Source organism: Rhizobium sp. NXC14 (assembly GCF_002117485.1).
Taxonomy (GTDB): Bacteria; Pseudomonadota; Alphaproteobacteria; order Rhizobiales; family Rhizobiaceae; genus Rhizobium.
In genome coordinates this window covers 739,715-797,234 of sequence record NZ_CP021033.1, presented here as the reverse complement: position 1 = coordinate 797,234, position 57,520 = coordinate 739,715, and the positions used below count along the sequence as shown (strand labels likewise).

Sequence of the window (57,520 nt, the reverse complement as noted above, 5' to 3'; positions counted from 1 at the left end):
CCTGCCTGCCATCAACCGGGCCCTTATGTGTTTTTCAGCATCGGCATGCTTGTCCTTTAGCGCATCGAAGATGATCTGCCGGGCACCGGACACGAGCAGATCGATCTCGCCGGAGAGCGTCACGAAGCGTTCCGTGCGTGCGATCGGATGACCAAGGTTGGTCGGTACCCGCTCGTGGGCAAAGCGGCTGAATGCTTCCTGAGCGGCTTCGGCCACCCCGAGATAAAGCGCGGTCAGCGCCAGCGTGATTGCCGCATGGGCGCGATTATCCTGCTGCGCAACCGAGGGATCGACGAGGTCGATCACGTTCTCGAGCGGGATCTCGACATCGGAATATTCGACGTCGTGAGAGCCGGAGGCGCGCATGCCAAGGCTGTTCCAGTTCTCGATGACGCGGATGCCCGGGAGCTTGTTCGGCACGACAAATGTTCCAACGCGAGCCGGCGCCTCATCGGTGTGCGCCCAGACCAGAAAATGCGTCAGACCGTGGGCGCCGGTGACGAACCGCTTGCGGCCGGTGATCGACCAGCCGGATGCGGTGCGGCGCGCGAGCGTCGCCGGCAGGCCGCCGCGGGCGGGCGAGCCGAGTTCGGGCTCGACGCGCGCGGCGTTGATGAGTAGCGGATGCTCTTTGGCCTGCGCAAGGAGGCGCCTGTAGAGATCCTCCGGCCAATGGCTTTTCGTTGCCTGCCCGAGGTGGTTGAAGATCGTCATCGCGGCGATGAGCGCGACCGAAGGATCACCCCGGCCGAGCGCCGCAAGGATCGTCGCGACCTCGTGAAGGGTTGCGCCGGCGCCTCCATATCTCGCTGCGACGGTGCTTTCGAGCAGGCCGCTTTCATGAACTGTACGGATGCCTGCCCATGGAAAGTCCCCCGTTCGGTCCGCCTCGGGGGCCGCTTCCGCAAGAGCACGCGTCGTTGCTCTCAGCAGGATTGGATCGAAAGGCGTGTCATGGGCCACCATCAGGCCGCGGCCTTCTTCTTTGCCTCTTCCCGCTCACGTATCCCCTCACGCACCAGCGGCAGGATGTAGCGGCCGTAGTCGACGGCATCGTTGAAGTTGTCATAGCCGCGGACAGAGATCAGGTCGGCGCCGAGATCGATATAATCGAGGATCGAATCGGCAATCGTGCGCGGCGATCCGACGAGTGCGGTGGTTGCGCCGGAGGCATTGGTCGCCGTGACCGTCGGATACCACAGAGCGCGATCATGGACGTCGCCGCGTGCGGCAATGTCGAGAAGCCGTTGCGATCCGACATTGGCGGGACGCGGGGCGCTCGGCGGCGCGCGATGAAGGCCTTTTTCCCGGTTCTCCTTGAGGCGGTCGAGGACCCGGTGAGCCTTTTCCCAGGCCAGTTCGTCGGTTTCCGCAACGATCGGACGGAACGTCACCCAGATCCGCGGCCGGTCGGTTCTGCCGGCTCTCGCTGCCTCGGCGTAGATGCGTTCGATCTGCTGCTTGGTTTCCGCCAGCGGCTCGCCCCACAGGCCAAAAATATCGCCGAGCGAGCCGCCGATCCGGTAGGCGGCGTCCGACGACCCACCGACCGAAATGGGGATGGTCCCGTTCGTCGGACGAACGGCGCTGCGGAACTGCTTGAACTGGTAGTACCTGCCGTCGAAATCGAAGGGCTCGGTTGAGCTCCATGCAAGCCGCAGGATACGGATATATTCCTCCTGCCGCTCGTAGCGCTGCTCCTTGTTAAGGAAGTCGCCCTCGCGCGCCTGCTCGTCATCGCTGCCGCCGGCGATGAAGTGGACGACAACGCGTCCGCCGCTCAACTGGTCAAGCGTGGCAAGCGACTTGGCGGCGACTGTCGGGTAGATGGTATTGGGCCGCAGCGCGACGATGATCTTGATGTGTTTCGTGTGCGCCAGAATGGTGGCGCCAAGGGTAAAGGGGTCAAAGGAGGAGGAGGAGTAGGGAATCAGAGTGTAGTTGAAGCCGTAGTCGTCGAGGGCGCGCGCGTAGCGCTCGAGATAGTGGACATCGACCGGAGCGTCCGGGATGGGATCGAGGTCGTTCGAGGCGTTGGGAAAGGTGACGCTGATGAATTCCGCGGACATGGGAGCTCCTCTGATTATCGATGGTGGTCGAAATTAGGCCGCAGATAAAGGCCAAGGAAGACAGGTCTTTCTATTTCTATTCAAACTATAGAAAATATCCCTAATTGGCGGCTGCTGGCGTTAAATCCGGCGGAGGTTCTACCAATTAGGCGACCAGCCGAGGCTCGGGGCGACGGTGCCGGCAAGGTCGGTCAGCAGCTGGATATTCTCGGCGAGGCCGAAGGCCGGCGGCAGGAAGAGAACGATCTCATCAGCCGCAGCGAGCCCGGGATCGCTGAGCACTGCTTCGATCACCTGGTCCGCTGTGCCGTGGAAGACCGGCGAAATCTGGCTTCCCGGCGGCTGGTTGGCTCGCGAACTCGGTTCAAGAGCACCTTTCGGCCGCGATGCGGCAATGCCCTGGGTACGACGCTCGAGATCATAGGCCGCATATTTCTCTCGAAGCTCGGGCGTCGTGCCGACGAGGACCGAGGCGGCCACGGCCACAGCTGGCGGCTCGCTTGTCCGCTGCTTTCGCCAGGTGTCCCGGAAAGCCTCGATGCAACGGGCCTGATAGCTTCCGAAGCTCTCACCCTCGGCGTGGTCGTGCTGTACGGTTCCGGCGATCAGTCCGATGCCGAGTTCGGCAGCCTGGATCGCTGATCCCAGGCTCGCGGAACCTTGGCGGATGCGCGAGCGCAGAGTCGGACTATGCGGCGTCACCCTCAGTTGAGTGCCTTCGGCGGCACCCTGGCCGGGTTCTGCGATGGTGTGCAGAACCTCGCCGGAGATCGCGGACAGAAAACGCGCCTGACGCCGCTTGGCTTCCGACCGGGCATCGGTTTCCACCGCGCCGAAGACGGCGTCGAAGGCTGCGTTGGCGCCGGTCGAGATCGCCAGTTCCAATCTGCCACCGATCAGGAGGTCGGTCGTTGCTGCGGCTTCCGCCAGCAGGATGGGATCCTGATAGCGCATCGGAATGACGGCCGAGCCCAGCACAATATGGCTGGTATGCTGGCCGACCGCAGCAAAGAAGGGCAGCGGCGAGGATAGATAGTGGTCGAAATGCCGCTGATAGGCCCAGCCTGACTGATAGCCCAGACGTTCGGCCGCCTTGAAAAGCTCGATGCCCTCCCGCAAGCCGTGGGCGGGACCGGTTTCATCGTTGAACGAGACGCGGGTGTTGAAGCCGAGCCGCTTCTTCGGACGGAATGACGTAGACGGCGCCGGGGCGGGGGCGATGACGGTCATGCGATCTTTTCCTCATTGAAGATCTGCCGGTGCTGCAGTGGCTGGGTGCGCGCAAAACGCGCCGCACCTGACGGGATCGATTCGAGCAGCGAGCGGGTATAGGGCTGGCGGGGCGTGTCGAAGATCTCTCCGACGGTGCCATGTTCGACGATGCGTCCGCGCTGCATGACCGAGACCGTGTGGGCAAGCTGGCGTACAAGCGCAAGATCGTGCGACACGAAGATGTAGGTGAGGCCGAGCTTGACCTGCAACGACAGCAGCACTTCGACGATGTCGGCCTGGACGCTCACGTCGAGCGCCGAAGTAGGCTCGTCAAGCACGATTACGTCAGGTTTCAGGACAAGCGACCGGGCAATGGCAACGCGCTGGCGTTGGCCGCCCGACAAGGCAGCGGGCTTGCGCAACAAGAGATGCTCGCCCAGCCCGACATTTGCTAACGCGTTGCGCACCGCAAGCGCCCGCTCCTGATGTGTCCCGATCTTGAAGCGGTCCAGGGGCTCGCGCACGATTTTCTCGACTATCCAGGTCGGGTCGAGGGACGTGAACGGGTTCTGATAGACAAGCTGCAGGTGCCGCCAGACAGAGCGAAGCTGCTCGGGGGATCGACCGTTCACCTGTTCGCCGCCAACCGCGATCTTTCCGGTATCGGGTTGCTCCAGCCCGAGCAGAAGCCGGATCGCTGTCGTCTTCCCGGATCCGGATTCGCCAACCAGCGCATGCGTCGTTCCCGCCTGAACCTCGAACGAGACGTCGTTGACGGCGGTCAGAACCTTGCCGTCGACGGTGAAGCTCTTCGTTACGCCGCTGACCTCGATCTTCGCTGTCTTTTCGCGCCTGGCGCTGAGGTGCCGGAAACCAGGCTCTCGCAACGGCCTGTACCGGTCCGGATTGAGCGCCGGCACATCGCCATGGAGCTTTCTGGCGTAGGATGAGGAGGGGGCGGAGAATACTGTCGCGGTGCCGCCGGCTTCCTGGATGGCGCCGTCCTTGAGGACCACAATGGATTCCGCGCGCTCGGCTGCGATCGCCAGGTCATGGGTAATCAGGAGAAGGCTGATCTGCAGCTCCTCCTGCAGTTTCGACAACAGGTCGAGAATACGCTTCTGGATCGTCACATCGAGTGCGGAGGTCGGCTCGTCTGCGACCAGCAGCGCGGGCCGCGGCAGAACGGCGAGACCGATCAGCACGCGCTGGAGCATGCCGCCGGAAAGCTGATGAGGGTAGGAGTCATAGACACGCTGCGGATTGTCGAGCCCGACCTGCGCGAATGTATCCAGAACGAGTGCCTTGCGAAGCGCCTTGTCCGTTTCGTCCAGCAGTGCGGCTGCCTCCATTGCCTGCGCGCCGATCGTGCGGACCGGGTTCAGCGAATTGCCCGGATCCTGCGGCACGAAGCCGATCCTGCGTCCTCTCAAGGGGCGGAAGCGGCGTTCCGGAAGCCCCAGAAGCTCCTGGCCATCGAATTCGACGCGGCCGGTGGCGTGTCCCGTTGCGGGAAGCAGCCGCAGGACGGCGCGGGCGATGGTCGATTTGCCCGATCCGGATTCGCCGATCAGCGCGAGACTTCTGCCGCGTCCAAGCTCGAAGCCGACATTGCTCACGACCCTGTGGGTGCCGTAGGCGACCGACAATCCATCGGCCCGCAGCAGCGGGGGCGACGGAGGGTTTGAAAGCGTGGTCAGTCTGTCTTGCGGAGCCATCGGCTGATCCTGTTTACAGAGAGGACGGTTGCGATCGTGACGAGGGCCGGGGCGTAAACCAGCCAGGGCCATTTCAGGTAATCCTTGCCGATCGAGATCAGCAGGCCCCAATCGGAAGCAGGTGGCGGATCGCCATAGCCAAGGAAGGCAAGGCTGGCGATCACCAGGATGGAATCGCCGAATTGCAGGACTGCAAGCGGCAGCACCGACCGCGATGCGTTCGGGAGCACGTGGCGCCACAGAATGTGCCAGCGCGACCCGCCGAGAAGAAAGGACGATTCGACGAAGGTTGCCTGCCTCGTCTTGATCACTTCCGAGCGCATCACCCGGGCAAAAAGGGCAACGGCCGAGACGCCCGTCGCGATTGCCGCGTTCGTCGTGTCGAAACCGATCGCGGTGACGACGATCACTGCCAGCAGGAATTTGGGGATGGCCAACAAAACATCGACGAGGCGGGCAAAGACCGTGTCCACCCAGCCGCCGAAGAAGCCGGCAAGGAGCCCGATAATTCCGCCGGCGACAACGCCGATCACGACCGCGATCAGCGCGCTGGTTACCGATGAGGCTGTGCCATAGACGACTCGGGTATAAAGGTCGCGGCCGAGGTGATCGGTGCCGAACCAGTGCGCCGCACTTGGGCCGAGCAGCTTCTGGGCGGGAGTGCCGTTCACCGGATCGTAGCCGGTGAACAGGCCAGGCGCCAAGGACCAGGCGATCGCCAGAGCGACGATCAGGAACGAGAGGATAACGACGGCTGGAACACGCAGGCCCGTCAGACGGCCGATCAGCGTCGTACGTGGCGTGGAAGAAATGGCGGCGAGCGTCATGGGGTCACCGCCTTGGAGATCGGGAGGGAGCTGTCGTCAGCGGTTGTCGGGCGACGCTGCTGCGTGCCGAGAAGTTTTACGCGTGGATCGAGCAGCGGGTAGGTGAGGTCGGCGATCAGGTTGACGACCACAAAGACCACGGCCGCGAGCGAAACGACCGCTTGCAGAACCGGCAGGTCCTGCGTGCTGACCGACCGCTGGACCAGGCTGCCGAGCCCGTTTCGCCCGAACACCGTCTCGGTGATCAGCGACCCGCCGAGCAATTCGCCGATCGTCAGTGCGACGACGGTGATGACGGGCAACGAGGACGGCTTCAGGAGGTGCATGACGAAGAGCCGCATCTGACCAAGCCCTCGTCCGCGCGCGACCGCGGCGTAATCCTGGCCGGACTCATGGTCGAGATTGGCAATCAGGACTTCGGCAATCTGCGCCGAGATCGGGATGCCGAGGGCGATCGCTGCGAAAAGCGTTGCCCAGAAGCTGTCGGGCTCGATGACGCGAAAGACGCCGAGCTGGAAACCGAAGAGGTGGATCAGCACCAGGCCGATCACGAAGTTCGGCACTGACAGGAACAACGAGGGGAAACCGCGGAGCAGTCCCTGGCCGTACCGCCGCGGCAGAAATTGCGTGCCGTAGGCGATGATTGCCGCGAGCAAAAGCGCAACCGCAAGGCCCGCCGAGGCAAGCACCAGCGTCGACGGCAGAACCTCGCCGATCAGCGTCGCCACCGGCCGGTTGGTCCGCATCGACAGACCGAGATCGCCGGTCACGAAACCGGAAAAGGCGTTCCAAAGCTGCACGGGGATCGGTTTGTCCAGCCCTTGTGCCGCGATGATCTCCTTGATCTCATCCGGGGTGAAGCCATTCTGCGGGTTGTTCAGGACATTGGTGATCGGATCGCCGGGCAGGATGCTGACGACAACAAAGGTGAAGACATAAGACAGCAGGATCACGACGATTGCCTGCAGGAGTCGTTTTCCGGCATAGTTGAAATAGGCTTTGCTCATGCCATCACCTCTGTATCTGTTGAGTGGCCGGGCTATTCGCTCTTCGTCGCGGTGTAGTAGCTGGCGTAGGCGACGCCGTTATAGACCTCGCCCTTGAGCTTCGGCGACTGCACGTAGATGCGCTGGACGATCTGCGTTCGCGGAATGAAATAGCCCTGGTCGAGGACGTATCTCTGTAGTTCGTCGAGAAGCGGCTTGCGGGCTTCGATGGTGCCGGCGCCGGCGATCTTGTCTCGCAAGTCGTTGAGGGTCTTGTCGCTCTCGTCGAGGGCAAACCAGTTCTCGCCATTGTTGGCATTGGTCAGGATGCTGGCGACGGTGCCGGCGTCGATGAAGGAGCGCGTCACCTCATAGGCCGGTACGCCCGCGCCACCGTACTTAACCTTCTGGCCATAGGTGACGACGTCATAGGCACGAATATCGACCTTCCAGCCGATCTTGCCGAGCTGCTGCGCAATCAATTCGTCGATCGATTTCGATGTCGCGAGGTAGGGGTTCGAGTTCAGCGTCAGCGACAGCGGCTTGCCATCCTTGACGCGGACGCCGCCCATTCCCTTCTTCCACCCTGCCTCGTCGAGTAGCTTTTCTGCCTTTTCAGGATTGTAGGCCAGCAGCGCGCTCTGGTCAGTCGCACCCGGAACGTTGCTCTGGATGAACGACGTCGCAAGCTTCCAGTCGGGCGTATAGACGGTGTCGATGATTTCCTGGCGATTGATGCTGGCCTGAAGCGCCTGGCGAACCTTCACGTCGTCATAGGGGGCAAGCTTGGTGTTGATCGCCCAGCCGTTGACGAAGCCGAGATAGCGGGGCGTGGCGACCGTCAGGCCTTCCGACTTCAGGGACTCGAGCTCCTGAGGAGATGCATTATAGGCAACGTCGGCTTGGCCGGACTGCACTGCCGCAACCCGCAGCGACGGTTCCGACACGAGCTTGTAGGTGATCGTATCGAGATGGGCGGGACCGGTCTGGCCGACCGCTGCCGGGCCCCAGTTGTAATCCTTGCGCTTGGCAAGCTTGACGTAGTCGCCTTCCTTCCAGGACTCGACGACATAAGGGCCGCTGCCGGAGGTCTTGCTCAGGTCCGCCTGGGCGCTCGCCGGCGAGGCGATGGTCTTCGGCGAAATGAGGATGGAGCCGTGGTAGCCAAGTGTCGGAATGAAGCCCAGCGTCGGTTTCTTGAAGAAGACCTTGACGGTTGTCGCATCGACTGCCTCGGCGTGATCATAGGTCTTGGGGAAGAGGCCGATCGGATTGATGCCCTCGCTCTTGCGCCCGCCATACCAGATGTCGAGATTGGCGACGACGGCCGCCGCATCGAGCGGGCTGCCGTCGGAGAAGGTCACGCCACTCTTGAGATGCAGAGTGAATTCAGTCGCATTGTCGTTCTGCTCCCAGCGCTCGGCGATCCACGGGCTGACCTTGCCGTCGGCATCGACATAGAGAAGCTTGTCGGTCACATGCCCCCATATATGGCCCTGAAAGCTGGAGATCGCGATGTTGTTGGGGATCCAGGTGTCCCCGAGCGAGTCAATCAGGAAGACGACGTCTCCTCCATCTTGCGCTCCGTCCTCAGCCAGGGCCGGGGTTGCATTCGCTGTTGCGACCAAAGCGGCAAATGCCAGTGCAGAGGTGGCGCTCAGCAGACGACGCCGGGAAAGAAGAGAGTGGAAAGAGCAGTCGTTCATATGGCGGTCCTGTTTGTTGCCGGGCTGATCGTGAACAGGAGCCTACGTGACCGGATCAACTGCGAGAAAGACTGGTTGTTCTTTTTCTACCAAATATGTAGATTATTTTATCAGCGCACTGCGAAACACGAGGATCAGGATTTCCGACGCCCTTCGCCCGCCAAGGGCGTCACCACCATCGGCCTATATGCCGGTGAACGTCATTCCATCGAGAACGCGCACGGGCGGCAATTCCCCTTCAAAGCGCTCGACCTCGACCTTTGTCAGTTGCCCGGTCGATGCCTGGGCAAGCTGAGACGTGCCCGTGTCCTTTGTCAGGATATTCGGGTTGCCATGAATGCAGATTGCAATCTCGGCATCAGCGTCATCAGGCTCGAACCAAGCGCCAGTGGCAAGTTGCATGACGCCCGGTTTCACATCCGCACTGATCACCGCAGCCGCCAGGCAACTGCCGCGGGCGTTAAACAGCCTGACAATATCGCGATCCGAAATGCCGCGCTCGACCGCATCGGCCGGATTAATGCGCACGGGTTCGCGCCCCTTGATCTTGGTCGAACGGCTGAAGTCGCCATAGTCCAGCTGGCTGTGAAGGCGCGAATGCGGCTGGTTGCAGACCAGATAGAGCGGATAGCGGCTTTCCGCCGGCGTGGCCGTCGGGTCAAACCAGCACGGATGTCCCCGGCAATCGTCATAACCAAAGCTCTCGATCGTTTCAGAGAAGATTTCGATCTTGCCCGAAGGTGTCGGCAGCGGATTGGCGTCCGGATCGGTTCGGAATGCACGCGCAGGGCCGCCATCGTCAGGTTTCACCGGCAGTTGCAGTTCGCCTTTCTCCCAGAACGTCTCGAAATCCAGCGCCGGGTGGCCAGCGGCTGCGAGTGCCGCGCGCGTTGTCTCGAAGAGGAAAGCAAGCCACTCGCGACTCGAGCGGTTTTCGGTGAATTCGCCGCGCTTGCCGAGACGCTCTGCGATATCGGCAAATATCTCGTAATCGTCGCGTGCTTCGCCGACTGGTTCGATGAGCCTCTTCATCGCGATCATCATGGGATCGCGGTCGGCTGCACCGATATCGTCGCGCTCGAGCGTCGTGGTCGCGGGCAGGACGATATCGGCGTGGCGTGCCGAGGACGTCCAGGCCGTCTCATGCACGATGATCGTTTCCGGCTTCTTGAACGCCCGGCGAAGCCTGTTGAGATCCTGATGGTGATGGAACGGGTTGCCGCCGGCCCAATAGACAAGGCGGATGTCAGGAAAGCGCAGAGCCTGGCCATTGTAGTGGAAGGGCTCGCCGGGTTTCAGCAGCATGTCGGCGATCCGTGCGACGGGAATGAAATCCGGCACCGGATTGTGGAATTGCTTGAGCGTCGGAAGGGGAACGGCAAGCTGGCTTTTGCCGATGTTGCCAAGGGCGCCGAGCGAATAGGAGAAGCCGCCGCCATCGAGCCCGATCTGGCCGAGCATGGCCGCCAGCACGATCCCCATCCAGACAGGCTGTTCGCCGTAATCGGCGCGCTGCAAGGAATGGCTGACGGTGATCAGCGTTCGGACGTTCGCCATGCGCCGCGCCAGATCCACGATCGTCTCGGCCGCGATACCGCAGATGCCTGCCGCCCATTGCGGGTTCTTTTCGACGCCATCCTCGCGTCCCAGCAGATAAGCCTCGAAGCGTGGATAGCCTGTCGTATAGCGGTCGAGAAATTTCCGGTCATGCCGTCCCTCGTGGACGAGGACGAAGGCGATTGCGAGCATGAGCGCGACATCGGTTCCGGGGATGACCGGCAGCCATTCAGCCTCCAGATCGGCGGCGAGATCATCCTTGAGGGGGCTTATGAGGACGAAACGCGCGCCGCGGGCACGGGCACCACTCAGCGCGGGACGTACGACGTGCCGGCTGATACCGCCGCCGTGGACATCGGTGTTCTTGACCGCCATGCCGCCGAAGGCAACGATCAGCTCGCTGCTGCGCTCGATCGCCTCCCAGGTGACGCTCTTTCGGTCGAAGCTATCGTAAGGACCGAGCACATGCGGAATGATGACCATCGCCGCGCCCGAACTGTAGGTATTGACCGATCTGACATATCCGCCAAGCACGTTGAGAAAACGATGGATCTGGCTTTGGGCATGATGAAAGCGTCCTGCGCTGGACCAGCCATACGAGCCGCCGAAAATCGCCTGCGGTCCGGCTTCGTCGTGAACGCGGCGAAGCTCGTTGGCGACAAGATCGAGCGCTTCCGGCCAGCTGACCTCCACATAACCGTCGCTCCCACGTTTCCCGGCATTATCAGGCTTGCCTTCAAGCCAGCCGCGCCTGACGGCTGGCCGCCGGATGCGGGCGGGGCTGTGGGCGATTGCGGGCAGATTGCCGAGCAGGGGCGACGGATGCGGGTCGGCCGGATGCGGCTGGATTTCGAGCTTTCCCTCCTGTTGCCGCCCGTAGAATGCGCCCCAATGAGAGCTGTGGGTCTTGAAGCCGTCCATTGCACAGTCTCCGGTCGTCGCGTTGACGAAGGCAGCGCTCACACTGGCAGGATTTTGCCAGGGTTCATGATGCCTTTGGGATCGATGGCATACTTCAACAGCGCCATCAGCTCGACGGCGTCTCCGTGTTCCTGACGCAGATAGCCGATCTTGCCGGTGCCGACGCCATGTTCTCCGGTCGACGTGCCACCGACGGAAATCGCGTGCTCCACCATCTTCTTGTTGATGGCGGCAACTTCGGCGATCTCGGCCTCGTTCTCGGGATCCAAGGCGAAGACCACATGATAGTTGCCGTCGCCCACATGGCCGAGGATGGCTGCGGGAACACTGCACTCTTTCAGCAGCGCGCGCGTCCTGAGGATGCATCCGCTCAACTCGGAGACGGGCACGCAGACATCGGATGACCAGCCCTTCGCATTCGGCCGTTGCGAGACGACTGCATAGAAGGCGTTGTGCCGGGCCTTCCAGAGACGATTTCGCTCCTCTGGCGCATTGGCCCATTCGAAATCCTTGCCACCCTGATCCTTGACGATTTCCGCAACAAGTTCGACCTGCTCCTGAACCGAGGCAGGAGATCCGTGGAACTCGAAGGCAAGCGTATCTTCAATCCTGATGGAGAGGCCGGAATAGGCGTTGGCGGCAGCAATTAGGCCACGGTCCATCAGCTCCATCCTAGCGACTGGGATGGAAAGCTGAACGATCGCGATTGCTGCGCTGACCGCCTGCTCCACACTCTCGAACGAGCAAAGGGCAGCCGAAATGGTTTCAGGAATGCCCTGCAGCCGCAACGTCACCTCGGTGATGATGCCGAGCGTGCCTTCCGAGCCGACGAAGAGGCGGGTGAGGTCATACCCAGCCGATGATTTGCGCGCCCTTCCGCCGGTGCGAATGACCTGGCCGCTCGGCAGCACGACGGTGAGCGACAGCACGTTCTCGCGCATCGTGCCATAGCGCACGGCGTTGGTGCCCGATGCGCGCGTTGCTGCCATGCCGCCGATCGTGGCGTTGGCACCCGGGTCGATCGGGAAGAACAGGCCCTGGTCCCGCAGATGTGCATTCAGCTGTTCACGGGTGACGCCGGCCTGAACGGTGCAATCGAGATCTTCGGCGCTGACGCGTACGATCTGCGACATCTGCGAAAGGTCGATGGATATGCCGCCGTGCACTGCGGTCAGGTGGCCCTCCAGTGAGGTTCCAGCCCCGAAGGCAATCACCGGCACGCCCGCCGCGGCACAGAGACGGACGGTTTCGGCAACATCGTCCGTGCTTTGTGCGAAGACCACGGCATCCGGTATTGCCGGCGCGTGGTGGGATTCACCGCGGCCGTGCTGTTCGCGTAGCGCCGGCGAGATCGAGAGCCGATTGCTGAACCTCGACAGCAGCTGATTGGATAGGTCGGCGGATAGGGCGCCCATTTCTCAGTTCCTCTGTCAGCTGTACCGGTGGCGAGAGCAATATCGCCCGGTGTAGATACAACACGTCTGCGCTGTAGGCTTACGGGTGTCAGACGGCGATCTTCTCACCGTTCAGATGGCGCTCCAGGAACGGCAGGCTGTCCTGTCCCCAGTAGAGCTCGTCGTCATAGCGAAACGTGGGAAGCCCAAAGATACCAGCGCTCTTGGCGCCTTCGATGTTTGAATGCCAGACCGAATGGATCGCCTCCGACTGGGCTCGTTCTTCGAGCCTTGCTGCATCGAAGCCTGCCTGCTCGGCTATCGCCTGGCGGACTTCACTTCGGCCAATATCATCACCATTCGTCCAGAAGGCGGCCTGGAGAGCGCGCGTCAGCTTGAGCCAGTCGAGGCCATCCTCGATGGCGGCAATGACCATGAAGCCTGCGGGAGTCGGATCGGAAAGGGCACCGCGATTTTCGAAATTGAGCGTCTTGCCGCGCAAAGCCGCCCAGCGCTTCAGGTCTTTTGTCCAGTAGGCGCGGCGCGCCTCGGGCCTGTTGCGGGAATAGATGCCGCCGTTGTCCTCTATCACCGAGATGACGTGTGGTCGGATCGACACCCCGTACCTTCCGGCAAGTTCCGAAAAGGCATCGAGACCGATGAAGGACCAGGGCGAACCGATGCCGAAGAAATAGTCAATTGCTTCTGTCATGCTATGCCTGTTCAGCATCCTTGATTTGGGAAAGTGCGGCGTCGAAGACGAAAAGGGCGCAGTCCCTGGCGGTCAGCACAGCCTGCGGGTCGCGGCCGACGGCAACCGTCGCCAGTGCTCCTTCGTAGAGAAGGGAAAGATGAGCGGCCGCACGACTCGTCTCGACGCCCGCTTTCGTCATGAGCGCGGCGAAAATCTGGCTCACCGTTGTCTTGTGAGCGCGCGCGACATTGACAACGCGTTCTGAATCACCGTGCTCGGCGACCGCAAGAGCGAATGCGCATCCTCGAAATTCAGGACTATCCGCTTTCTCATGCAGACGTTCGAAGATCAGGTTGAGCTGATCGCGCGGATTAGGTGCCTCGTCGAGAACGGATTCAAGAGAGCGGATAACCCGCTCATGGCGATCCTGAAGATAGGCCGCGACGAGATGATCCTTGGACGGGAAATGCCGGTAAAGCGTCGCCTTGGCGATTTTGGTTTCGTCGATGATGCGATCGATGCCGACAGCGCGGATCCCCTCCCGATAGAAGAGCGCACCGGCCGACGCAAGAATGTGATCGGAAATAGAAGCTTTCATAACCTTGAAATCATTGATTGGCATTCGGCGCAGGGCGTCTTTAGGTCTCTTCTAAACCGCTATCTCAAGAACAAGAAAGACAGGTCATTCCACTTCTAAGGTGCCTTAAAGAATTTTTTTCCAAGCCGAAGATGTGCCAGTGTTGGACCGGTGCAGCGTGTGACGATGACGTTCGCGCCTTCGACGCCGCGGTGTCACTGTCGGCACGTTTAGGCGGCATCATCGGGAATGAATATGGCGGTGATCTCTTTGCCACCCATACGTGAAGAGATCGCTGGGTCTTATTGCCAGACCCCCATTTGACCTGCAGAGGCGTTGGGGGGCCGGGCTACGGCCAGCCCCCCGATATTTCCACGCTATCAGCCGCGGAGGAAGCCAGTAGGTCGGCGTCCAAGGGGTCCTTGTCAACATGCAGCAATCCATGCGCACCGCCTTCATAAACGATCAGCTTGGCATGCGGAACGAGCCCAGCAGTCAATTTCGCGGAAATCTCCAGCGCGGCGATTTGATCGTCGCTGCCGTGGACTACCAGTGCGGCGACGGTGATCTTCTTCAGGTCGTCGAAGTCGATGGTTCACCGCTTTGAGAGTGGCATGCGGCGGTATTCCACTCGCGATCGAACGCTATCGGCGCTTCACGCACTACCTCCAGATAAAGGCGAGCCACTCCCCGAACGCTTCTCGACAGGCGGAGGTGAGCACTGGCACGGACAGACGAATATTTCGAAAAATGGATGTTCTTTAGAATTTGATAATCCAAACGTCGCCAAATCAAACAGCATGTGGCTTTGCACATATTCCACTAAATTTATAGGGTTTATGTAGTGGAGGGTCCCATGAAAGAACTGCGCATCGTTGGAATATCAGGAAACGTAAAGGCGCCATCGCGTACATCGACATTGGTAGGATCGGTCTTGCGTCAAATCGAGTCCGAGCTGGGGCTTACCGGGCGGCACATCGATTTGTCTGTGTCGGCGCCGGCGATCTTCCGGGCCTTGCGGGCCGACCAATTGGATACGGAAGGCGGGGAAATCATCCGCGCAGTAGAGAATGCGGATGTTCTGGTGGTCGGTTCGCCGGTTTATCGCGCCTCCTATAGCGGAGCACTCAAGCACCTGTTCGACCTGGTTCACTATGAGGCGCTCATCGGCAAGCCTGTGATCCTTGTCGCAACGGGGGGGACGCCGTTGCATGGTTTGATGATCGATCATCAGTTGCGGCCCTTGTTCAGCTTCTTCAAGGCGCTGCCGCTGCCAACCTCGGTCTATGCGATCGAGAGTGAGTTCGACTCATACGCCGTTTCAAGTCCGGACATTCAGAAGCGGATCAGAGCGGCGGTGCGCGAACTGGAACTGATCATTCCGCACGCCAGGACGTTTGCCTTGGCCCGCGACGAAGAACAGTCACGGCTAAGCGCCTGACAAATAGATAATAATTACGGAGAGAGACCGATGTCACAATCGAAGAAAGAACCCTTGAAGTTTGCCTACTGGGTGCCGAACGTATCCGGCGGCCTAGTTATCAGTTCGGTCGAACAGCGCACCGATTGGGGCATCGACTACAATCGCAAGCTCGCCCAGATTGCCGAGCAATCAGGGTTTGAATATGCCTTGAGCCAGATTCGCTTCACGGCCGGATATGGCGCCGACAACCAGCACGAGTCGGTTTCCTTCTCCCACGCGCTCCTTGCCGCCACCGAAAAGCTCCGCGTCATTGCCGCCGTTCTGCCAGGCCCGTGGAACCCGGCGGTGCTCGCCAAGCAGATTTCCACCATCAGCCACCTCACCAACGGCCGTGTCGACGTCAATATCGTCTCCGGCTGGTTCCGGGGCGAGTTTGCCGCCATCGGCGAACCCTGGCTGGACCATGACGAGCGCTATCGCCGCTCTGAGGAATTCATTCGCGCGATCCGCGGCATCTGGACGGAGGACGTCTATAACCTGCGCGGCGACTTCTATCGCTTCACGGATTACTCGATGAAGCCGAAACCGATTGGCGGCATCCCGCAGGTATTCCAGGGTGGCTCCTCGCGCGCTGCCCGCGACATGGCGGCCCGGGTTTCCGATTGGTACTTCACCAATGGCAACACGCCAGAAGGCCTGAAGGCCCAGGTGGATGACATCCGCGCCAAGGAAAAGGCGTTCGGCAAGAGCTGGCGCACGAAGATCGGCATGAATGCCTTCGGCATCGTCCGATCTTCGGAGAAGGAAGCGCAGGAGGTCCTGCAGGAGATTCTCGACAAGGCGATCCCCGAGGCGGTTAAGGGGTTCCATCACGAAGTCCAGAACGCCGGGAACGCCTCGCCGGAACGCGAAGGCAACTGGGCGAAATCCACCTTCCAGGACCTGGTACAGTACAATGACGGTTTCCGTTCAAACCTGATCGGCACACCGGAACAGGTGGCCGAACGCATCATCGGTCACAAGCGGGCGGGCGCCGACCTCATTCTGCTCGGCTTCCTGCATTTCCAGGAAGAGGTGGAATATTTCGGCAAGCACGTCCTGCCGATTGTCCGCGAACTGGAAGCGATCGAAGATCAACGGTTGGAAGCCGCCGAGTAACGGCTTCCCTCCCAAATTGAAAATGGCGAACGGCTCCCTTTGCGGGGAGCCGGCCGGTGGCGTGCGGCCATCGGGTCGCACCTGACGGACTTCTGCGCACAACGGAGCAGACGATGGTGAATGCGCATTACACAGCACTCGATGAGACCGTCACGCCGAGGGAATATCCCCCGCTGCCGGCGGCCACGCCATCGAGCGGTGCCTTGGGGAACCTAGCAGACAGTGCGCCTGCCCGTCAGCCGATATTGGCGCTTGAGGGGATCTCGCTCTCTTTTGGCGGTGTCACAGCGATCTCGGATGTCGATCTGGCAATCCAGTCTGGAGAAATTAGGGCGATCATCGGTCCGAACGGCGCCGGCAAGAGCTCTCTGATCAACGTGATTTCGGGGCAATACCGGCCGGATACCGGCCGGGTCAGCCTCAATGGCAAGACCTATACGCAGGTGCCAGTGCAGAAAGCCGCGCGGCTCGGCATCGCCCGCACTTTCCAGAATCTCGCTTTGTTCAAGGGGCTCACGGTTCTCGAAAACGTCATGACCGGCCTGACATTCCAGCGCCGCGCCACCGTCATCGGCCAGGCGCTTGGTTCGCCGCGCGCCCGCCGCGAGGAGCGCGAGGTGCGTGAACGTGCAAGGCAGGTCATCGACTTCCTGCATCTCGGCCATGTTCACGACCGGCTTGCCGGCTCGCTGCCCTATGGCCTGCAGAAGCGCGTCGAACTTGCCCGCGCCCTGGCGCCAGATCCGAAGATCCTGCTGCTCGACGAACCGATGGCCGGCATGACCGCCACCGAAAAGCAGGAAATGGCCGGCTTCGTCCGGGCCGCTCGCGAAGATTACGGCACGACGATCATCCTGATCGAACACGATATCGGCATGGTCATGGGGCTTTCGGACCGGATCGCCGTCCTCGACTACGGCCGCAAGATCGCTGACGGCACGCCGGCCGAAGTGCGAACCGACCAGGCCGTCATCGACGCCTATCTCGGCGTTGCCCGCGAGGACGAGGAAGAGGCGGACGCATAATGGAAAGCTTCGACTATCTCTTTTTCCTCGAGGTACTGACCGGTGGATTGCTTTCCGGTGTCATGTACTCGCTCGTCGCTATCGGTTTCGTGCTGATCTACAAGACGTCAGGCGTGTTGAATTTTGCGCAAGGGGCGCTGCTCCTGTTTGCCGCTCTTACCTTTGTCTCGCTGGTCGAGCGCGGGGTGCCGATCTATCTCGCGCTTCTGCTAACCTTCGCCATCATGGTGGTGCTTGGCATCGGCGTCGAGCGCGTAGTGCTCCGCCCCCTTGTCAACAAGCCGCCGATCACGCTGTTCATGGCAACGCTCGGGCTTTCCTACATCATCGAGGGGGCTGCCCAGCTCCTCTGGGGCACTCAGGTCCATGCCCTGGAACTTGGCATCGAGGATGTGCCTTTCGAATTTTACGGCGTCTTCATCTCGCAGTTTGATCTCTTCGCCTCGGCCGTCGCAGCCTTGATGGTCATCGGGCTGACACTGTTCTTCCGCTATACCCGGGTCGGCCTGACTTTCCGTGCGGTGGCGGACGACCAGTTCGCAGCACTCGCCGTCGGGCTTCGCCTACCGCGGATCTGGGCCACAGTGTGGGCAACCTCCGGTCTCGTCGCGCTGGTCGCAGGCCTCCTCTGGGGCGCGCGCAGCGGGGTTCAATTCTCGCTTTCGCTCGTGGTTCTGAAGGCCCTGCCGGTGCTGGTGCTCGGCGGTTTCGATTCGATTGCCGGCGCCATCATCGGCGGCCTGCTGATCGGCGCCTCGGAAAAGCTCGCCGAAGTGTATATCGGCGAATATTTCGGCGGCGGCATCGAGGGTTGGTTTGCCTATGTCATCGCGCTGGTCTTCCTGCTCGTTCGGCCCTCTGGCCTGTTCGGGCAAAAACTCGTGGAAAGGGTTTGAGCCATGGCTGTCATTAACTCCGAGCCCGTCTTGTCTGCAAAGCTTCCTGGCTGGCTCGCACCGCTCGCCATCCTCAGCCTCGCAGGGACCGTGCCCTTTATCGGCTCGAGCTATCTGATCGAAGCGCTGCTGTTGCCGTTCCTGGCGCTATCGCTGGCTGGCGTCGGGCTCAATCTGCTCACCGGCTATGCCGGCCAGGTGTCGCTCGGCAGCGCCGCTTTCATGGCAGTCGGCGCCTTCGCCGCCTTCAATTTCAATCTGCGCGTCGAGGGCTTGCCGCTTCTCGTTTCTATCGCGCTCGCCGGCAGCGTCGCAGCTTCCGTCGGTATCGTCTTTGGCCTGCCGAGCCTGCGCCTGCGCGGTTTCTATCTCGCCGTTTCGACGCTCGCGGCGCAGTTCTTCGTACAGTGGGCGCTGACCAAGTTCGGCTGGTTCTCAAATGACAACCCATCAGGCGTGATCGACGCGCCGAAGCTCACCGTTGCTGGCATCGATTTCGACAGTTCGACCGGGCGCTACTACTTTGCGCTCATCATCGTGACGGTGCTGACCTTCTTCGCCTGGCGCGTCGCGTCCTCCCAGACCGGCCGCAATTTCATCGCCATTCGCGACAACGAGACGGCGGCCCGGATCATCGGCGTACCTGTGCTGCGCACCAAGTTGCTCGCCTTCGCGCTGTCCTCCTTCATCATCGGCGTTGCCGGCGCACTCTGGGCCTTTGCCTATCTGCGCACGGTCGAGCCTGCCGGTTTCAATCTCGACCGGTCGTTCCAGATCCTGTTCATCATTATCATCGGCGGTCTGGCGACGATCCGCGGAGCCTTCCTGGGCGCGGCACTGATGGTGGTCTTTCCAGTCCTGCTGTCGCGTGTCGGATCGTTCCTCCTGGGCGACCTGTTCGATTCCGGCGTGCTCGACATGAGCCAGCGGATCGTCATTGGCGCACTCATCATCGCCTTCCTGATCCTCGAGCCCGATGGGCTTGCGGCGCTCGCAAGACGGCTTCCGGGGCGGTTCAGGCAAAGCGCGCCCGAACCAGCCGGCTGAGCCGCGACATCATCATCTTCGAAATGCATTGGAACACCGGCAAAGGCCGGTCAACAGAGGGAGTTTGTCCAATGAAACGTCTGAAAACCACATTCAAGGCGGCGGTCGCAGCGCTCGCCATCATCGGTGGGGTCGGCCTGGCGCCTGCCCATGCCGATGAGCAATATTTCCCGCTGCAGAGCTATCGCGTCGGACCCTATGCGGCCGGCGGAACCGGTTTCTTCGGTGGTTTCATCGATTATCTGAACCTGATCAACACCCGCGACGGCGGCGTGAACGGGGTCAAGCTCACCTGGGACGAATGCGAAACCCAGTATGAGGTTGAGCGCGGCGTCGAATGCTACGAGCGCCAGAAGAGCCATCCGAACGCGGCAGCCTGGAACCCGCTTTCGGTCGGCATCGCCTACGCCATGATCGACCGCATCACTGGCGACAAGGTGCCGCTGATCACAGTGAACCACGGCCGCACCGACTCGACCGACGGGCGCGTCTTCCCCTACGTCTTCCCGCTGCTGCTCAACCCCTATTCGGAGACCTCAGGCATTGTGAATTACCTTGCCTCGAAGGAAGGCGGGCTCGACAACCTCAAGGGCAAGAAGATCGTCGTACTTTATCACGGTTCGCCCTATGGCAAGGAAACCATTCCAATCTATGAGCTATTGGCTGAGAAGTATGGCTTCACCGTCCAGCAGATCGAAGTGCCTCATCCCGGCAACGAGCAGCAGTCGCAATGGCTGACGATCCGCCGCGCCAAGCCCGACTACGTCGTTCTGCGCGGCTGGGGTGTGATGAACCCGGTGGCGCTGAAGACGGCGGCGAAGGTCGGCTTCCCTGCTTCCAAGATCGTCGGCAATGTTTGGTCGAACTCGGAAGAAGACGTCATCCCTGCAGGTGAGGCGGCGGTCGGCTATACCGCCATCACCACCCAGGCTTCGGGTCAGCAATATCCTGTCCTGCAGGAGATTGTGAAGACCCTCTACGACCAGGGCAAGGGTAATCTGGAAGACAAGAAGCGTATCGGTTCCGTCTACCACAACCTCGGCATCGTCAACGGCATCCTGAATGTCGAGGCGATCCGCACCGCACAGGAAAAGTTCGGCGAGCGGACGCTGACCGGTGACGAAGTGCGATGGGGCTTCGAACATCTGAAACTTGACGAAGCCAAGGTCGCTGCACTCGGCGCCAAGGACCTCTTCCACTCCATCAACGTCTCCTGGGACAACCACGAAGGTGATGGCTATGTGACCTTCCAGCAATGGGACGGCAAGAAGTGGAACGTCGTCTCCGACTGGATCGCCCCGGACTGGAAACTGCTGCGTCCGATCATCGAAAAGTCTTCAGAAGCCTATGCCAAGGAGAAGGGCATCAAGCTGCGCACGGCGGCCGATGCCGAAGGCACAGTGACCACCAACTGACGACATGAGGGATGGCTTCCGCCGCCATCCCTCAGCTCATCGCCGGCGCGGCAGCTTTGATCAGCAGAGGGCGATCGCCCGCCGCGCCTTTCGCCATCGATTTCGGAGCGAGTGATATGTCCGACGAAACGATCCTTCTCGATGTCCGGTCCCTGCAAGCCGTCTACAACAAGGCGATCAAAGCCCTGAACGACGTGAGCTTTCAGGTGCGGCGGGGCGAGATCCTCGCCCTTCTCGGGTCAAACGGTGCGGGCAAGACAACCGTCCTGAAGGCAATCTCGAACCTGCTGCCGGCGGAGCGAGGCCAGGTCACATCGGGAACGATCCTTTTCGAAGGGCACAACGTCCTGAGCGCGAAGCCGGCTGACCTCGTTCGCACCGGTCTGGTGCAAGTGCTTGAAGGCCGCCATTGCTTCAAGAGCCTCTCGGTCGAGGAAAACCTCATCTCCGGCGGCCTCGGTCGCTCATCATCCAGGCGCGAGATTGCCGCCGACCTCGAGCGCATCTATGCCACTTTTCCCCGGCTGAAGGAGAAACGCCGTACCGCGGCAGGGCTTACATCAGGCGGTGAGCAGCAGATGACGGCAATCGGCCGCGCGCTGATGTCGCGGCCACGGCTTCTTGTTCTCGACGAACCGTCGATGGGGCTTGCGCCGCTTGTTATCAAGGACATCTTCCGCTCCCTCAAGGCGCTGAATCGCGATGAAGGCCTTTCGATCCTCGTAGCTGAACAGAATTCGACGGTGGCGCTTCAGTACGCCGACCATGCCACCGTCATCGAAAACGGCATCGCCGTGCTGTCGGGTTCTGCTGCTGAATTGCGCAGCCGTGACGACATCAAGGCTTTTTACCTCGGCGAAGGCGCCGCTTTCGCACACGACAGGCCGGCGGCCTGATCCAATCTCACATCCGTCACTTAGAAGGGAGACCAGAATGAACGTCATTGCCAAGACAGACAGGGTTGCCGTACCCGGTGTTAAGCGGCCGGACAAGCCGGCGCATATCATTAAGGATGATGCGGAAGCAATCGCCGTTGCCCATCGCCTCGCCGCCGAATTCGTCAAGGGTTCCGCCGATCGTGACCGCGAGCGGATCTGGCCGGCGGAGGAACTCGATGCCTTCTCGCAGAGCGGGCTGTGGTCGATCAACGTGCCCAAAGCCTTCGGCGGACCGGAGGTCTCCTACGTTACGCTTGCCAAGGTGGTCGAGATCATCTCCGAGGCGGATTCGTCGATCGGGCAGATCTCGCAGAACCATCTCGGCGTCGTGGCGGCGATCCGGACAGTCTCGGACAAAGCGCAGCAGGAATTGTTGTTCGGGGAGATTCTCAAGGGTACGCGCTTCGGCAATGCATTTTCCGAGTTCGGCTCAAAACGCGCCGTCGATTTCGAGACCAGATTCGACGATCATGGCGACCACGTGGTGGTCAATGGACAGAAGTTCTATTCGTCGGGCGCGTTGCTGGCTCACAAGGTGCCGATCGTAGCGCTCGATGATGAAGGTCGTGCCTGGTATGCGATCGCCGATCGCGACGCGCCGGGTTTGACCGTCATCGACGACTGGTCGAGCTTCGGTCAGCGGACCACGCTTTCGGGAACGGTCGTGCTCGATAGTGTGAAAGTCGACAAGGCCTGGCTGGTTCCCGGCTACAAGGGCTATGACAAGCCGACAGCGGACGGTGCAATCTTCCAGATCATCCAGGTTGCCGTCGATACCGGCATCGCATCGGCGGCAATCAAGGAGACGATCGACTTCGTTCGCACCAAGTCGCGGGCGTGGGTCGACAGTGGCCTCGATCATGCCTGGGATGATCCATATACAATCCAGGCGGTCGGTGGACTCCAGCTCAGGCTGCATGCGGCGCAGGCGCTGCTCGACAAAGCCGGACTTGCGATCGACCGAGCGGTTGCCGATCCCAATGCCGACACCGTGGCGGAAGCCCAAATCTTCACGGCCGAGGCCAAGATTCTCTCAACTGAGATCGCCATCGAGGCAACCAATAAGCTATTCGAATTGGCCGGCACCCGCTCGACGCTTGCCGAACACAATCTCGACCGCCACTGGCGCAATGCACGGACGCATACGCTGCACGATCCGGTGCGATGGAAATATTCGATCCTCGGTAAATACTTCCTCAATGGAGAGAAGCCGCCGCTGCACGCTTGGAGCTAAGGCGGCACGGGCGCTTCAAAACTCAGAAAAAAGGGGGTGGCGAGAGCGAGATCTCGCCACCGTCATGGATCCTCGGCCGTCAGAATGCGATTCGAACTCTCAGGTCTCTTTCTTAAAATCCGGGAGGACGAGATCTGGTGATATGTCCCGCGACATCGTCTGCGCGGTCGGCGAACGGCACCGCAACAAGATCTGCCTGAGTTTTAGCACCACTTGCATTCTGCGTGGCATCCGACGCGGGCGGGTAGCCGAACGAGGCCGCGAAGGACCACTTGTTTGATACTTCGGTTGCTCGAACGTACAGCAACGCGGCGATCAGTGTCCGCTTCGGGCCGAACTCGGACCAACGGGATAGGAATGCCAGTATCCGCAGAACGCGCCTAGAGGCATCAGAAGGCGCCGTACATCAACCCTCCCGGCAGCCGAAATTGCCTTGTGACCGGCACAGCTCCTTCAGGGGCAGATGAACAAGCCACGGGTCGTTGTTTCGACTTCCTTCAACTGCATCCGATAGCGGAACAACCGGGTCGGCGGTTCGTATCGTTTCAAGGCGACAAAGTTAGGTTGTCATTCGTGCCATTCCCATGCGAGTCCCATTGTCACCCTAAGGGTGTTCGCATCGTACAGAATCTCGGCAGTGCTTTGGAAAGCTTGCCTCGGAAATCTATCGTTTTTATAGATTTATTCTGAGGCTCTGCCCTCATTTGGTAAGTTGTTTCTCGTTTGGTCCAGCCGCCCTCTTTAGTTTTCGCACCGACTTAGGAGCTTTGAAGCGATGAACTTTGCCAGAAAAATCTCGATTGCCCTCTTTGCCGCGGCCGTTTCTATCGGTGCGTTCGGGACGGTTGCGTATGCCGATGCCACGCTCGACCGTATCAAGGGGCGCGGCGCGCTCACCGTCGGCGTCATCCTGTCCGGCGCGCCGTTCGGCTATATCGATCCGGCGAGCCAGGAACAGAAGGGCTATAATATCGACATCGCCAAGACGCTGGCAGAGAAGCTCGGCGTCAAGCTGGAGACGGTGACGGTGACGCCGCCTAACCGCGTGCAGTTCCTGCAACAGGGCAAGGTGGATATTCTCATCGCCAACATGCAGTACACCGACGAGCGTGCCAAGATCCTCGACTATGTGCCGACGCCTTACGACCGCAGCGGCGGTGCCGCCGTCGGCCGCAAGGATAGCGGCCTGAAGGACTGGGGCGACCTGAAGGGTAAGCCTGTCTGCGTATCCCAGGGCTCGAACTACGCACAGCCGCTCACCGAGGAATACGGCGCTGAGGTCAAGGCGCTGCCGAGCCAGCCGGAATCGCTGCTGGCGCTGCAGGGCGGCAATTGCGTCGCCGCCGTCCATGTTGGCGCTACCGTCGGGCTACTGCTGAAGGATCGCCCCGAAGAGTGGAAGGACTACACCATTCTCTTCCCGACCGAACTCATCCCGTCCGATTCCGTGATCTGGCTGCGCAAGGGCGAAAGCGACACCCGCGACGCGCTCGATAAGGTCATTCGCGAGCTGCATGCCGATGGCAAGCTTCTCGAATATGCGAAAGCCAATCGGCTGCTCAACACCACATATCTCGAGGAAGAGCACAAGAAGCTCGAGAACGAGGGCAAGTGACGTCTTACGTCGCTTGAAGCAAGACTTGCCATGGAGAACTCCCTTCTTCAGGCCTTCATAGACTGGACAGGCAGGATCGGGCTCCATTACGAGTTTCTTGCCAGCGGTTATGAGGCGCAGATCTGGCGTGGAGGTTTCATCACCACGCTCTACCTCATCGTGCTGTTGATTCCGGTCAGCCTTGCGTTCGGCCTACTCTTCGCGGCCATGCTAACCTCCAGCCGTAGGCTGCTGTCGCTGCCCGTCAGGGCGTTCATCGAGATTACCCGCAACACGCCGACGCTGGTGCAGCTGATGTTCAGCTTCCTTGTGCTGAACACGCTCGTCTCCGATGTGCTGGGCGGGGCGCAGAACAACCCGCTCTCGCCATTCTTCTGGGTCGTGGCCGTGGTCGGTCTGCATGTGGCGGCCCTGCATGCGGACGCCATCCGCGCCGGCATCGAGGCGGTGCCAGACCAGACCGTGGAGGCGGCGCGCAGCATCGGCTTCAGCCGGCTGCAAATCCTGCGCTTCGTCGAGGCTCCCCTCGCCATCCGCGCCTCGCTGCCGGCCATCGTGAACAATCTGATCAATCTGGTGAAGCTGACCACCGTCGGCAATGCAATCGCGGTCAGCGAGATCACCTATGCCTCGATCATGGTCTGGACGCAGCGCGACAATGTGGTGGAGTTGATGATCGTCATCCTGCTGTTCTTCAGCGCCGTCAACCTGGCCGTCGCCCGCCTCGGCCTTTGGGTCGAAAAGCGGCTGGCCGTGCCGGGATTCGGGGTGGGATCATGACGGGCACGAGAATGCTGTCGGCGTCGGCACATAGCCGGTTGCCTTGGCTATTCGGCGCGCTGATCCTTTTGGCGGCCGTCTGGCTGCTGGCGGACCTGTCGCTGCTCAAGGTGCTGGTCGAATGGCTGCCTTATCTCGGCAGTGGTTTCCTCATGAACATTCTGATCAGCTTGCTTGCTATGACCGGCGGCACGGTAGTCGGGGTGGTCCTCGGCATTCTGGAGCTCGCTCCGCTGAAGATCGTCCGCTATCCGGTCGTCTTCTACGTGCAGGTGTTCCGCAACGCGCCACATCTCGTGCTGATCTTCGCCACCACCTATATCTTTCCCTTCGAGATCGTGGTCTTCGGCCACTATCTGCCCTTCCCCGACTGGCTGAAGGCGGTGATCGGGCTGGCCATTCCGGCCAGCGCCTATGTGGCCGAGATCACGCGCGGCGCGGTCCAGTCGATAGCCACGACGCAATGGGAGGCCGCCAAGGGGCTGGGTTTCTCCCGCCTTCAGGCGCTGCGCTGGATCATCCTGCCGCAATGCGCCCGTCGGTCGTTGCCGCCTTGGATGAACCTCTTCGGTTCCATCACCATGGGAACCGCGCTCGCCTCGCTGGTGGGCGTCCATGAGCTGCTGCATGCCGCCACCGACGCCAGCACCGCCGTTCGCCGGCTGGATTTCACCGTCCTTGCCTATATCGTCGTCATGGCGGCGTTCTTTGCGCTTTGCTATCCCATTTCCAGCCTGACGCGTCGCCTCGAGCGCCGCCTGAAAGCTTAAAGGAGCCGGCATGAGCCAAGCTCAGACCAATCCGATCGTCGAACTGGCCGATGTGCATCTCGCCTACGGACCGACCGAGGTTTTGAAGGGGATCGATCTTTCCGTTGCCCGCGGACAGACGGTCTCGATCATCGGGCCGTCGGGTTCCGGCAAGTCGACGATCCTGCGTTGTATCAACGCGCTGGTCGCGCCGCAGACGGGCCGCATTTCGGTCAATGGCCTGCGTGTCGACCAGATGCGCAGCGAGGCCGAGCGCATCAAGCTGCGGCAGAAGATCGGCATCGTCTTCCAGCAATACAATCTGTTTCCGCATCTGACCGTGCTCGACAATATCACGATCGCCCCGACGCGAATCCTCGGCGTCAACAAGGCCGATGCCGAACGTCACGCCCGCGATCTTCTGGCGCGCGTGCGCCTGTCCGAAAAGGCAAACGTCTATCCCGGGCAGCTGTCCGGCGGCCAACAGCAGCGCGTGGCGATTGCCCGCGCCCTCGCCATGCGGCCGGATCTCGTCCTCTTCGACGAAGTGACCTCGGCGCTGGACCCGGAGACCGTCGGCGAAGTGCTCGCCGTCATTCGCGATCTCGTCAAGGAAGGCATGACGAGCATTCTGGTCACGCATGAGATGCGCTTTGCCGAGGAGATCAGCGATGTCGTGGTCTTCACCGAAAACGGCCGCATCGTTGACCAGGGACCGCCCGAAGCTATCTTCCAGGCATCGACAAATGCGCGAATCCGCCGCTTCGTCAACGGCCTTGCCGGTGCGCGGTCTTCGCTCGAAGACGGTGAGGGAATTTGACGATGGAAAAGGCCTTCCCGCTGACGACTGCCTTTGCCGAAGCCATCACATCGGTCGATCCGCTGCGCGATGAGGCGGCTGTCGCCGCAGCCCGCACCGCGATCGTCGATTGGCTGGCCTGCGCCTTCGGCGGCTCCGCCGACCGCACGACACGTATCCTGCTGGAACAGTTGCCGGCAGGCCCGGGCGACGCCGTTATCGTCGGGCAGGGGCGGCGCACGGATGCATTGACGGCCGCTCTGGTCAATGCCCATGCCGGCCATGTGCTCGATTATGACGACGTGCACGCAAGCGTGCGCGGTCACCCGACGACGGTCATCATTCCGGCTCTGCTGGCGCTGGCGTCAGAGAGGCCGATATCGGCGGACCGCTTGATCGCCGGCTACATCGTCGGCCTCGAAGCCATGGCGCGGCTCGGCCTCTCGCTCGGCATGCGCCATTACGAAAACGGCTTTCATGCAACGGCAACGCTCGGCACGATCGGTGCTGCCGCGGCCGTCGCCCATGTGCTTGGCTATTCGGTCACCGAGACGGCCACGGCGCTGGGACTTGCCTCCACGCATTCGAGTGGCCTGCGCCTGCAGTTCGGTCACGATGCCAAACCCTATCATGCCGGCATGGCGGCGCGCTCGGGTCTGTTGTCGGCCAAGCTCGCCAAGGCAGGCTTCGGGGGTGCTAGGGATTTCCTCGACAATCCGATCGGCTTTTATTCGGCCTTCGCCTTTGGCGAGGAGCAGCCGAAGGCAGCCGTCGAAGGCTGGGGCTCGCCTTGGCAGATCGCAGCACCCGGCCTGACGCTCAAGGCCTTTCCCTGCTGCACGGCAAGTCACCCGGTCGCGATGATCGGTCTTCAGCTTCGCAAAGAGGGATTGAACACAGAACAGATCGAGGGGATCGTCATCACCTTCCCGCCGGGAGGCGATGCGGCACTGGTCGTGACGGATCCGACAACCGGCATCGATGCGCGCTTCAGCGCCGAATACGTCTTTGCGACGGCCCTGGTCGACGGCGCTCTGAAGATCGGCCATTTCGGAGAGGCGCCGGTAAGAGAAGACCTGATGGCGGTCGCGCGACGCGTTCGCCGCCGGTATGACGAGACGGCGCCACGCCTTTCCAACGATCCGAAAACGCGCTTCGTCATTGCCGAGGTAGCGCTCAAGGATGCAAGCCGTCTGACACGCGAGTTCAAGGGCTTGCCTGGCTTAAGCGATTCCACCGAAAAATTCCGCGACGCCACTCGCAACCATCCGGCCGTGTCGGCCGTTCCCGATCTGGTAAGAACCATGCACGGCGAGGATGACCTTCATCGCCTCATCCAGCTTCTATCCAATAGTTTGAGCTGATCCGAGTTTCAATAAACGCAAGGCATGCACCTATGAGCAAGACCCGCAAGATCCATCTTGGCCTTTTCCTACAAGGTGCCGGCCATCACGTCTCCGGCTGGCGTCATCCGCAAGCGGAATCCGGCAGCGAGAATTTTGACCTGCTGCGGCGGGTGGCCCGGATCGCCGAGGCTGCGAAGTTCGACATGCTCTTTCTGGCGGACGGCCTGACGAGCGGTCTCGACGCCCATCCCTCTATGATTGCCCGTTTCGAGCCGCTGACCCTGCTCGCCTCGCTTGCGATGGTGACCGACAAGATCGGTCTCGCCGCGACGGCTTCGACCACCTATGGCGAGCCCTATCATCTCGCCCGCGCTTTCGCCTCGATCGACCATCTGAGCCATGGACGCGCGGCCTGGAACATCGTCACCACTTCCTATGCCCGCACGGCCGCCAATTTTTCCAAGAGCCACCCGGAGCATGACGAGCGTTATGCGGTGGCGGAAGAGTTCGTCGACGTGGTGCGCGGCTTATGGGACAGCTGGGCCGACGATGCCTTTCCGAAGGACAAGGAGAGCGGCGTCTATGCCGATCCCGCCAAAGTGCGGGTGCTCGATCACGCCGGCAAATACTATTCCGTCAAGGGTCCGCTCAATATCCCACGCCCGCCGCAGGGCCATCCCGTGCTGATCCAGGCCGGCTCCTCCGGCCCGGGCCAGGATCTTGCCGCCCGCACCGCCGATATCGTCTTTACTGCTCAGCAGAGCCTCGACGAGGCGCAGGCCTTCTACAAGAGCCTGAAGAGCAAGGTCGCCGGGTTCGGGCGCAGTCCGGACGACGTTGCCGTCATGCCGGGCTTCCTGCCCGTTATCGGCCGAACGGTTGCCGAGGCGCGCGAGAAGCTGGACGTGCTGAACCGCTGGACTGACATCAAGAGTGCCATGCCGCTTCTGGAAGAGCGTCTCGGCCACAGCCTAGCGGACTATGATCTCGACGGCCCGCTGCCCGACCTGCCGATTTCCGACCAGCTGCGCAGCCGCGCCGAGCTTTTGACCGAGCTTGCCCGCCGCGAAAAACTGACGATCCGCGAACTTGCCTTGCGCGTCGCCGCCGGCCGCGGCCATCATATCGTGCTCGGAACGGCCGAAGAAATCGCCGATCGCATGCAACAATGGTTCGAAAACCGCGCGGCGGACGGTTTCAACGTCATGCCGCCCTTCTTCCCCGGTGGCCTCGAGGATTTTGCCAACGACGTCGTACCGATCCTGCAGGAAAGAGGCCTCTTCCGTCGCGATTACGAGGGCACGACATTGCGCGATCATTTGGGCATCACCCGACCGGCCTGGGCTAGTCACGTTGCGGCTCCTGGCCAAGCTGATCGAGCATCAGCAGTTTCATGACGCAAACATTCGACGCGTCATTCAGCTCGACCCGATCGAGCGCAAGAAGGCGCTCGAAGAGCACGTCAGCATTGCAAAGGCGATCATCGCCGGCGACGCCGATGTCGCCGAACGTGTGATGCGCGACCACGTGGTCCGATCCGGGGAGACCTATCTCACCATGGTATTCGGAAAACAAGGGGATTATGTGACGCGAGCGATAAGATTGAGGCCGTGAGGAAGGCCCTGAAAGGCATTTCGGGGTCCTGGTTACGCCCTATCTGGAGGATGGCGCGATCGACGTCGACAAGCGCGGTGAACTAATCAGACGTCTGGCTCACGATCTCGACAAGCTGGAAGCAACCGGAGCAACCTTCACGATCATGAACGGCTTGCCTCGGACATGCCGTTTGACTGCGGGCTCGCGACGGGCGTGAAGCAGGGCGTCAGATTAAGCGCCTGGGCAAACAGCCTCGCGTCCCGCGCTGTATAGGCCGAGCCATTGTGCGAGAGATGCTCGATAGCATGTGGGGCTCGGGTTGCGCCGAAGCGTTTCTCGACTGCCTCCAGCATCATGTCGCGGACATCGGAGCCGGAGATGCCTGAAAGAAGATAAGGATTAGCGGGTACATAGTTACATGCGCAGGAGGAGTTCTAATCCGTTAAAGAGCGCTGAGTGCGATCACGGTCGTTTGGGACAACCCTGATTGGGCGCTGCACGGTAGCAAGCGCAGAACCTGCTCGAAAGCTTTGCGCGGGCATTACATCCGCATGCGAGTTTCAATTCATTTCAGGTGTTCATTCGAATTGGCCTTGTTCCTAGTTTCGCGCCAGTTACCTCGTCGATAGCTATCGGTTGAACCTCTTCACCAGTCTCGACGTCGACATAACGGGCGAGGTTGCCGCCTGAGTGGCGGTGCGCCCATGCGCCGATCATCATCAGTACGGGCAGGAAGTCCCGGCCGGCCTCGGTGAGAACATATTCGTCGCGTGGGGGCTTTTCCGAATAAAGCCTCCTTTCCAGCAAGCCATCCTCCGTCAACGCTTTGAGCCGCTTGGTGAGCATGGTCGGCACGATGCCAAGGCTCTTTCTGAACTGGTCGAAGCGGGTCAGTCCTGCATGCGCGTCTCTGAGGACGAGAATGCTCCAGGCATCGCCTACTGACTGAAGTCCGCGTGCTACCGGGCACTGTGGAGTTGAACTATTTTTCATTCGGTATCATTTCGATAGTGACATAGTATCGAAAAGATAGTAACACGGCATCAGAAAATAATCCACACCAAACGGAAGCTGGTAACGTGACCAACAGAAATAATAACGTCGCACTGGTGACCGGGGCGTCCTCCGGCATCGGGTTAGTGACAGCCAAAGCGCTCGCAAAAGCCGGCTACCGTGTGTTCGGAACGAGCCGCAAGCCGGTGGCAAACCCGCAGGGCATTACAATGCTGATCTGCGATGTGACGGATGAAGCCTCGATTCAAGCTATGATCGCTGAGATCGTCGAACAAGCTGGCGGCATCGACCTCGTCGTTAACAACGCTGGCATAGGCCTACTCGGCGGGGCGGAGGAGTCTTCTATCGCCCAAGCTCAGCGCTTGTTTGACGTCAACGTCTTTGGCGTCGCTCGTGTCGTCAACGCCGTGCTGCCGATCATGCGCAAGCAGAAAAGTGGCCGGATCATAAACATGAGTTCTATCCTCGGGCTTATTCCGTCTCCGTACAACGCCTTCTATGCCTCGACCAAGCACGCAATAGAAGGCTATTCGGAATCGCTCGATCATGAAGTGCGCGGCTTCGGCATTCGTGTCGTGCTCGTTCAACCAGGCGTGACCCGCACCTCTTTTGAAGAGAATCTCACCCGTGCAGACCAGCCGCTTCCAGTCTACCAGGCTGAGCGGGTCCGTAGCGAAAACTTGATGCGCACCTGGGTCGAAAAAGGTGATGATCCGCAGGTCGTGGCCGATACGGTTGTTAAGGCTGCCGCCGCGAGAAAGCCGAAACTTCGCTATTCTGCAGGCAAGCAATCCAGCCAGGTGAGGGCCCTTCGTCGCTACCTTCCGGAAAAAATGATTGACGGTATCTTGCGCAAGTTCAACGGATTTAGCGCTTAAGCGACGAGGTAGAGACGCTACTCGTATCGAGGCGTGCGCCGCACCGACTGGGTAGCTAGACGTGAGATAGCCATCCGGCCCATACATTGGAGTAAACCATGACTAGTTCTGTCCGCTACCTCAGACCGGTTGGGCATTACGTAGATGCGCCGAACCTTTCGATCAGCGTTGGGGGGACCACTTTTGCCTATCGCGACCTCGGCCCGCGGTCCGGCGTTCCACTCATCCTTCTCAACCACTGGGGCGCAGTTCTGGACAATTTCGACCCGCGGATTGTTGATGGCCTCGCCAGCAAGCATCGTGTGATCGCCACCAATTACCGGGGTATCGGTGCGTCGGGCGGAAAAGCGCCCGTCACCATCGATGAAATGGCCCGGGATGCGATTGCTCTGATCCGCGCGCTGGGTTTCGAGAAGGTCGATTTGCTCGGCTTTTCGCTGGGAGGATTTGTGGCGCAGGATATCACGCTGAAAGCACCGGACCTGGTGCGCAAGCTCATCCTGACCGGCACGGGTCCTGCGGGCGGGAAAGGCATCGACAGAGTGGGTTCGGTGTCCTGGCCCTTGATGATCAAGGGTCTGCTGACGCTGCGAGACCCGAAGTTCTATCTCTTTTTCACATCAACGGCCAACGGTCGCCGAGCGGCAAAGGCCTTTCTGGAAAGGCTGAAGGAGCGCAAGGCAGATCGCGACAAAGGTCCCACGCCCGGTGCCTTCCTGCGACAGCTCAAGGCGATCAAGGCCTGGGGCAACCAGGCGCCGCAGGATCTCGGCAGCATCCGGATTCCAGTCCTGATCGCGAATGGCGATAACGATATCATGGTGCCGACCGCAAACAGCACCGATATGGCCCGGCGCATCCCGGGCTCGCAACTGGTGCTCTACGACGATGCTGGGCATGGCGGGATTTTCCAGAATTACGCCGACTTCGTGCCGAAGGCCTTGACCTTCCTCGAAGCCTGAGGCCGCCACAAAATTCACATTGGAGAAGACGCCATGAAGGCATTCGTTGTTGATAAATACAAGAAGAAGGGCGCTCTGCGGCTGGCTGACATGCCAGACCCGGAGTTGCGGGAAGAGGATGTCCTGGTTGAGATTCACGCAACCGCCGTGAACCTGCTGGATTCCAAGGTCAGGAACGGAGACTTTAAGCTCTTTCTGCCATATCGCCCACCCTTCATCCTCGGCCACGATGTCGCGGGAACAGTTATCCGCGCAGGCTCGAAAGTCAGGAAGTTCAAGCCGGGCGACGAGGTCTATGCGCGGCCGCGCGATCACCGGGTAGGAACATTCGCTGAACTCATTGCCATCAATGCAGCGGACGTGGCGCTGAAGCCCAAGAACCTCAGCATGAACGAGGCCGCCTCCATCCCGTTGGTGGGCCTCACCGCCTGGCAGGCGCTGGTGGAAGTCGGCGGGCTGAAGCCCGGCCAAAAGGTCTTCATTCAAGCCGGGTCCGGCGGCGTGGGGACCTTTGCGATCCAGCTCGCCAAGCATCTCGGCGCGACGGTTGCGACGACGACGAGTGCGAAGAATGCCGAGCTGGTCAAGAGTCTCGGCGCCGATGTGGTCATTGACTACAAAGCGCAGGACTTCGAGAAGGTTCTGTCCGGCTATGATCTTGTTATCAACAGCCAGGACGACAAGACCCTCAAAAAGTCTCTTCGCGTGTTGAGGCCAGGCGGCCTGCTCATCTCGATTTCGGGTCCGCCGGACCCCGAATTCGCCAGGGAACTTGGGTTGAACCTGTTCCTGAAACTGGTGATGCGGCTGCTGAGCCGTGGTGTGCGGAAAAAAGCCAAAAGCCTCGGTATTCGCTATTCATTCCTGTTCATGAAGGCCGAGGGTCAACAGTTGAGCGAGATCGCTTCCCTGATAGAATCGGGCGTGATCCACCCGGTCGTCGACAAGGTTTTCCCGTTTGAGAAGACCGGCGATGCTTTGGCCTACGTCGAGACAGGACGCGCAAAAGGCAAGGTCGTCATCACCGTGAAACGATAGCTCCGGCTCTTACCTTCCGCGCTGCCGCCGTGCCCTGCCAATTCCACGAGGACATCCAATGACATTCAAGGCCCTTCTAGCTACAAAATCCGACGACAGGATCGAGACCAACCTCATCGATATGGATGAGCGCGACCTCATGCCCGGCGATGTCTCAATCGCGGTCGACTATTCGACAGTCAACTACAAGGACGCGCTGGCGGTTTCCGGACGTGTGGACGTCATCAAGCAGTTTCCGCTGATCCCGGGTATCGACTTCGCCGGCATCGTCGAAGCCTCCTCTCATCCCGGCATTACCATCGGAGATCATGTCGTTGCCAATAGCTGGGGGCTGAGCCAGACTCACCACGGCGGTTACGCTCAAAAGGCGCGGCTGAACGGCGATTGGCTGGTCAAAATCCCGGAACCGCTCACGACTCAGGATGCTATGGCCATCGGAACGGCAGGCTATACGGCGATGCTAAGCGTGCTTGCACTCGAACATGGCGGCATCACGCCTGACCGAGGTGATATCGTGGTGACCGGCGCCAATGGCGGCGTCGGTTCGATCGCAATCGCGCTGCTGTCTACTCTCGGCTATCGGGTCATTGCCTCCACCGGAAGGCCTGACGAAGCTGGGTATCTTCGAGAGCTCGGCGCGGCAGAGGTCATCGACCGCACCACGCTTTCGCAACCGGGTGCGCCGATCGCCAGGGAACGTTGGGCCGGCGCGGTCGACTCCGTTGGTAGCCATACGCTGGTCAACGTTCTCGCGCAGACCAGGTATCGTGGCGTGGTTACCGCTTGCGGCTTGGCTCAGGGCATGGATCTTCCCGGCACAGTCCTGCCTTTCATCCTGCGCAATGTCACGCTTGCCGGCGTTGACTCTGTCAACGCGCCGCAAGCGCTCCGCATGGAAGCCTGGTCGCGACTGGCGCGTGACCTCGATCCGAACAAGCTGGCACGGACCACTCGAACGGTGGGTCTTGCCGACGTTCCGGACGTCGTGGCCCGGATGTTGGCGGGAAAAGTTCAGGGGCGCACCGTCGTCGACGTCAACGCATGAGGCCTTCGCCGAAAGCGCCGTCGCTTTTGGGCGGTCGTTCGGAGAGCTTCTGCACCAACCGCGTCATTATTCAAACAGGGAGAAAACCATGAGCACGCGCGAGATCGTCATTGGCCATCCAGTTCGCACCGCGATCGGCATCTATAATGGCACGCTGAAAGGTATTCCCGCCACCGAGCTTGGCGCGATCGTCGTTCGGGAAACCTTGCGGCGCGCCGGTCTCGAAGCAGCCGAGGTTGGCACGATGGTCATGGGAAATGTCATCCAGGCAGGCAACCGAATGAATCCAGCGCGCCAGGCTGCGATTGGCGGTGGACTGCCCGTCGAGGTCCCCGCGATGACCGTCAATCGTGTCTGCGGTTCAGGCGCGCAGGCGATCCTGACTGCTGCGCTCGAGATTATTGCGGGCGATAGCAATGTGGCCATCGCCGGTGGAATGGAGAACATGGATCGGGCGCCGTATTTGATGGAAGGGGGCCGCTGGGGCTATCGTATGGGCCCCGCCCAGATCCTCGACAGCATGTTGAGCGACGGACTCAATGATGCCTTTTCCGGACAGCATTCAGGCTGGCACACGGAGGATCTCGTCGAGAAGATGCAGATCACGCGCGCCGATCAGGACGCGTTCGCTGCCCGGTCACAGCAGAATTTCACCGCCGCGCGAGATGCTGGCCTGTTCACGGACGAGATCGTTGCGGTCGAAGTGAAAGGCCGCAAGGGTGCGGAAAGCTTCGCAACCGATGAGGCGCCCCGCCCGGACACGACGGTCGAGTCGCTGTCCCGGCTGCGCCCGGCCTTTCGGCCCGAAGGCACGATAACCGCCGGTAACGCGCCGGGGCTGAACAGCGCCGCTGCGGCGATGATCGTCGCCGAACGCGGCTTCGCCGAGGCAAAAGGCATCAGGCCGACCGGCCGGGTTGCGGGATACGGCGTCGCAGGAGTGGAGCCGGGCATGTTTGGGCTGGGTCCCGTTCCTGCGGTGCGCAAGGCATTGGCAAGAGCGCGCTGGAGCCTTTCCGACATCGAGCGCATCGAGATCAACGAGGCCTTCGCCGCCGTGCCCATCGCGGTCGCCCGTGAGCTCGGGCTGCCCGAGGATATCATCAATGTCGAGGGCGGCGCCATCGCCCATGGCCATCCAATCGGCGCAACCGGTGCCATCCTCGTCACGCGGCTCCTACATGCGATGAAGCGGGACGGTCTGCGCCGCGGAGTGGTTACGCTCTGCATTGGGGGAGGCCAGGGCATCGCGCTCGCGCTCGAGACGTTATAGCTTGACCCCGGAAGCGGCAATTTTTGAGGTTTTTGAGGAAAGACGCATCGCCTTCGGCGACGCAGAGATTGCCTTTACGTCGGCGGGAGAGGGGCTGCCGGTGCTGATGCTGCGCGGATTTCCGCAGACAAAGGCGCTTTGGGGGAGGTCGAAGAACCTCTGCCGCACGACATCGCATTGCTCCCTCACAGCGCGGATTTTTTCCGCGCCCGCGGCCGCGCAACTGCCAATGACGAGGAGCCTGGATGCCCGGTAAGCCGATCACGTACCAGCTAGCGAGATCATGCATGAGATTGAACAAAACTCACCGCCGGTAGACGGCGGCGGCGATGTCTGGCTTCAGCGCAAGCACCGCCTCACGGCTTAAGAAAGCCCCGCGCCTTCGTCCGAGAGGAAAGCGCAGCGCGGCCATGGCGGCGGGCGGCCTGATCCATTCGCCAGCATCTGGGAAAGCGAGGTGGCCCCCGCAGTTGACAGAGCGCCGAACCTGTGGCCGGTATCCTGCTCGATCTGTGCTTGCGCTACCCCGAACTGATACCGGCGCGGCCAACCCCTGATCATCTGGAAAGCAGACGCTGACGACATTGTCGCAGTCGTCAGATGTGCTCCAAGTGTTCGAATCAAACCACTACGGATGTTAACGCCTTAACACGTCTTACTTCGAATTCGTTCGCATATGATCCGCGGTAAGATCGTTTCAGCAACATCTTTGGTACGAGAGGCGGGCTTTGACAGCTGATAAATTTCTGACGATCACAATGCCATTCCTGTGATCGTCAAAGCTTTAAGGCTTAGACATTTGCCGGACCTAACTGTTGGAATGACGGCCAAACCTGCGGCTGGGTCGACCTTGCCGGCTAAGGTTTTGAGCTTGGACGCCCAGGGATGTGGCTTAGGATTGACTTCGAGAAACCGCCGTCGACGCAGAGGTCTTGACCGGTGATGTAACCCGCAAGGGGGCTTATCAGGAACTCAATTGCATTAGCAATGTCTCTCGGATCGCCGATCCTCGAAAGCGGGATCAGATCCTCTCTTGCCCTCTTGATCGCTGGATCGGCGTACATCTTGGCAGACATTGGAGTATGCGTCATTCCCGGAGAGACGACATTTGAGCGAATGCCATCTGGCGCCCATTCCAGGGCGAGGGTTTGTGCAAGCATAGTCAGCGCCGCTTTGGTTGGACTATAGGCACCTGATCCCGCATGAGGTATCTGTCCCGACATTGACGATGTGAAGCATGCGGCGCCTCGGCTCTGCTTCAAATACGGATAGCTGTGTTTAGCCAGAAGCCATGCCCCGCGAAGGTTGACCTCGAACATCTTGTCCCAATCAGCAACCGACAAATCACAGATGTTTCCGGGACTTGCCACGCCGGCATTGGCGACCAGAGCGTCTAGACCACCGAATTCCGATACCGCCGTCTCTACGAGGCTTGGGGCCACATCGACGTTGCTCAGATCGCCGGACAACGCAATAGCATCGCCTCCCAACGCGCGTACCGATTGCGCAACATCCTCTTGCCCTTCGGATGAACCAAGGCCACACACGGCGATCTGCGCACGCTCACCTCTTGATGCCGCGGCCTCGGCGATCCGGATACAAACCGCCGCGCCAATTCCGCGACTTCCTCCACTGACCAAAACTCTCATAATGCTTCTCCGTTTGGATGGAATGATATGGAAGTCATTTCCACTTTGCAACGCTATTCTAGGAATATTGGAGTTTTGAAACCTGTTGACAGTACATCCTCAGCGAGCTGCTGCGGGAGCTAGGGTGCGTGTTCCGATACATTGTCATACAGGTTCCCGCGCCCCGCGCGCACGGTGAGTGGTTGCGATGCGGGTTAATCAATCAATCCTCCAGCCCCTTTTTTTGAGCTCCTGCAGTCCTTTGTTAATTTCCAACAGTGGTTCTTCTTCGCGAATAATCTCGAGAACGACGCGATCAAGGCTGAAGACTGAATCGACGGCGCGTCCCAAACCCTCGAAATCTACGATCCCCGTACCGATTGGATCGTGACCCCACACGTCTGTTCCCGTATCCGAGATATGTACCAGGCCTATATTCGCGTAATGCGCTCTAAGAGCGGCTACGGGATCCTCCCCGATATAGGCCGCGTTTGCGACGTCATAGACGATACTCAGGCCGTCGCTTTTGATTTCCTCGACGACGCTGACGAGTTCATCGATCGTTGGCCTGAAACAATATGGGGTATTCTCCATGAGTAGCCGCACGCCGGCCTGCTTCGCAACCGGCAGAAGCACGTCGAGACTCTCATATAGCCAGCCAAGGGCTTGGGCGATCGTCGGGGAAATCATCGGGCGGCGTGTTCCTGGAGAGATCACGACGTCCGTCACTCCCCAATCGACCGCTAGATCGATGACATCTTTGATATGATCCGTGCTTTTGCGCCGCATGTTTGCTGCCGGGCTGGCGAGGTTGATGTCATATCCGCCAGCATTCAGCGACTTGACGCTTGCCCCATGATCCTGCAGCTGCTTCTTCGCATCCGACCGCAATCCTGCCGGCATCTCGTCCGGCCAGCAGTGAGGAGAGCTTACGGGAACTTCAAACACCTTGAAGCCATGTCGAGTTAGTTCAGTCATTGCCTCCACAGCAGTGGATTTCCAAAGATAGGAAAAAGTGTTGATAATCATTGATGTCTCCCTTTCGCTTCGTGAGCTTTCGAAGCTGTGTTGATTGTGGCATGCTCCCACATTGCCCCTGGGCGGCCGCAAATTGGGTTTGATTGATCGAGGGTCTTCGCCCTCGCAGAGCCTCGATCGCTCTACGCGCCATAGCTGTCGCTCTGCCAATGAGCTCAGGCCTGAGCTTCATTTCGAAGCTGGGAAAACCCGAACTAGAAAGACCGCGGGGGCAATAGGAAGAGGAGTGCCGCCTCGTGTAGGGCAAAGCCTTCATTGTGGCGACGACCTTCAGCTGCATTGCTTCAGCCTCCTCGTCGCGCGGGTTCACTAATTCCGAAATGCAGCCCAGTATACTCGCCGAGCTTGATGGATACGTTGCCCGGACCGGGAATCTCGATTGCACCGCACAGGCTTCCTGTCGTGATGATCGAGCCTGCTCTAAGCGCGGTCGCGGGCCTTGATCGGTCGTTTGCGTAATCGCAGAGCCAGGTAAGCGGGTCTTCCGTCGGGTGCCGTCCGGCAGCGTCGAAGGCGACCTTGTCGTTGAGCCTAAGCTCGAGAGGAAAATTCGAACCGGGCTGAAGGGCTGCCAAGGGTAGGGCTTGTCCTCGTACGTAGCCCGTGTTTCCAAGGCGATCTGCCAGAAAGGCTAAGAAGGAAATGCTGCCGCCTTCCGAAATGCCGCTCCAAACCATTTCAGCGCCGAGGTAGGCGTTGGAAATCGCCGCCTCGATGTCGGCCCGCTCATAGGTTCTATCCGTGCGAACAGGCAGATCCTGGCAAAGCTCGACGGCAATCTCCACCTCGATTTTCATAGCCCTTCGCCAAGAAAGCACCGCACGGGGAAGATTATCCAGGTAGGGATGAAGCGGAGCGGCGACAGGGTCGCCGCCGGGGGACTTAGCTACTTTCCAGGCCTTGACGTCTGCTCCCTCAAGCTTCGAAAGCTGGTTCTGTACCTCTATCGCTTCCTCAAGGGATCCGGGCACTGATACGAGCTGATCTGTCAGAACCTGGCTTCCATTTTGACGGAGGCTGTATAGCTGATGGGTCAATGCAATTATGTCAGATGTTGCTAGCATGGAAGTCATCTCTGCCTCTTGGTCATTTCGACGGCGCACCTGGACGCTCAAGGCATCCGGCCATCCGACGATCAGTGCTTTGAACGGAGGCGCTCTCGGCGACCTATGCCGTTCGAAGCAAAACCCACCGGCCACTATTCTCAGGACGCCTGCTTGATCCGCTGGCGAAATCTCTCCGTGCCCTGCTGAATATGGTCGAGAAGATCCATGACTGCCCAGTGCCGTTCGGCGATGTCATAATCCGTCACACGAGAATGGACGCTCTCAAAGGTGCCAAGTCGTTTGTGCCAAACCTTGGCAAGACCCGGATATCCCATCGGCTCGGCCATCGCCGCTAGTGCCAGAAAGATTTCAAGTTCGCGGCGCAGATCGCTGTCTTCCGACGCGTGCTTGTAAAGCCAAGCGTATAGGTCGGGGTGGATATTGGTGAAGACGCCAGAGAAGCCTTTCGAGCCCGCCCGCATAGCGGCTGCGGCGATGGCTGCATTGGCATTAACAATTGCAAAGCCGGAATCGCCAGAGAGCGCGACGCGTCGCTTGACGGTTTCGAGATCGCAGGAAACATCTTTCAGCGTTACGAAGCGGCCGGTGTCGCGGCACAGCTTGAACTCGTCATCGCTCAAGAGACGGCGATAGGGCGCCGGGCATTCGTACAGACCCAGGGGTAGGTCGCTGGGAAGCCAGCTCATGATCGCGTCGAGGCTGGAACGAAATGCTTCGGTTCCTTCATTCTTGGTGTCTAACCTGTTGCTGACCAAGACAAGCGCATCGATCCCAGTCTCGGCCATCGCCGCCAATTCGGCGCGCTGATCATCACGGCTCTCGCTGATATGCCCTGATGAGATGACCGGTACACGCCCGCCCGCCAGCGAGACTACTCTCTTGGAAAGCTCAACTCGCTCTTCAAGGGACAACTTCTGCATCTCGCTCGACTGGCAGACGGCAAAGAGGGTGTCGGCGCCGTTGGCGATATACCACTCCACCAGCCGCTCCAGGCCTTCCCAATCGATCCGGTTATTCGGCGTGAACGGGGTAAGCATGACGGGGACGATACCCTGGGCTTGGATCTTCATGATGTACTCTTTCTCTCTTTCCGGATTGTCAAAGCGCGGTTCCTGCCGGCAGACCTGCGGCAAAACCCGCCATCAGGTGGATCTGCGCGAGCAGCATGTCATTGCCGTCAGACACCGTCGCACCGGCTGCCTTGGCAGCGCGTAATAGCGCGGTTTCCTCGCTTAAACTGGCGATATCGGCGATGAGCATGTCGGGTCGTATCGCGGAAGTCGGCATAGGGAATATGCTGTCGCCCTTGACGCCGATCGGCGATGCATTGATGACAATGTCGTAGTCCCAGCCTGCCGAACCATCGACCGCAACTGCGCATTCTTCACTGCGAAAAGTGTTGACCATTGCCGCGGTGAAGGCGATGGCTTCAGCAGAAAGGTCCATGAGATCGATCTTCGCAGCGCCTTCCTCAGCAAGGGCAAACGCGATTGTGCGACCAGCTCCACCGGCTCCGACAATCAGCACGCGAGCGCCGCGCAGTCGTGACTTTGCCTCGCCAAGACCGTTAACAAAGCCCACGCCATCAAAAAGCGCACCGTTCATCTGGCCGTCCTCTCCGCGCTGCACGCAGTTGACGGCACCGACTGCCTTTGCTGTCGGCGTGAGCGTTGAGCACCTCTTGGCCGCCGCGACTTTGTGAGGGATCGTGGTGCTGATGCCGCAGAGATTGGGTATGGCAGAAAATAGCTCCCACGCTGCTGCGAAACGTTCAGCGGTGATCAGGAAGGGAACTGCGTAAATGTTGACCCCGGCGGCGGCGAAAATAGGGTTTATCAGGCGCGGCGTTTGGACCTGATGTATCGGATCGCCAAACACAGCGTAGACACGCGAGTTGCCGTCGAGGTTGGGAATGTTCACTGCCATGATTTCTCGTCCGTGCTGAAAAGGTTACGGCAGCGATCTATCGCGATATCCATCACCTCCGCCGGGTCGCGAGACCACCAGTCGGTGGAGAAGATCTCTACCTCAACCGTTCCATCGTATCCGGCCCGTCGCATCATCGAGTGGATGCCGCGCAGGTCTATGATCCCGTCTCCCATCATCCCCCGATCGGTCAGGAGATGCCGCGTAGGGATGAGCCAGTCGTTGACATGAAATCCAAAGAGCCGGCCGGCATCGCCTGCACGCGCGATTTCGGCTGGCAGTCGCTCGTCCCACCAGCAATGATAGACATCGACGACCACTCCGATGCCCGGTCCTAACGCTTCGCACAGAGAATTTGCGTGGGAGAGACTGGAAATGACGCTTCGGTCGCCCGTGACCATGGGATGGAGGGGCTCAATAGCGAGCTTCACTCCAATCTTTCGAGCGCTGTCGAGGACCTTGCCAATTGTATCTTCAATTCTTCGCCTCGCGGAACCCAAATCCTTTTCATTGTCTCGCAAGCCTCCCGTAAACAGGAAAACGTGGTCAGCCTCAAATCTCGCCGCCCGCTCGAGTTCCGCCTCAACTGAATCACATGAATAAGCATTCAACGGACCGACACGATTGTATCCCGAGACCGTCATGCCAAAATCTTGTAAAACAGAAAGAGCGTCGGTCTCGCCGACCTTGGTAATCTCGTCGCCCCAAATGGAAACGGTCTGGAGTCCTCGCTCCGAGCAGAGTCGAAGATAGGTCAACATATCTGCTCTCTCGCGCACTGTGGCGTGGTTGAAGACAATGTTCGTCATCGGCCCCTCTTGGTCTTGAATATGAATGGTTCTGAAACCATGCTCGGTCGCCGGAACGGTGTCAGGGTTGTGTCGTCCGATTGGCACACAGACGGTCGTTCTGAAGGCCTGCGGCAGTCCGCGTTTACTCAGATAGCCTTCCCCGGATAGCGACGAACCTCTGGCGCGAGCCAAGGAGAAACATAACCACGGTCGGCCTCTTCTATGAGCGAGCCCGGTGGAACAAGCGCGTCAATCCGGTCAAGCGTCGCTGACTGGAGAACTGTCTCAAACCCCGCTTCCATGCTCTTGAACTGCTCCAGCGTTCGAGGACCGAGGATCACAGATGTCACTGCTGCGTGCGCAAGTGGGAACGCCTGAGCCATGTGCATAAGAGACACACCTGCCTCTGTCGCAACGCGCTCAAGTTCTTGAAGCAGTTCCAGTTTGCGCCTGTTACCCTCGCGTTGCATATCGAAGCGGGTTTGCAAGATCGGGTAGTGCTGCCCCCACTGTCCTTTTACCCGCTCGGCCCTGGATCCTGGCGGCACTGAGCCATCAGCCTTGTACTTGCCAGTCAACCAGCCCCCATTCAGTGGGCTCCAGGCTGTGAAGCCCATGCGGTAGTGTTGAACGGCGGGCAGGGTCTCCCTCTCCACCGCCCGTTGAAAAATCGAGTAGGGCGAGCTTTCATTGATGAATCGCGCCGTCTTGTTCAAGCGGCTTACAGATTGTGTCTCTGCAAGATACCAGCTCGGCAGTGTCGAACAGCCGATATACCGAACCTTGCCTTGGGCCACGAGATCGTCGAGAGCGCCGAGTGTTTCGTCAAGATCGGTCTGAAGGTCGGGTCGATGCATTTGGTAAAGATCGATGTGATCAGTATTTAGCCTTCGCAGGCTGTTCTCGACCTGTTTCATGATCCAGTAGCGCGACGCGCCTTGTTCGTTGCGCCCCTCACCGGCCGCGAGACGAAACTTGGTCGCAAGTACCACTTTGTCTCGACGGCCGGCAATCGCTTTGCCGACGATCTCCTCGGATTCACCATGGGAGTACGTGTCAGCAGTGTCGATAAAGTTGATGCCGCGATCGAGCGCACTGTGCAGGATGTCTATGCACTCTTTCTCGTCAGTATTCCCGTCCGATCCGTAGCTCATCGTGCCCAGCATGTACTCGCTGACCTGAACTCCAGTTCTACCGAGGTAACGATATCTCATAGCTGATGCTTCCTATCACTTTGATGGTGGCTCACTCACGCGTGGTTCGCGCACGACCTAAGATCATGGCGCAGCAATGCCCGTTGGCTTTTTCAGCCGACGTTGAGCGAGACTGGGGCCGCCAAGCTGCTAATACTGGCGGTAGTATTTTTTGACGGTGTCCGTAGACAACCATCTGGGAGAACCGGATGGCGGTGACTATTCCCCCCATCCGGCCTTGTTAAAGAAGGCCGATTACTGTGCCTTCGCGAGTGCCGCTCCATACCGCTCGACCAGTTCATCGTAGGCATCTGCCGGCGAGCCGTCTTTCAGGATCATTCGCTGGAACGCTTCGCCCAGGATGGTGTGATACGTCGAGAGGATAGGGGTGTAGGTCACGGTTTGACCACGTTGGGTTACCAGGTCGGCCCACGCCTTCTGGTCTTTACCAGCGTCGCTTTGGAAATACGGTGCGGCATAGGCTGACTTGCGTGATACAACCTCGCCGCCTTCGGCTGCGAACGCTTGAGCCTCCGGTGACACCATGAACTTCATGAAAGTCCAGGCGGCATCTGGGTTGGCCGTCTTCTTGTTGATCGCGATGTTGTAGCTGTAGACCGTCTGTTTGTCGTTTGCCGTATATCCCGGCGCCGGAGCCCAGGCCAGATCATCACCGCCGCCTTGCTGCTTCACCGTCTTGTAGCGATAGACTCCAAACACCGCCGTCGCTGCGCTGCCAGACCGAAGGGCATCGTGCAACTCGTTGAATCCCATCTGTGCGCTGCGCAGCGGGGTCACTTTGCACTTCGTATAAAAGTCTTTGATCGTTTGCGCGGCCTTGATGAATGACTCTTTGGAGAACGCGATCTTGCCTTCGGGGGTGAAATATTCACCGCCGTTTCCAGGCAGCATCGTGCTCAGGAAGAATTCGCCAAGGCTTTGGGCCCCACCAAGCCCGCCCGTCGCTCCGAGCGGTACGGCGAAGGTGATGGTATCGGACTGACCGAATTTGTCGCCCAGTGCACACACCTCATCCCAGGTTGTCGGCGGCTTAACGCCGGCCTTCTCCAACATGCTCTTGCGATAGTAGAGGATTGGAATACGGAAGTCTTGGGGGAGAGCATAAAGCTTTCCGCCGACCTTCGTGCTCGACAGAGGCAGGAGCCAGTCGTCGTCGGGAATGCTTTCCTTCTTCACCAAATCGTCGAGCTGGAGGAGATTTCCAGTGGCAGCGAATTCAGAAACTGCGAAGCCGACGACGCGGATCACGTCCGGTGTCTGGCTACCGGACTTGATGGCGCGTGCTGCTGCCCCCCCGGTCGGATCGACAAGCAGCTCGACCTTGATGTCCGGGTTCTTCGCCTGAAATGCGTCAATCATCTTCGTCTGAGCGGCGGACCGGGGATCCTTTGCATTGTTCGGATCCAGGAACGTCTGGTAGATGATCTTCGTGCTCTCGGCAAAGGCTTGTGAAGCAGCGAAAGCGAAGATGGCGGTTCCAATCGCCAGCGCCGCGGATGATTTGATGAATTTCCGTTTCGATATGGTTTGCATGCGTCTTCCTCCCAGGTTGAACGAGTTGCTGTGTAAAGGTTGGTTGGTCATCAGCCTTTGACGGCGCCTGCCGTCAGGCCGGAGATGAACCACTTCTGAACGAAGCCGAACATGAAGATAACCGGTGATGATGCGACCATCACAAAGGCCATCATGTAGGACCACGAAATGCCGACGGCGTCGAAAACCTGATTGACAAGGGCGACCTGCAGGGTTCGTTTTGCGACCTCGGGCGCAAAAACGGCCACCGTGATATAGTCATTCCAGGTTGTCACAATGCCGATTGTCGCAACGGCCGCTATACCCGGACGGATGAGCGGCAAGATCAGAGCCCAGATGATTTGAAACCGGGACGCGCCATCGATCATAGCGGAGTCCTCGATCTCAACCGGAACGGCCTCGACGAAGTTGGCGATAAACCAGACAGTCTGCGGGATGATGCGAGCGGATAGGATGATCGTTATGACGACACCACTGTTGAGCAAGCCGACCATTTCGAGCAGATAATAAGTGGGAACAAGCAAGGCCACGCCTGGCACCATGGAGGTCCCAAGAATAACGAGCATCAATGTCCGCTTACCTTTGAAAGAAAAGCGCGCCGCGGCATAACCGCCAGGAATTCCAACGAGGAGAGCGATGATCACCGCGCCGACGGAGTAGGCGACAGAGTTCCACAAGTCGTTCAAGAAGGCTGCATCGTGGAAGACCTTGATGTAGTTCTCCAGAGTTGGTGACGTTGGCCATAGGGTTGGCGGAACAACCACCGCTTCAACTTCTGTCTTGAAAGATGTTGCAAAGGCCCAGAGCACTGGCCCGAGAACGATGATCCCGATAACCAAGGATCCCAGAATCGCGGGTATCTGTCCGTTAGATCGGTTCGAGAGAGCGCTACTCATGTTGGATCCTATCCGGTAGCCCGGCCGGTCAACCGGCTGTAAAGAGCACCAAGGGCGACATTGATGATAAGGACGACGATCGAAACGACGGCAGTCGGCCCAATGTTGACCGCCTGAACGGTTCCACGGAAGGCCTCGAAACTAAGCGTGGTCGTCGACCCCAGTGGTCCTCCGCCTGTCATGACAATGATCAGCGTCATCAAGGTCAGGTACATGATGGATAGCGTCAGCGCGGTGCTTCCCAAGGTGGGAAGGATTTCCGTGAGCGTGACGTAACGGAACTTCACGAACGCACCACCTCCGTCGATCTCTACCGCTTCGTAGAGTTCTTTCGGAATGGACTGCATGGCTGCTGTCGCCATTACCATGACATAGGGAAATGACCACCACGCTGTGACGATGATGATGAGGGGCAATGCCCTTCCTGGATCCCCTAACATCAGCCCGGGATCGATACCCAGCTTCTGGATTACGTAGGGTACCGGCCCAAACGAGGGGTTGAGAAGCCAGAGCCAGATGCTGCCGACGACTGACATGGACAGCGTCCAGGGAAAGAGGATGAACACCCGCAGCGTAGAACCTGTGACGCCCGCCCGATTCAAGACCAGCGCTGAGGACAGGCCAAGGATCATGGCACCGGCCAGAGATCCCCCGACATAGGTCAGGGAGATTATGGTCGTGTCCCAGAACTCGGATGAGTGCAGCACTTCGACGTAATTGGCGAGACCGCTAAAGCCAACGAGCTCGTAGTATTTCGTTTTTTGAAAGCTCAACCAGAACACAAAGATCGTCGGATAGAGCGTCACAAGAAACAGGATCAAGATCGCAGGCGTAAACCAGAGAAAGGGCGCCCAACGCAAGCGGTTTGCAATGTCAGTGGCGTCCACGACGTCGCTCGCCAGGTGCGTCGCGCTTTGATTGGTGCTGACTTGTAGCGGTGGTATCGACATTCGATTACTGTTCCCCTGTGGCCGTCTCGGGCAGAGTGGGTAGCGTAGGTTCTCAGGACAGGCGCCTGCCGGTGCTCTCGCTGAAGAGGTGGACGCGCGAAAGATCTGGAGCCACGGTGATGGTCTCGCCAACTTTCGGAAGAACCCGATCCCGGAATACGCAGACGATGGTTTGCGCGCCATGCCGAGCGATGATCTGGGTCTCGGAACCGGTCGGCTCGACGACTGTGACGGTCAGAGGCAGTCCCTCGTCACTGATCGTGAGATGCTCAGGACGAACGCCGTAGATCACTTTCTCGGAGATATCCGCCACGCCTGCAGGCAGAGGCAGCTTGTGTCCGTCCTCGAGGACGAACCGGCCTGTCTCCACTCGGCCATTGAGGAAGTTCATTGACGGCGATCCGATGAAGCCGGCAACAAAAACGTTGGCTGGGTAATCATACAGCTCAAGCGGCGCACCGACCTGCTCGACATAACCGTCGTGCATGACAACGATCTTATCGGCCATTGTCATTGCTTCGACCTGATCGTGGGTCACATACACTGTCGTGGTTTTGAGCCGCTGATGCAGTTCCTTGATCTCAGCGCGCATCTGCACGCGCAATTTCGCGTCCAGGTTCGAGAGCGGCTCATCGAACAGGAATACTTGCGGATTACGAACGATCGCGCGACCCATCGCCACGCGCTGACGCTGGCCGCCGGAGAGTTCGCGAGGGTAGCGATCAAGGAGCTTCGTCAGACTGAGGATCTCTGCGGCGCGTTGAACGCGGGTCTCTCGTTCCTCGCGCGGAGCCTTTTTGAGCTTCAGCGAGAAGCCCATGTTTTCGGCGACGGTCATATGCGGATAAAGGGCATAATTCTGGAAGACCATGGCGATATCGCGGGCCTTCGGAGGTACGTCGTTGACGGTGCGTCCGCCGATCTGGATCTCGCCGCCCGTGATATTTTCGAGGCCGGCGATCATCCGCAACAGAGTTGATTTTCCGCAACCCGAGGGTCCGACGAGGGTTACGAATTCCCCTTCGTGGATATCGACAGATACGCCATGAAGCACGCGTACGGCGCCGTAAGCTTTGCGAACGGCCTTCAGCTCAACATTAGCCAACTGTTTCCTCCTACCACCACCTAAGCGGCTACTTGGCCCAGCGCGATCTCCCCGATCGCTATCGGAACGTTATTCCATTAAGGAAAGCGGGTGTCAAGGAGGATCAGCGGTACGGTGAGCACACTGGCAGCTAAAGAAGATTTTTAAATAATATTTCCAACAACTTGTGACTTGTTCGAAGCCTTTGCTTGCGGGGTAGGCGAGGCGATCCGATAAGGCCAAAGTTCGGAAAGTTCGTCGGCAGTGGCCTTCACCTGTTCCGCTAGTTGGGGGAGTACGAGTGATGAAAAGCGGTGGATTGGTCCTGCGATGCTTACCGTTCCAACAACCTGACCTCCAACGCGAATAACCGCGGCAACCGCGGCAACGCCGGGTTCAGCTTCCTCTATCGCAGTGGCCCATCCTCGTTCTGCGGTCTCATCCAAGGCCGCGGAAAATGTCTGCCTAGAGGTAATAACCCGCGGGCCACCAAGGTCTGTTCGCCCTAGTCCGCTCGCTACCGCCCTAGCCAACGCTTCCTCTCGATCCAGTGTGGCCAGCCACGCTTTCCCGTTGGCGGTCGTGTGTAATGGGACCTTTGCTACCAGTTCCGGCTGGTAAATCAGGCCAGACCGCATGCCTTGTGAGTGGGATATCCACGTCAAACCGTCAGGATCAAGGATCGCGATTCTGCCCAATCCCTTGGTATTGCTGGCAAGGCGGTCCAGGATAGGTTGGCAGATGTCGGGGATCCGTGTCCCAGCCAGGAGACGCTGGCCCATGACGGCTAGACGCAGCGAAAGGCGGTAGAATCCGTTCTCGGGATCCTGTTCGGCCCAACCTAGGTCACACAGACTGTGGAGCAGGCGATGCGCTGCGCTCTTCGGGACGTCCAGCCGCCGACTGATCTCGCCCAATGACAGTCCGGTGGCGTTCTCACTCAGCAGCGTGATGAGGTCGAAACAACGATCTAGAAGGGATTTGACAAGTCGCATGATACCACGATATTCGGTTTATCGGAACGTTATTCCAATAGCACTACGAGAGAAGTTTCACAAGGAGCGGCTTGATAGGCGGTTAGGCAACCACGCGTCGTCGGTTCATCCTGTGCGGCCCTCGATGCGTTTAATTATGCCTCCTCGCCTTTATAAACCAGGAATTATGGAGTCGCGATGAGGATCGCAATATTCGACGTCAGCCATTGGCATTTTCCGCTTTACATCGCTGCCCTGAAGGATCCGGGCATCGAGGTGATCGGCATATCCGACAGCGCGGCATTTGCGGGGCCACGTTTCTCCGAATTGCTCGATTGTAAGCTTTATAGCTCCAACGACGAACTGATGGGGCAGGATTTCGATTTTGCGCTCGTATTTAGCCGTCACTCTGACATGGCCGAACTCGCTGAGCGGTTGATAGTCAAGGGAAAGCCGTTTCTGATCGAAAAGCCATGCGGGCTTAATCTCGAGGAAGTTCGTCGTATCCGCGAACTGTCTGAGAAACACGGCGTCTTCGTAAGCGTGCCTTTCATTCAACGCGTAAGCGACCTGGCTGATCGCCTGTCGCCGGCTGCAGGCCTCGCGCCAGACGGGTTTCAGCATCTTTCCTTCCGGTTTGTCGTAGGCTCGGTGGCTCGGTATGAACGAAACGGATGCGCCTGGATGCTTGAAAAGGCACTCGCAGGAGGTGGGTCGATGCTAAACGTCGGTATTCATTTCATCGACTTGATCTCAGAACTGACACAATCCCCCATCACCGAGGTCTCGGGCCAGGTCCAGATCTACCGGCCCGATGTGACCGTCGACGAACAGGCTGTCTTCACCTGCCGAACTGCCGCAGGACAGATCTGCGTGATCGAGACAGGTTATTTGTATCCCTCCACAGCCGACGATCAGCGGGATTTCGCCTTTTCGCTCTCGCATCGTCAATCCTACATTCGCGGTTACGCCGACCAGTTCTATGCCAAATTGCGGGAACACGAGAAGGCTTACGCGACGACCATCGAGTACAACACGGACGAGTATTACCCGGTTTTCCTCCGCCGGAGTTGGGCGGACCTCACGAATGGTCACCCTCCCGTTGCAGGCTTGCTGGAAGCGGAGCGAGCATTGGCCGTCATTGAAGCAGGTTATCGTTCGGCCGCCAACGGGGGAGCGCCCGAGGTCGTCGACAGCACTATCTAGTTGTCCGCTGAACTTATTTGGCGCGCGCTACTGATTGGCGCTCGCTTTTGAAGCCAAGCTGACGTTTCCGTTGCGCAACGGCCTGATGTGTAGAGGCTGCGGACACGCCCGAAACCGTTGCGTAACTTTCCGACGCCGACCGTTCCTTCCATCTGTGGCCGATCCTATGACGAAACCAGATATCGAGATTATCGCGACTGGACTTCACTTCCCGGAAGGACCGGTTGAACTTCCCGACGGCTCCATAGCCGTCGTGGAGATTGGTCGCGGCAGGATTGTTAGGATCAGGGATGGCGGAAAACAGGAAGTAGTGGCGGTCACTAATGGTGGTCCTAACGGTATGGCTTTGGGGCCGGATGGGGCGCTCTACGTGTGCAATAATGGAGGTTTTTCCTGGGTAGAGGAGGGCGGTTGGCTCCGTCCCGTCGGCCTTGCCCCCGGTTACAGCGGCGGTGCGATCCAGAAGGTCAATGTCTCGACCGGCGAAGTTATGACCTTGTATGATCAGTGCGACGGGCGAACTCTTAGCGGCCCAAACGACATCGTTTTCGACAATCACGGCGGATTTTATTTTACTGACACGGGCAGGGTTCGGGAGTTCCAGCGCGACCACGGTGGGGTATTTTACGCAAAAGCGGATGGCAGTTCGATAAAAAGGGTGGTGTTTCCGCTCCTGACACCAAATGGGGTGGGTCTATCACCCGATCTTGACACCCTCTACGTCGCCGAGATGGAAACAGCCCGGTTATGGAGCTACGCGATCGTGGAGCCGGGGGTGGTTGAGAAAAGGCCGTTCCCGAGCCAAGGCGGAGGGGTACTTGTTATTGGTCTTGGCGGTTTCCAACGGTTCGACAGCCTGAAGGTCACAGCGTCTGGTAACATTTGCGTCGCGACCTTGGTGACAGGATGTATAACCGTGGTTTCACCACGGGGCGACTTGCTCGACCAAGTGTGGATGCCGGACATCTATCCGACAAATCTGGGATTTGCAGGGCAAGACTTACAAGATGCTATCGTCACCCTGTCGTTGACAGGCCAGATTGGCCGGCTTCGGTGGCCAGAGAAAGGTCTGCGACTGCAACATCAGGGAGGAGGATAAACTTGGGAGCTTCTCTCGAAGGAACAGTTCCGGACGCCGCGCCATGTCGAGCGTTCTTAGATGACGGTCGGTGCATTTGACTGGAAGATGCCGAATGCTGCGAGGCCGGATGGCCTACGAGAACGTCATGCCCGACGGGTCAGGCATGACGTGTGGTGCGAGAAGGCGAAACTCAGCTAAGCCCAAAGCTCACAGATATGATCGACGGTAAGGTCAGCTTGTCCGGTGATCATGTGCATGCCGGAATGGGTTTCGACACCCTTTGCGGCGGCCAGTGCGAGAAGTCGCGTGGTCTCGGGCTGGGCAATGACCTCGGCGAATGTCATTCCCGGCTGCAGCAAGTCCGCACCCAGCGGGAGCGCGTCCGTGTCGTGAAGGCCAAGCGATGTCGCATTGATGACGAGTTGACCAGCTTCCGGCTCGGGCCTGCCTACTTTGGCAACCTTCCGTCCGAATTCGGCGTTTACAGCCTCCGCCAGCGCCTCAGCTTTGTCGACGGTCCGATTTGATACCGTGATGCTGTTCGCCCCGGCCTCGATGAGCGCAAACGCTATCGCGACCGAGGCGCCTCCCGCTCCGACGATGAGTGCATCACGGCCTTCGATCCGGATCCCCTTGGACTGGAGTCCGCGCACAAAGCCCTTGCCATCGAACTGGTAGCCGCGGAAGCTGCCATCCCTCTCGCGGCGCACCAGATTGACGGCGCCAACGCGGGCCGCAACCGGATCAAGACTGTCGCACAGATCGATGGCAGTCTGCTTGTGCGGCAGGGTGATGCCGAACCCTACAAGGTTCGGCATGGCTTTCAGACCGGCCCAAATCACGGGCAGATCCTTTGCAGGAACATGGAGCGGGACAGATACGATATCCGCTCCCCGTGCCGCAAAGAGTGGATTGACTGCCGCCGGCGTCTTGGCCTGAGCGATCGGGTCGCCGATGATACCGATCAGCCTGGTCGTTCCGCGAATGCTGACACCGGTTACCACGACAATTCCTCGCGCTTGAGCCAGACGATGCTGCCGTCCTCAATGCCAACGATGAGGTCGAGCACACCGCGACCAGCCCAGTCAACGACTTCCGGAGAGGCGACATGCATCGCCATCTGAATGATCTCGTCGCGGTGTTTGATCGGAATTGGCAACGCAAAACGAGGTTCTTGCGGTGTCCCGACGTTGCGCGAATAGAAGAGGCCGGCCTGCTTGGTCGTGTTGCGTGGCGCACCGGTCTTCGGATCGGGCGGCACGCATGCGCGGGCATGGGTACCGAAGATCAGGTCGGTGCGGCCGGTGCTTTCCCAATCGCAAAAGCAAAGCTTCACACGGCCGCGCCCGCCGCCGACATCCACAGTGAAGCGCATGGCGTCGCCATTTTCCCATCGGAGAAAACGCTTGTCGGAGAGTTCCGTATCGGACGCCTTGCGCCAATCGCTGAGGACTCCGTCCTCGTCTAATGCGATATAATGAAGGTCGTTGTTCTTGAGCCAGTCGACGACCGCCGGTCGAACTCGCCAGACTGTCTTTAGCGGCTTGCCCTTGTAAGTGAGGAACTCCTCTTCGCCGAAGCGCGGCGGGATCGTCTTTTCGCCGGTATTGCGGAACAGACGGTGTCTGCCCGTCACGTCGCTGACGAGAATGTCCATGCTGCCATTGCCGGTCCAGTCGGCTAGTGTCGGGCAGGAGTAGCCGAACATCTTCTCCGATGGCCCCTGGATCGAACCCGTCAGACCGGCCGCAAGTCGGATCGGCGTGTCGCCGCCCTTCAGCATGATTTCCTTGTCGAGGTAAATGGTGCCGTCCTTTTCCCTGCTCTGGTAGAAGAGCAGTTCGCCAGTACTATTGCCGACAACCAGGTCGTAGTGGCCGTCGCCGCTGAAGTCGTGAGCTGCCGGGCATGGCAGGATGCCGGCATGGATCAAAGGCTTCGTGGTCTCGATTCGGCCACGCTGTTCGAAACGAGGAAGACCGTCTTCACCATCGCCGACGTTCTTGAGGAAGCTTATATAGCCATCCTCTGCGCCGTAAAGGATGTCCTCGCGACCGTCGCCATCCCAATCTACCACGCAGGGCAGGTGGATGCATTGTTCGAGTTCCAGAACCTTATCGTCGTGAGTGCGGATTAGGCTGGTCGGCTCGAAAGTTCCGTCTTCGCGTTGTCTTGCGATATGCAGGATATTCCAGAATTCGCCAGCTATGACGCTCTGGCGCTCTGCACCGAAGCGGCCGAACGCAGGAGCGAGCTGGCCATATACTTCGAGTGGCGTTTCGCCGGCGATGAGAGCATGACCCTTTTCCAGTACAGGGGCCGCGAGCGTGCCCTTGTTCTTGAAGGCGTAGAGGAAACCGCGCAGCGGACCACCCAGCCAGCGGCCGGCATCGTCATATGCGCGATATCCTTCGTCATTCCATTCCAGACCGTTCGGCCAGTAATCGTTCCAATAGTCACTGCCGACAATCAACTCAGCCGCGCCGTCGCCATCGATGTCGTGGAAGCGGGCCATGTGGAAATACTCATTGCCCTTGACCCAGTCGGCATCCAGGTCGAGCCTGACGGGATCGCCGAATTTCGGCGCACCCTTCATGCCGATATTGGGGAAAACATAGATCTGCTTGCGTAGACGAGATGCCGAGACGAGGTGAAAAATATCGCCATCCCTGACGGCCGTCACGTAGCCGCGGACGCCTTCGACCAATTCCTCTTGACCCAAAACAGGCGTGCCGTCGGAATTCGTTCCGATCTGGCGGCGCAAAAAGACACGACCGTCATAACAAGCGTCCCATGCCGAAATCAGCATGTCCTTCGTGCCCGTGCCGCTCCAATCGACGATCTCGACACAGGTGATGATCCGGCCTGCCACTGCTGCCGCCTTTACGTCGGGGTGGTATCTCAATCCCTCCGAGCCGTAATCCGGACCGTGCCATACAGTGGCGTCGTCCTCCCACCGCGTAACGCTCATCGCGAGCCCTCCCAATCTTGAAAATTAAATGGAAATGATTTCTAAAACGAAATCACCTTTTAAATCCAGTGAAAATTTGGTTCGGTGCTTTTTGAGAGATATGGGGCCGCATGATCCGGGAACGACATTAGACGATGCGTCCGAGACGTTTGTAGCTAAAGAACAGGATGGATGCGCGTGCGGGAACCCCGGCCATCACGCAATATTTCAAGCTGCCAATACGGGCAACCGCGTTGGCTTTACGGGCACCTAGCAACGCTCGGCCGCGGCGCGGCAGGCTGCGGAGCGTCCTGACAAAGTCAAACGATCGTACTGCAGCGGCTAAAGGTCTTGGCGATACCAACCTGCGAGGATGTGCGATATCAAGAAGACCTGTAAGCCCAGAACATCTGGACGGCAGCTACCGCACTGCCCCCTTTGCAACAATCAATGGCGTCATGGTTCGCTGACGAACTCGGAGAGGCCAGATATCGCTTAGTTCCACCGCCGCTTTATTAAGAGAACTAACGAGGTCAGGCCAACGATCTTCGGTTATGCGCATTAGAGGCCCTGCAACGGATATCGTCCCGGCTACCGGAGCTTCTCTGTCAGAACTTGCCCGAAACGGAACTGCAACTGCTGCGGTACCAGCCTCCCCTTCTTCGACGGAGGTTGCGAAGCCGCGTTCTCGAGTTTCATTCAGCCGAATTCTTAGTTCATCAATGGTTCGGGCAGAATTGGGACCTAGCTTTCGTTTAGCCGTAAAGCCGCGAGAATAGACAATTTCCAGCGCTCGTTCTTCGGGTAAAGTGGAAAGCCATGCCTTCCCATTCGCCGTTGCGTGAAGAACAATCTCTTGTCCCATGTCCGGATCATATCGGAGGCCGGTTGTCGCACCTTGTGCACGTGCCACCCAAACCAAATCTTGACCTTCAAGGATTGCGAGGCGACAATATTCTTGCGTTTCCGCAGCCAACCGATCCAAAACGGACTGGACCACATCCGGGACATTCCGCGCGTCAAGATTCCGGAACGCCAAGGCGCTTAATCGAAGCGACAAGGCGTAGTTTTGGCTCGCGGCATCTTGAGTTACCCATCCGTGGCTAATCAGCGTCGTCAACAGCCGATGGACCGCACTGGGAGGCATATCGAGACGTTCGGCAAGGTCGGACAACTCCAGTGATCCCGCTTCACCGGCCAGCACTTCCAGCAGGGTCAAGCATCGTGATACGGCTGCGACGGTCAAAGTTTAATCTCCTTTTGACGCAGTTTATAAGGTCTATTTCCATTATGGAATAGGCTTCCACAACCATCCCCTCCCGTCATCGTTGTTGAGGTCTCAACAACGAGTTGCTTCGCATCAGGGGTGCTCGAGACGTCGGCCCTTACGCCTTGCCCGCATTCTTAATCGCTCTCTTCGGCCTTGACCGGTGCGGGACAGTTCGTCCTCTTGCACCGGGATTAGACGATTGGATTCGCGAGTTCGCGGGCGGTCCGGAAAACGGCAACGAGGTCCGGTTGGAGCAAAGCATTTTCGTATCATGCTGCCTGAACCTTTGCCTGGCATCCCAGACGCCCATTCTCTTTAGTCGTACGACGGCGCCCCCTAATCGTAGTTGATGAAAATAGAAATCGATTCTAAAAGAAAACGTGATTTCAACTGCAGCCGGCTTAGACAGTGAGAAATGCATCATTCCCGGATGCTTACCCACGGGCTGAAGCGGGACGCGTCGGTTCGGCGGCCTGAGTGAATAGCATGCGACGTCCCGACCTCGCAGAACAGGCTTAGGATTGGTAGCGATGATCGTCACCTTTGGATCAATCAACGTTGACCTCGTCTTCTTGGTCAAGGAAATACCACAGGCGGGCCAGACCGTCTTAGCGCGAAGATCTCGAATCGAGGCCGGGGGAAAAGGGGCCAATCAAGCGCTGGCGGCTGCGCGCGACGGAGCTAAAGTGATAATGACCGGCGCGGTCGGTGACGACGCCATGGCCGCCATCGCCCTTCAGAATCTGGAGGGCACAGTTGATATCAGCCGTCTGGTCCGATCTAGGGAACCCACAGGGTCCGCCGCAATAATGATTGATGCCAATGGCCGCAACATGATTGCGGTTGCAGCAGGCGCCAACCTTGTCGCGCAATCTCATGGTATTGAAGAAGAGCTGCTTCAGAATGCGAGTTACGTTCTGATGCAAATGGAGAACGACGTTGGTCAAATTGAAAACCTTATCAGACGCGTCTCAAATCAACCCGCAAAATCGATCCTCAACCTAGCGCCAGCCTACCAGCTGGATCGCGAGCTTCTTTCCCTCGTCGACATCGTGATCGTTAACGAAGACGAGGCCGAAGCTCTTGCAGGTTGGCTTGGATGCGAGCCAGCCGCCAGGTCTCTGTCAAGCGCCCTTAAAACAGGGGTGTTACGCACTATGGGAGGCGAGGGAGCCGAAGCTTTCATCAACGGAAAGGCGTTACGAACATCGGCGCTGCCAATCGATGCCGTGGATACGACTGCTGCTGGCGACTGCTTCGTTGGTGTATTGGCCTCGGCTCTCGATCGCGGCCTCTCTTTCGAGGCGGCAATGCGACGAGCCACAACGGCCGCGGCAATCGCCTGCTCCCGCCCGGGAAGCCAGTCTAGTATCCCTTACCTCACCGAGACGGATAGTTGGTTGATCCGAGAAAAACAGCGAGAGCATCGCACAGTGCGAACACCGACGACACCAGTTTAACCACGACGGACGGTATGCAGTGAGCTATCCCACATTTATCTCGACGGTGTTCATCCTCCTCCTGACCCCGGGGCCCACCAATACACTTATGGGGTTGGCATCGGCACGCAACAGCTTCTGGCGCGTTCCGAAATTGTTACCTGCCGAGCTGTCTGGCTACCTCACCACGATCCTGCCACTAACGTGGCTCGGGACAGAACTGATAAGCTATTGGCCCGAAACCGCCCTTTTGTTGAAGCTCGCGGCGGCGGCCTGGGTCATGTATCTCGCGGTAAAACTCTGGATGGCGGGGAACGATGATATTCAGTACGGCAGTGTCACCGCTCGACGCATATACGTGACGACGGTGCTCAACCCTAAGGCGTTTGTAATCGGACTTGCCCTTCTGCCTCAACCAACAGTGCCGGATTTCTTTCCAAAGCTTGTAATTTTTGTCGCTCTGACAATCATCGCCGCCGTCATCTGGGGTACGATCGGCAGGCTGACTCAGATCGGCGCACAGCGCCACAGCCGATTTATGATGGTCCAGCGTACGGCTTCCGTTTGGCTTGTTATCGTGT

General features: G+C 59.4%; 52 protein-coding genes and 1 pseudogene (2 of these 53 cut by a window edge). 26 read left to right on the top strand and 27 right to left on the bottom strand.

Going from position 1 to position 57,520, the window contains the following annotated elements; genetic code table 11:
• The 11 genes from NXC14_RS31785 to NXC14_RS31735 all read right to left on the bottom strand — a co-directional run.
• Positions 1 to 966, bottom strand: partial view of an acyl-CoA dehydrogenase family protein gene (locus NXC14_RS31785; RefSeq protein WP_085781944.1) — the 5' portion only. The gene continues 231 nt to the left of window position 1, outside the view; only the first 966 of its 1,197 coding nucleotides appear in the window; its start codon is at positions 964 to 966; the stop codon falls past the left edge of the window.
• Complete coding sequence (locus NXC14_RS31780) at positions 966 to 2,069, bottom strand: LLM class flavin-dependent oxidoreductase (RefSeq protein WP_085781943.1); 1,104 nt, start codon at positions 2,067 to 2,069, stop codon at positions 966 to 968. Before NXC14_RS31780 ends, NXC14_RS31785 begins: the two co-directional genes overlap by 1 nt.
• A 138-nt stretch (positions 2,070 to 2,207) precedes the next feature.
• Positions 2,208 to 3,299: an LLM class flavin-dependent oxidoreductase gene (locus NXC14_RS31775; protein ID WP_085781942.1), complete on the bottom strand. Its 1,092-nt coding sequence runs from the start codon at positions 3,297 to 3,299 to the stop codon at positions 2,208 to 2,210.
• The gene (locus tag NXC14_RS31770; protein WP_085781941.1) at positions 3,296 to 4,999 is read right to left on the bottom strand and encodes an ABC transporter ATP-binding protein; all 1,704 of its coding nucleotides are present in this window, start codon (positions 4,997 to 4,999) and stop codon (positions 3,296 to 3,298) included. Before NXC14_RS31770 ends, NXC14_RS31775 begins: the two co-directional genes overlap by 4 nt.
• Positions 4,978 to 5,826 carry an ABC transporter permease gene (locus NXC14_RS31765; RefSeq protein ID WP_085781940.1) on the bottom strand — a complete coding sequence of 283 codons (849 nt, stop codon included), beginning with the start codon at positions 5,824 to 5,826 and terminating at the stop codon, positions 4,978 to 4,980. The genes NXC14_RS31770 and NXC14_RS31765 overlap by 22 nt, the downstream gene beginning before the upstream one ends.
• On the bottom strand, positions 5,823 to 6,833 hold the full coding sequence (locus NXC14_RS31760) for an ABC transporter permease (RefSeq protein ID WP_085781939.1): 1,011 nt from the start codon (positions 6,831 to 6,833) through the stop codon (positions 5,823 to 5,825). Before NXC14_RS31760 ends, NXC14_RS31765 begins: the two co-directional genes overlap by 4 nt.
• A gap of 32 nt (positions 6,834 to 6,865) precedes the next feature.
• Positions 6,866 to 8,518, bottom strand: coding sequence for an ABC transporter substrate-binding protein (locus tag NXC14_RS31755; RefSeq protein ID WP_085781938.1), 1,653 nt, complete (start codon positions 8,516 to 8,518; stop codon positions 6,866 to 6,868).
• A gap of 183 nt (positions 8,519 to 8,701) precedes the next feature.
• On the bottom strand, positions 8,702 to 10,996 hold the full coding sequence (locus tag NXC14_RS31750) for a molybdopterin guanine dinucleotide-containing S/N-oxide reductase (protein ID WP_085781937.1): 2,295 nt from the start codon (positions 10,994 to 10,996) through the stop codon (positions 8,702 to 8,704).
• A 38-nt stretch (positions 10,997 to 11,034) separates the two neighbouring features.
• Positions 11,035 to 12,411 (bottom strand): FAD-linked oxidase C-terminal domain-containing protein, encoded by a 1,377-nt coding sequence (locus tag NXC14_RS31745; protein ID WP_085781936.1) that lies wholly within the window; start codon positions 12,409 to 12,411, stop codon positions 11,035 to 11,037.
• A gap of 88 nt (positions 12,412 to 12,499) precedes the next feature.
• Positions 12,500 to 13,102: a DsbA family protein gene (locus tag NXC14_RS31740; protein ID WP_085781935.1), complete on the bottom strand. Its 603-nt coding sequence runs from the start codon at positions 13,100 to 13,102 to the stop codon at positions 12,500 to 12,502.
• Position 13,103: 1 nt separating this feature from the next.
• Complete coding sequence (locus tag NXC14_RS31735) at positions 13,104 to 13,682, bottom strand: TetR/AcrR family transcriptional regulator (RefSeq protein WP_085782088.1); 579 nt, start codon at positions 13,680 to 13,682, stop codon at positions 13,104 to 13,106.
• Between the two features lie 409 nt (positions 13,683 to 14,091).
• Between NXC14_RS31735 and NXC14_RS32835 the strand changes: the two genes are divergently transcribed.
• The 16 genes from NXC14_RS32835 (at position 14,092) to NXC14_RS31655 (ending at position 29,700) form a co-directional block, all read left to right on the top strand.
• Entirely contained in the window at positions 14,092 to 14,268 is a 177-nt protein-coding gene (locus tag NXC14_RS32835) for a hypothetical protein (RefSeq protein ID WP_157131534.1), read from the top strand.
• Between the two features lie 249 nt (positions 14,269 to 14,517).
• Positions 14,518 to 15,102, top strand: coding sequence for an FMN reductase (gene msuE / locus NXC14_RS31725; protein WP_085781934.1), 585 nt, complete (start codon positions 14,518 to 14,520; stop codon positions 15,100 to 15,102).
• 30 nt (positions 15,103 to 15,132) lie between these two features.
• Positions 15,133 to 16,242, top strand: coding sequence for a dimethylsulfone monooxygenase SfnG (sfnG, locus tag NXC14_RS31720; RefSeq protein WP_085781933.1), 1,110 nt, complete (start codon positions 15,133 to 15,135; stop codon positions 16,240 to 16,242).
• Between the two features lie 113 nt (positions 16,243 to 16,355).
• The gene (locus NXC14_RS31715) at positions 16,356 to 17,267 is read left to right on the top strand and encodes an ABC transporter ATP-binding protein (RefSeq protein WP_085781932.1); all 912 of its coding nucleotides are present in this window, start codon (positions 16,356 to 16,358) and stop codon (positions 17,265 to 17,267) included.
• Positions 17,267 to 18,163, top strand: coding sequence for a branched-chain amino acid ABC transporter permease (locus NXC14_RS31710; RefSeq protein ID WP_085781931.1), 897 nt, complete (start codon positions 17,267 to 17,269; stop codon positions 18,161 to 18,163). The genes NXC14_RS31715 and NXC14_RS31710 overlap by 1 nt, the downstream gene beginning before the upstream one ends.
• A 3-nt stretch (positions 18,164 to 18,166) precedes the next feature.
• Entirely contained in the window at positions 18,167 to 19,210 is a 1,044-nt protein-coding gene (locus NXC14_RS31705; protein WP_085781930.1) for a branched-chain amino acid ABC transporter permease, read from the top strand.
• Between the two features lie 71 nt (positions 19,211 to 19,281).
• Complete coding sequence (locus tag NXC14_RS31700) at positions 19,282 to 20,625, top strand: ABC transporter substrate-binding protein (protein WP_085781929.1); 1,344 nt, start codon at positions 19,282 to 19,284, stop codon at positions 20,623 to 20,625.
• A gap of 116 nt (positions 20,626 to 20,741) precedes the next feature.
• Positions 20,742 to 21,521 carry an ABC transporter ATP-binding protein gene (locus NXC14_RS31695; protein ID WP_085782087.1) on the top strand — a complete coding sequence of 260 codons (780 nt, stop codon included), beginning with the start codon at positions 20,742 to 20,744 and terminating at the stop codon, positions 21,519 to 21,521.
• Between the two features lie 37 nt (positions 21,522 to 21,558).
• Positions 21,559 to 22,797, top strand: a complete 1,239-nt coding sequence (locus NXC14_RS31690) for an SfnB family sulfur acquisition oxidoreductase (protein ID WP_085781928.1) — start codon at positions 21,559 to 21,561, stop codon at positions 22,795 to 22,797.
• Positions 22,798 to 23,572: 775 nt separating this feature from the next.
• The gene (locus tag NXC14_RS31685; RefSeq protein WP_085781927.1) at positions 23,573 to 24,412 is read left to right on the top strand and encodes a transporter substrate-binding domain-containing protein; all 840 of its coding nucleotides are present in this window, start codon (positions 23,573 to 23,575) and stop codon (positions 24,410 to 24,412) included.
• 30 nt (positions 24,413 to 24,442) lie between these two features.
• Positions 24,443 to 25,192, top strand: a complete 750-nt coding sequence (locus NXC14_RS31680; RefSeq protein ID WP_085781926.1) for an amino acid ABC transporter permease — start codon at positions 24,443 to 24,445, stop codon at positions 25,190 to 25,192.
• Entirely contained in the window at positions 25,189 to 25,962 is a 774-nt protein-coding gene (locus tag NXC14_RS31675) for an amino acid ABC transporter permease (RefSeq protein WP_085781925.1), read from the top strand. The genes NXC14_RS31680 and NXC14_RS31675 overlap by 4 nt, the downstream gene beginning before the upstream one ends.
• Before the next feature lie 10 nt (positions 25,963 to 25,972).
• A complete protein-coding gene (locus NXC14_RS31670; protein WP_085781924.1) occupies positions 25,973 to 26,761 on the top strand; it encodes an amino acid ABC transporter ATP-binding protein in 789 nt (262 codons plus the stop codon).
• A gap of 2 nt (positions 26,762 to 26,763) precedes the next feature.
• Positions 26,764 to 28,104, top strand: coding sequence for an MmgE/PrpD family protein (locus NXC14_RS31665; protein ID WP_085781923.1), 1,341 nt, complete (start codon positions 26,764 to 26,766; stop codon positions 28,102 to 28,104).
• Between the two features lie 32 nt (positions 28,105 to 28,136).
• Entirely contained in the window at positions 28,137 to 29,483 is a 1,347-nt protein-coding gene (locus NXC14_RS31660; protein ID WP_085781922.1) for an LLM class flavin-dependent oxidoreductase, read from the top strand.
• On the top strand, positions 29,440 to 29,700 hold the full coding sequence (locus NXC14_RS31655) for an FCD domain-containing protein (protein ID WP_198175602.1): 261 nt from the start codon (positions 29,440 to 29,442) through the stop codon (positions 29,698 to 29,700). Before NXC14_RS31660 ends, NXC14_RS31655 begins: the two co-directional genes overlap by 44 nt.
• A gap of 155 nt (positions 29,701 to 29,855) precedes the next feature.
• On the opposite strand, the pseudogene NXC14_RS31650 reads toward NXC14_RS31655, so the two are convergent.
• Together NXC14_RS31650 and NXC14_RS31645 are read right to left on the bottom strand one after the other, a co-directional pair.
• Positions 29,856 to 30,068, bottom strand: a pseudogene (locus NXC14_RS31650) (IS3 family transposase); the annotation flags it as partial.
• Positions 30,069 to 30,252: 184 nt separating this feature from the next.
• The gene (locus NXC14_RS31645) at positions 30,253 to 30,675 is read right to left on the bottom strand and encodes a helix-turn-helix domain-containing protein (RefSeq protein WP_085781921.1); all 423 of its coding nucleotides are present in this window, start codon (positions 30,673 to 30,675) and stop codon (positions 30,253 to 30,255) included.
• A gap of 86 nt (positions 30,676 to 30,761) precedes the next feature.
• Between NXC14_RS31645 and NXC14_RS31640 the strand changes: the two genes are divergently transcribed.
• The 6 genes from NXC14_RS31640 (at position 30,762) to NXC14_RS31615 (ending at position 36,148) form a co-directional block, all read left to right on the top strand.
• Entirely contained in the window at positions 30,762 to 31,574 is an 813-nt protein-coding gene (locus NXC14_RS31640) for an oxidoreductase (RefSeq protein ID WP_085781920.1), read from the top strand.
• Between the two features lie 98 nt (positions 31,575 to 31,672).
• On the top strand, positions 31,673 to 32,536 hold the full coding sequence (locus NXC14_RS31635) for an alpha/beta hydrolase (RefSeq protein ID WP_085781919.1): 864 nt from the start codon (positions 31,673 to 31,675) through the stop codon (positions 32,534 to 32,536).
• 33 nt (positions 32,537 to 32,569) lie between these two features.
• Complete coding sequence (locus NXC14_RS31630) at positions 32,570 to 33,574, top strand: NADP-dependent oxidoreductase (RefSeq protein WP_085781918.1); 1,005 nt, start codon at positions 32,570 to 32,572, stop codon at positions 33,572 to 33,574.
• A 58-nt stretch (positions 33,575 to 33,632) separates the two neighbouring features.
• A complete protein-coding gene (locus NXC14_RS31625; protein WP_085781917.1) occupies positions 33,633 to 34,619 on the top strand; it encodes an MDR family oxidoreductase in 987 nt (328 codons plus the stop codon).
• An 88-nt stretch (positions 34,620 to 34,707) separates the two neighbouring features.
• Positions 34,708 to 35,892, top strand: a complete 1,185-nt coding sequence (locus tag NXC14_RS31620) for an acetyl-CoA C-acyltransferase (RefSeq protein WP_085781916.1) — start codon at positions 34,708 to 34,710, stop codon at positions 35,890 to 35,892.
• A 1-nt stretch (position 35,893) separates the two neighbouring features.
• Positions 35,894 to 36,148, top strand: coding sequence for a hypothetical protein (locus tag NXC14_RS31615; RefSeq protein WP_085781915.1), 255 nt, complete (start codon positions 35,894 to 35,896; stop codon positions 36,146 to 36,148).
• 601 nt (positions 36,149 to 36,749) lie between these two features.
• Here NXC14_RS31615 and NXC14_RS31610 read toward each other — a convergent pair.
• The 11 genes from NXC14_RS31610 to ugpC form a co-directional block, all read right to left on the bottom strand.
• On the bottom strand, positions 36,750 to 37,541 hold the full coding sequence (locus NXC14_RS31610) for an SDR family oxidoreductase (protein WP_085781914.1): 792 nt from the start codon (positions 37,539 to 37,541) through the stop codon (positions 36,750 to 36,752).
• 198 nt (positions 37,542 to 37,739) lie between these two features.
• Entirely contained in the window at positions 37,740 to 38,549 is an 810-nt protein-coding gene (locus tag NXC14_RS31605) for a sugar phosphate isomerase/epimerase family protein (protein ID WP_085781913.1), read from the bottom strand.
• Between the two features lie 293 nt (positions 38,550 to 38,842).
• Entirely contained in the window at positions 38,843 to 39,631 is a 789-nt protein-coding gene (locus tag NXC14_RS31600; protein ID WP_157131533.1) for a 2-keto-4-pentenoate hydratase, read from the bottom strand.
• Positions 39,632 to 39,762: 131 nt separating this feature from the next.
• Positions 39,763 to 40,695 (bottom strand): dihydrodipicolinate synthase family protein, encoded by a 933-nt coding sequence (locus tag NXC14_RS31595; protein WP_085782085.1) that lies wholly within the window; start codon positions 40,693 to 40,695, stop codon positions 39,763 to 39,765.
• Between the two features lie 28 nt (positions 40,696 to 40,723).
• Positions 40,724 to 41,551 carry a shikimate dehydrogenase gene (locus NXC14_RS31590; protein ID WP_085781911.1) on the bottom strand — a complete coding sequence of 276 codons (828 nt, stop codon included), beginning with the start codon at positions 41,549 to 41,551 and terminating at the stop codon, positions 40,724 to 40,726.
• A complete protein-coding gene (locus tag NXC14_RS31585; protein ID WP_085781910.1) occupies positions 41,542 to 42,360 on the bottom strand; it encodes a sugar phosphate isomerase/epimerase family protein in 819 nt (272 codons plus the stop codon). Before NXC14_RS31585 ends, NXC14_RS31590 begins: the two co-directional genes overlap by 10 nt.
• A gap of 128 nt (positions 42,361 to 42,488) precedes the next feature.
• Positions 42,489 to 43,556, bottom strand: coding sequence for an aldo/keto reductase (locus NXC14_RS31580; RefSeq protein ID WP_085781909.1), 1,068 nt, complete (start codon positions 43,554 to 43,556; stop codon positions 42,489 to 42,491).
• A gap of 234 nt (positions 43,557 to 43,790) precedes the next feature.
• On the bottom strand, positions 43,791 to 45,089 hold the full coding sequence (locus NXC14_RS31575) for a sugar ABC transporter substrate-binding protein (protein WP_198175587.1): 1,299 nt from the start codon (positions 45,087 to 45,089) through the stop codon (positions 43,791 to 43,793).
• Positions 45,090 to 45,139: 50 nt separating this feature from the next.
• The gene (locus NXC14_RS31570; RefSeq protein ID WP_085781907.1) at positions 45,140 to 45,985 is read right to left on the bottom strand and encodes a carbohydrate ABC transporter permease; all 846 of its coding nucleotides are present in this window, start codon (positions 45,983 to 45,985) and stop codon (positions 45,140 to 45,142) included.
• An 8-nt stretch (positions 45,986 to 45,993) separates the two neighbouring features.
• On the bottom strand, positions 45,994 to 46,935 hold the full coding sequence (locus NXC14_RS31565; RefSeq protein ID WP_085781906.1) for a sugar ABC transporter permease: 942 nt from the start codon (positions 46,933 to 46,935) through the stop codon (positions 45,994 to 45,996).
• 52 nt (positions 46,936 to 46,987) lie between these two features.
• Positions 46,988 to 48,040: a sn-glycerol-3-phosphate ABC transporter ATP-binding protein UgpC gene (gene ugpC, locus NXC14_RS31560; protein ID WP_085781905.1), complete on the bottom strand. Its 1,053-nt coding sequence runs from the start codon at positions 48,038 to 48,040 to the stop codon at positions 46,988 to 46,990.
• Between the two features lie 1,151 nt (positions 48,041 to 49,191).
• Between ugpC and NXC14_RS31550 the strand changes: the two genes are divergently transcribed.
• Together NXC14_RS31550 and NXC14_RS31545 are read left to right on the top strand one after the other, a co-directional pair.
• Positions 49,192 to 50,199, top strand: coding sequence for a Gfo/Idh/MocA family oxidoreductase (locus NXC14_RS31550; protein ID WP_085781903.1), 1,008 nt, complete (start codon positions 49,192 to 49,194; stop codon positions 50,197 to 50,199).
• Positions 50,200 to 50,365: 166 nt separating this feature from the next.
• The gene (locus NXC14_RS31545; protein ID WP_085781902.1) at positions 50,366 to 51,298 is read left to right on the top strand and encodes an SMP-30/gluconolactonase/LRE family protein; all 933 of its coding nucleotides are present in this window, start codon (positions 50,366 to 50,368) and stop codon (positions 51,296 to 51,298) included.
• A 176-nt stretch (positions 51,299 to 51,474) separates the two neighbouring features.
• Here NXC14_RS31545 and NXC14_RS31540 read toward each other — a convergent pair whose 3' ends face one another.
• From NXC14_RS31540 to NXC14_RS31530, 3 genes are all read right to left on the bottom strand, one after another.
• Entirely contained in the window at positions 51,475 to 52,284 is an 810-nt protein-coding gene (locus tag NXC14_RS31540) for a shikimate dehydrogenase (RefSeq protein WP_245362241.1), read from the bottom strand.
• A complete protein-coding gene (locus NXC14_RS31535) occupies positions 52,278 to 54,251 on the bottom strand; it encodes a VCBS repeat-containing protein (RefSeq protein WP_085781900.1) in 1,974 nt (657 codons plus the stop codon). The genes NXC14_RS31540 and NXC14_RS31535 overlap by 7 nt, the downstream gene beginning before the upstream one ends.
• Positions 54,252 to 54,651: 400 nt before the next feature.
• Positions 54,652 to 55,476, bottom strand: a complete 825-nt coding sequence (locus NXC14_RS31530; protein WP_085781899.1) for an IclR family transcriptional regulator — start codon at positions 55,474 to 55,476, stop codon at positions 54,652 to 54,654.
• Between the two features lie 554 nt (positions 55,477 to 56,030).
• Here NXC14_RS31530 and NXC14_RS31525 point away from each other — a divergent pair.
• Both NXC14_RS31525 and NXC14_RS31520 read left to right on the top strand, forming a co-directional pair.
• A complete protein-coding gene (locus NXC14_RS31525) occupies positions 56,031 to 56,960 on the top strand; it encodes a ribokinase (RefSeq protein ID WP_085781898.1) in 930 nt (309 codons plus the stop codon).
• A 19-nt stretch (positions 56,961 to 56,979) separates the two neighbouring features.
• A protein-coding gene (locus NXC14_RS31520) for a hypothetical protein (RefSeq protein ID WP_085781897.1) crosses the window boundary here: on the top strand, positions 56,980 to 57,520 show its 5' portion. Its footprint extends 38 nt past the window's final position; only the first 541 of its 579 coding nucleotides appear in the window; the start codon lies at positions 56,980 to 56,982; its stop codon lies beyond the right edge, outside the window.

Coding starts and splice junctions, on each gene's coding strand:
- NXC14_RS31780 (WP_085781943.1), bottom strand. CDS start 2,069: ATGTCCGCGGAATTCATCAGCGTCACCTTTCCCAACGCCTCGAACGAC.
- NXC14_RS31775 (WP_085781942.1), bottom strand. CDS start 3,299: ATGACCGTCATCGCCCCCGCCCCGGCGCCGTCTACGTCATTCCGTCCG.
- NXC14_RS31770 (WP_085781941.1), bottom strand. CDS start 4,999: ATGGCTCCGCAAGACAGACTGACCACGCTTTCAAACCCTCCGTCGCCC.
- NXC14_RS31765 (WP_085781940.1), bottom strand. CDS start 5,826: ATGACGCTCGCCGCCATTTCTTCCACGCCACGTACGACGCTGATCGGC.
- NXC14_RS31760 (WP_085781939.1), bottom strand. CDS start 6,833: ATGAGCAAAGCCTATTTCAACTATGCCGGAAAACGACTCCTGCAGGCA.
- NXC14_RS31755 (WP_085781938.1), bottom strand. CDS start 8,518: ATGAACGACTGCTCTTTCCACTCTCTTCTTTCCCGGCGTCGTCTGCTG.
- NXC14_RS31750 (WP_085781937.1), bottom strand. CDS start 10,996: ATGGACGGCTTCAAGACCCACAGCTCTCATTGGGGCGCATTCTACGGG.
- NXC14_RS31745 (WP_085781936.1), bottom strand. CDS start 12,411: ATGGGCGCCCTATCCGCCGACCTATCCAATCAGCTGCTGTCGAGGTTC.
- NXC14_RS31740 (WP_085781935.1), bottom strand. CDS start 13,102: ATGACAGAAGCAATTGACTATTTCTTCGGCATCGGTTCGCCCTGGTCC.
- NXC14_RS31735 (WP_085782088.1), bottom strand. CDS start 13,682: ATGAAAGCTTCTATTTCCGATCACATTCTTGCGTCGGCCGGTGCGCTC.
- NXC14_RS32835 (WP_157131534.1), top strand. CDS start 14,092: ATGCAGCAATCCATGCGCACCGCCTTCATAAACGATCAGCTTGGCATG.
- msuE (WP_085781934.1), top strand. CDS start 14,518: ATGAAAGAACTGCGCATCGTTGGAATATCAGGAAACGTAAAGGCGCCA.
- sfnG (WP_085781933.1), top strand. CDS start 15,133: ATGTCACAATCGAAGAAAGAACCCTTGAAGTTTGCCTACTGGGTGCCG.
- NXC14_RS31715 (WP_085781932.1), top strand. CDS start 16,356: ATGGTGAATGCGCATTACACAGCACTCGATGAGACCGTCACGCCGAGG.
- NXC14_RS31710 (WP_085781931.1), top strand. CDS start 17,267: ATGGAAAGCTTCGACTATCTCTTTTTCCTCGAGGTACTGACCGGTGGA.
- NXC14_RS31705 (WP_085781930.1), top strand. CDS start 18,167: ATGGCTGTCATTAACTCCGAGCCCGTCTTGTCTGCAAAGCTTCCTGGC.
- NXC14_RS31700 (WP_085781929.1), top strand. CDS start 19,282: ATGAAACGTCTGAAAACCACATTCAAGGCGGCGGTCGCAGCGCTCGCC.
- NXC14_RS31695 (WP_085782087.1), top strand. CDS start 20,742: ATGTCCGACGAAACGATCCTTCTCGATGTCCGGTCCCTGCAAGCCGTC.
- NXC14_RS31690 (WP_085781928.1), top strand. CDS start 21,559: ATGAACGTCATTGCCAAGACAGACAGGGTTGCCGTACCCGGTGTTAAG.
- NXC14_RS31685 (WP_085781927.1), top strand. CDS start 23,573: ATGAACTTTGCCAGAAAAATCTCGATTGCCCTCTTTGCCGCGGCCGTT.
- NXC14_RS31680 (WP_085781926.1), top strand. CDS start 24,443: ATGGAGAACTCCCTTCTTCAGGCCTTCATAGACTGGACAGGCAGGATC.
- NXC14_RS31675 (WP_085781925.1), top strand. CDS start 25,189: ATGACGGGCACGAGAATGCTGTCGGCGTCGGCACATAGCCGGTTGCCT.
- NXC14_RS31670 (WP_085781924.1), top strand. CDS start 25,973: ATGAGCCAAGCTCAGACCAATCCGATCGTCGAACTGGCCGATGTGCAT.
- NXC14_RS31665 (WP_085781923.1), top strand. CDS start 26,764: ATGGAAAAGGCCTTCCCGCTGACGACTGCCTTTGCCGAAGCCATCACA.
- NXC14_RS31660 (WP_085781922.1), top strand. CDS start 28,137: ATGAGCAAGACCCGCAAGATCCATCTTGGCCTTTTCCTACAAGGTGCC.
- NXC14_RS31645 (WP_085781921.1), bottom strand. CDS start 30,675: ATGAAAAATAGTTCAACTCCACAGTGCCCGGTAGCACGCGGACTTCAG.
- NXC14_RS31635 (WP_085781919.1), top strand. CDS start 31,673: ATGACTAGTTCTGTCCGCTACCTCAGACCGGTTGGGCATTACGTAGAT.
- NXC14_RS31630 (WP_085781918.1), top strand. CDS start 32,570: ATGAAGGCATTCGTTGTTGATAAATACAAGAAGAAGGGCGCTCTGCGG.
- NXC14_RS31625 (WP_085781917.1), top strand. CDS start 33,633: ATGACATTCAAGGCCCTTCTAGCTACAAAATCCGACGACAGGATCGAG.
- NXC14_RS31620 (WP_085781916.1), top strand. CDS start 34,708: ATGAGCACGCGCGAGATCGTCATTGGCCATCCAGTTCGCACCGCGATC.
- NXC14_RS31610 (WP_085781914.1), bottom strand. CDS start 37,541: ATGAGAGTTTTGGTCAGTGGAGGAAGTCGCGGAATTGGCGCGGCGGTT.
- NXC14_RS31605 (WP_085781913.1), bottom strand. CDS start 38,549: ATGATTATCAACACTTTTTCCTATCTTTGGAAATCCACTGCTGTGGAG.
- NXC14_RS31600 (WP_157131533.1), bottom strand. CDS start 39,631: ATGACTTCCATGCTAGCAACATCTGACATAATTGCATTGACCCATCAG.
- NXC14_RS31595 (WP_085782085.1), bottom strand. CDS start 40,695: ATGAAGATCCAAGCCCAGGGTATCGTCCCCGTCATGCTTACCCCGTTC.
- NXC14_RS31590 (WP_085781911.1), bottom strand. CDS start 41,551: ATGGCAGTGAACATTCCCAACCTCGACGGCAACTCGCGTGTCTACGCT.
- NXC14_RS31585 (WP_085781910.1), bottom strand. CDS start 42,360: ATGACGAACATTGTCTTCAACCACGCCACAGTGCGCGAGAGAGCAGAT.
- NXC14_RS31580 (WP_085781909.1), bottom strand. CDS start 43,556: ATGAGATATCGTTACCTCGGTAGAACTGGAGTTCAGGTCAGCGAGTAC.
- NXC14_RS31575 (WP_198175587.1), bottom strand. CDS start 45,089: ATGCAAACCATATCGAAACGGAAATTCATCAAATCATCCGCGGCGCTG.
- NXC14_RS31570 (WP_085781907.1), bottom strand. CDS start 45,985: ATGAGTAGCGCTCTCTCGAACCGATCTAACGGACAGATACCCGCGATT.
- NXC14_RS31565 (WP_085781906.1), bottom strand. CDS start 46,935: ATGTCGATACCACCGCTACAAGTCAGCACCAATCAAAGCGCGACGCAC.
- NXC14_RS31550 (WP_085781903.1), top strand. CDS start 49,192: ATGAGGATCGCAATATTCGACGTCAGCCATTGGCATTTTCCGCTTTAC.
- NXC14_RS31545 (WP_085781902.1), top strand. CDS start 50,366: ATGACGAAACCAGATATCGAGATTATCGCGACTGGACTTCACTTCCCG.
- NXC14_RS31535 (WP_085781900.1), bottom strand. CDS start 54,251: ATGAGCGTTACGCGGTGGGAGGACGACGCCACTGTATGGCACGGTCCG.
- NXC14_RS31525 (WP_085781898.1), top strand. CDS start 56,031: ATGATCGTCACCTTTGGATCAATCAACGTTGACCTCGTCTTCTTGGTC.